Genomic DNA, 57,671 nt, shown 5'->3' with positions numbered 1-57,671 from the left:
AGCAGAGCCGTGCTCGCGACGCGTATGCGTTCGCATTCCTCGGGTGTGATCAGATCCGGTAAAACGACGTACCCGTCGCGGTCGAGGGCGCCCATATCGGCATCGACCACCGCGGGGTCGATCGTCGCTCCCGCACTGGCTGTGGCCCGGTGGCGTCCAGCCAGGTCGACGCGCAGGTCGTCGAGTTCGGTGATGACATCGTTCACGCGGGGCGTGGGTCCCGGGTTCATGCATGACTCCTCGCTGGGTAGAGGGCCGGTCACGCCTCGCGCGGCGGATCAGCCACCTTGCGAAGCGAGATTCGGTAGAGCACAAGGTGTTCCCGGTCGAACTGCCGGATGGACGCCTCCAGATAACGTTCGTATGCCTCGGTGATGCGGGCGCCGACGAGCCGTTCCGCGTCAGTACGGTGTGACCGGAGCCTGCGCAGCCACTCCGCACAGGTGGTCGAGTAGTCGTGACGATCGTTGACCACCGAACCGATTTCGAAAAGTTTCTCCGCGGCGTGGGCGAGTTCGGACAGTCGCGGTGGATCCGATTCCGGAAATATCTCGTTCGCCAGGAACTGCACATCGTTGAGCGCGTTGTGGTCGAGCGGCCGGTTGCCCTTGCCGATCGTCTGGATGACCAGCCCGCCGCCTGGGCGGAGCATGTGATAGCAGTGGGTGAAGAACTCTCGGTAGGCCGCGGTGCGGTCGCGGCGAGACAGTCCGAATCTCACGAAGTGTTCGAGTGCGCCGACGCAGAATATGACGTCATAAGCACGGTCCGGATGATGTGTGTTCCAGTGTTCGAGCTGGACATCGATCCGATCTGTGGAATGCGTTCGGACGTAGTCATATTGGTCTCGGCTGAGAGTAAGGCCGGTGATGCGGGCCTGCCGGTTCCGGTCGGCTACCCGCCGCATCAGACCGCCCCAGCCACACCCGATGTCGAGCACGCGCTGCGCGCCGGCGATGTCGGCCCGCTCGATCAGATAGTCGAGCTTGCGCTGCTGTGCACGGTCGAGATCGTCGCCCTCGGACCATGATGCGCACGAGTAGGTCAGGCTGCTATCGAGCCACAGCCGATAGAACTCGGTTCCGATGTCATAGTGATGGCGGACCGCATCAGGTGACGCGCCTTGGTATTCATTGATTTCCGATACCATCATCGAGGCCCTATCCTCGGTGAAGTCGAGTCGGATAGACCGCTCGGCCTCTGGTGTGGCCTGCAGGCCACGATGACGTCAGGAACCTCCCCGTGAGTGGCTGACCTGATTGCCAATGGTTTTCTCGGCGAACGTGTTCCACCGTAGCTAATTGATGGCAGTTCCGGCAAGGATCCGGAGTCGATTGACATGGCGTGTACCAGAGCGGATTTCACCATGGCGGCGAGGACCTGGGTGCGGCTGGGGTGCATGATCACCGCGAGGAGACGGCGGATGTCGGCGACTGTGATCCGGCCCTGCGCGTGTGGGCTTTTGGGTCGCTGACGGTGCGGAAGGCGTGGGCGAGCATGACCAGGATGATGTGGTGGTAGTAGGGCCTGTGTTGAAGCGGGTGAGGGCGGGTGTGTCGACCCGTTCTGACGCGGATCGGAGCCATTGGTTGATTGCAGCGATGTGGATGGTGGCGAGGTAGCGGACGGCGCATCTTCATGCGAGAGAACCGGGAGATCCAGCTGCTCGCCCGTCCGCTCGGTCAGCGGACGGGCCGCCCAGGGAACGCCGAGGCGGTAGGAGTGGGGCGATCGAGCTCGTGCTGAGCACACTTACCGAACTTAACCCAGGATGAATCTTGTTGTGCTACTGTACATTACGTACTCCAATTGGGTGAGCTCTCGGTGTCAGGCGTGAATAGGGGGCCGCATGCGTCAGTACGGTCACGCAGATGCAGTGCCGTAAGTCCCGGCAGCCGAGAAGGCTCCGGGCCGAGATATCAACGGCAGGGGAAAGGCACAACGTTTCCAAGGGGGCACCCGACTTCTCGGCTACCTCACGACCAAGAATTGCATACTCAGGAGACCACTGCGGAATCCATCGACAAGGACCCGAATGGACCTGACGCAGAAATATAGGTCATGGATGGCTCTGTGCGCCCCGACGTCAGCACCATGCACCTCGCGTCCAACTCCGGACCGGGAATTGCACGGTGATGCGATCTCATTGGCATCGACTCCGAAGCGTTCAGCCGAGCGCATCCACCTCCACCACACCGCCGCAGCGATCGGCCGGCGAAAACACCACTTCCGCAACAGCTTTCAGCGCACGCACCGCGATCCGTGTCGTTGCCGCCTTCTCGACCGCCAGGACGCCGACGGGAACTCACTCCTCCGGTCTTTTGATTTGTTTTTGGAAGCGCGTGACCCGACCGTCGGATTCGCAGGATTCCGATAATCGATACAGGGGTGAGGCGATGGAATATCGCATCTTTGTGGAGTACGCAGCCGCCACCGCATCCTACCCGACACTTCCGGACTTCCTGCGTGCGTGACGATGTAATAATCGCGGCGCAACCGAGTTGCAAATCTTCCGGAGACCGCATGGCTTTAGTTCGATGAAAGAGTACGGTCATGACACTGAGTGACGAGGACAAGGACGAACCGTGTCTTTGGGAGGCATCAACAGGCTCCAAACAGTACCGCAATATGATCGACTTCCTGCGGAAGCGTTACAAGGATTACAGTAAAAGTCAGGAGGCGGATGACAGATTCTTCCGGATAGAACTCGCTGCCGGCGAGCGGTACAGCAAGTCGGGCAGACGTCAACGGAAAGTCGGGTTGTACTTCCAGAAGAGTAACCTCTATCTTCGGGCATGGACTATCGACGGCGACGATCCCGACGGCGACGCCGATAGACCCGAAGTTTTTTTCATGGCGGGTTGGACTCGGGAGGAGTTCAACAAAGGGGGCCCGATGAGTCTGCTCCCGGCCAAGGGTAGGGGTTATTTGGGTAGCGCCCCAGGACGACGCGGAGGGCCCTACATCGATCTGTCATATGGTGGAACAATCGGAGACCAGCTTTCCAAAACTAGATTTTTCGACTGCGCGAGCGATCTCTATGAGTACTTGTACCCGCTGAAGGAGATCCAGACTACCCAACATCGTCAACCCACTGGCGATGAGATAAATAAAGGCATCAATAATGCCGAAAAGGCGCTGCACCTGCTGGCCAAGATGACATCGGAAATGGCACGGTTCGACCTATACAAGGAAAGACTCAGCGCGAAATGGGTCGCGGGAATGGGGCAAAACGAATTCCTCCGTTCGGGCTATGACTGGGACGAATCACGGCCTGAGAAAACGCCAGAATTTATCCATGCGATAACGAGCTGGCAGAACTTCAGCAAGAAGGCTGACAATGGCAAGGAAAAATGTGAATATCTCGGTCGGGAGGTCACTCCAGAAATGGCCGCAGAACTCCTGGGGAAGAACGGGGCCAGATGGAGGAAGTTGTAGTGAGGGACCTGCAGGGGAATCGGGGTTCGGTAGATCTGGATGAACTCGAGGCGCACCTGATCGGATTGGGTGACCGGCCGGTTCTTGACGGGGCGGATGCCGCGTTGCCTGATCGGTTGCGGGAGATGTTGACCACTTTCACGGGGCGGAAGGTGCAGGCTGCGGTGGGTTCGGGCAGGCCGGAGATCGACGCGAGTCATTCACAGCTCACGCTGTCTGTGACGTGCGCGGCGCAGGCGCGGCCCGTGGACGCGGCGACTATGGCCGTGGAAGCTCTGGGCGATTCAGGGGCGCGATGGAGGGGTCGGTCATGAATGATTTGCCGCAAAAACAGGGCGCGCCCGATCTGAACGCTTTGAGAGAGCATTTGATCGGGTTGGGCGGGAAGCCGGTTCTCGACTCGTCCGATAATCAGCTGCCCGATCAGCTGCGAGCCATGCTGGGCACGTTCGCTGGCAGCAAGATCCAAGTCGCCGGGGGGCCGCTGGCTCCGGAACTCACGGGGGGAAAGTCGCTGACGGTCTCAGTGTCATGGACCGAGCAGGCTTGGCCAGCGGCCGCAGCCCCCGCCACGACCGTGACCGGGATGACGGTCACGGTTTTGCAGGACGGCACGGTCACCTGCGCACTGAGTGGCAAATTCCTTGGGACGCAAGTGGTTTCCACACTCACCGGCAACGAATCCGGCGAGTTGCGCGCGGCCGTGCGGTCGGTGCAGGCCAAGGCGTTCACCTTGGCCACGCTCGTCGAGCTACTCGTCAAGGATCGGTTGGCGGATCTGCAGAAAGGGCTGCAAGATCTGAAGCTCACCCTGGGTGAGGTTCTGGGATTCGACTATCGCTTCGAGAAGAAGGCCGATGCGACGCCGATCACCTATGTGGTCGCATCGACAGGGGTCACCGCCGAGCTTCCGTTCCCCAGCGATGTCGACTTGGTCGTTGCGCTGTGGCTGGAGGACAAGTACATCACCGGTAGTTTGAAGCCGGGTGTATCGAAAGATGCGATCGATGTCTCGCGTCTCCTCGATGGATTCCGTCTGCTGACACCGCAGGTGCCGATCGGTCTCAAGATTCGGGAGTTGCGTTTCAGCGGCGGGTTCGGCGGTATCTACGAGCTGTCGATGGATTTCGACAGTACTTGGAAGATAGTCGATTTCGCGATCGAAGAGCTTTCGATGACGCTGGCCTACAGCCCGGATGAGGGGATCGTCGGCCGTTTTTCGGGAACGGTGAACATCGCCGGGTCGATCCCCATCGAGATCACTGCGGCACGCACACCCGGCGCGGACGGCGGCTGGATGTTCGAAGGTGGCATCCCGGCGGGCGAGGCCGTCACAATGGCGGCGTTGCTTCCGGCACTGAAGCTGAAACGCGCTGTACCCGAGCCGATTTCGAGCCTGAAACTGAACAGTTTGTGGCTTTCGCACAAGGCCGGTAGCAAGGATTTCCGGTTCACCTGTGTCGGCGACATCCGCATTACCGACACTCTCACCGCGTCGATCGGTGCCACCATCACGCGCACCGAGAGCGACGCCCAGTACGGCGGACGCCTGATCGTCGGCAGCTTCGAACTGGATCTGCTCTTCGACACCAAGGGCAATACCCAGACCGTGATCGGTGCCTACACCACCGTGGGTACCGGTGCGCAAGTGGATCTGCGGGAGTGGGTCGGGGAATTCTCTACGGATCTGGCGGTGGTGGTACCCGAGGGCCTGCGGGTCGGTCTGCGCGACGCGAAGGTCATCCGGGTGAAAACCGGGGCGGGACAACCGAGTTTGCTGGTCGGGTTCGATCTGGGTATGAGCCTGGATCTGGCGAATCTGCCGTTGGTGGGCGGGTTCCTGGCCTCGATCGGGACGCTGAGCATCGACGATCTCCAGGTGCTGTACAGCACCGGTGCCGTGGATTCCGCGACGGCCAACTCCGTCAACACGCTGCTCCGGATTGCCAAAGTGCAGTCGATACCGGCCGGGGGGCTGAAGGCCGGTCCAGCTGTTCAGGCGACGTTGATGCTTGGTGGCGAACCAGTCCCCGTGGCTCTGGGTTTGCCTGCGGCGGCCAGTGCGCCGCAATCGGTGGTGCTGGCCGCGGGTGCCGCGCCCCCGTCGAATTCGCCGAGTGTGTGGGTGCAGGTGCAAAAGCAGCTCGGTATCTTGCAGGTCGATCGGATCGGATTGATCTATCAGCACAATGCGCTGCTGTTCGCGCTCGATGCCGCAGTCAAGCTGGGGCCGTTGACTTTGAGCTTCGATGGTCTGGCGGTGGGGTCGCCGCTGGACAAGTTCGAGCCGACGTTCGCGCTGTCGGGTCTGGGGGTGGCGTTCACCAATCCGTCTCTGACGGTTTCCGGTGCGCTGCTGCATGTTCTGAATCCGCCGAAGGGTATTGATTTCCAATACGACGGTGCCGCTGTCGTCGAGACGCAAAAGTTTTCGCTGTCCGCGGTCGGGTCGTATGCGCAGCTATCCAACGGCAAGTCGTCTGCGTCCGACGGCAAGCCGTCTCTGTTCGTCTTCGCGCAGCTCGATGTGCCGATCGGTGAGCCGCCTCTGATCATTACCGCGCTGATGGCCGGTTTCGGCTTCAACCGGGACTTGAAGATCCCGTCTGCCGCGGAGGTTCCGAACTTCCCGTTGCTGGTGCTGGACAAGCCGGGCCAGAAGGCGATGGATGTCCTCGACGTCTTGGAGGGTCGTAAGCCGGCCGCACCGGGTGGCACATCCAAGGAGTGGATTGCGCCGAGGGAAGGCAACTATTGGCTGGGCGTGGGCGCGCAGCTGACGGTTTCCGAGGTGGTGACGGCGACCGTGGTCCTGGCCGCCGAGTTCGGCCACGACCTGATTTTCGCCATGTTGGGAACCGCGATTCTGCAACTTCCGTTGAAGGACGAGTCGGCGGAAATCTATGTCTATGCCGAGCTCGGTCTCGAAGCCACCCTGCGGCCGATCGACGGTATCGCGCAGGCGCAGGCTCAACTGTCGGCGGCATCCTACGTTCTGACCAAGGATTGCCATCTCACCGGCGGTTTCGCTGCTGGCCTGTGGTTCGGCTCGAATCCTCATGCGGGACAGTTCGTTTTCACCCTCGGTGGGTATCACCCGGCGTTCCAGGTGCCGTCTTATTTCCCGGCCGTCCCGCGCCTGGGTATCCGCTGGGCGGTCAGCAGCATGGTGTCGATCACCGCTGAGGCCTATCTGGCGGTGACCCCGTCGTGTGCGATGGCCGGCACGCACCTTCAGGTGCTGTATCAGTGGGGTCCGGTCCAAGCGTGGTTCACCGCGCAAGCCGATCTGCTGGTGTCGTGGCGGCCGTTCGCGTTCACCGCAGGTATCGGCATCGAGATCGGCGCATCGGTCACGATGTCCGTCCTGGGTGTCCAAAAGACGTTCTCGGTATCGGTCGGTGCCTCGCTGCGGTTGTGGGGGACACCGTTCGGCGGCACCGTCACGGTGAAGCTTCTCGTGTTCAAAGTGACCATCGCGTTCGGCGACAACGGTCGTGCACTGCCAGCCAAACCCCTGACGTGGCGAGAGGTTTCGGCCATGCTGCCCGCGCGGGACAAGGTGCTCGCGATCACTGTGGTGAGCGGCCTGGACAGCGCCGTCCCTGATGCCGGGAGTTCGGGTGGTAAACGCTGGCTGGTTCGCGCACGCGACTTGCGTTTCACCACCCAGTCGGCGATCCCTGCGAGTCATCTGCGGATCGGTACCGCACCGCTGACCCCGCAGCCGGGCGACGGTTCCGGCATCGACATCCGGCCGATGAACCGCACGGGTCTGGCCGGTGTGCATCGAATGACGTTGCAGCACAACGGAAGAGACATCAAGACCGACGGGTGGACCATCACCCCGGGCAAACACAATCTGCCCGCGTCGCTGTGGGGTTCACCGCCCTCACCGTTCGTCCACACGCCCGGCGGGCCCAGCGCCGATGTCGTCTCCGACCAGCAGGTCGGCTATCAGGTGCAGGCACCACGCCCGACGCTCGCACCGTCGCGCGGCGTATTCCCGCTCAGCACCTACGCATTCGAGGAGATCCAGCCCGGCCTGTCGCCGCTGCCGCAGCATTCCGCCGACAACGAGGACTATCTGTCCGCGCCCGACAAGAACGCGATGGCGGACCTTGCCAAGGCCGCGGCCGACCCAGCCAAGAAGAGCCGCGATCAGGTTTTCGCCGCGCTGTTGGCCGCCAACCTCTACACCGGCGGCAACGACAACCTGGCAACCCTGGCCGCGCAGGCCACTCACCTGTTCGCTCAGGCACCGATGGTCCAGAAAGCGGGGAACCCGTCATGAGCAGCCGCCCGCATCTCGCCCGTGACACGATTCCACCGGGCGATGTCGAACTGCACGACAACTATCTGCCGGGCCTGCAAGCCGGGAACTATTCGATCGAGGTCACCCATGATCTGTTGACGGGGACCGGCTCCGATGCTTCATCGATCATCGAGGACGGAAAGTTCCACGCCACACAGCAGTTCACGGTCCGCGGCCCGCAGATCTCGATCGATCCCGGCGCGGTGCTGGCCAAACAGCCGGCCGATTCCAGTAGCGGCCAGTTCGACAGGGTATTGCCGCACGTGGTCCTGGGTGATCCGATGCTGCCGTGGGAGCGCACCATGGCCGCCAAGGACGGCACACCGTGGTTGGCGTTGCTGGTTCTCACCGAGGACCAACTGGTCGGTGCGATCACCGATCGCACCCGCACCATCAATGCCACCGTGCAAGATTTCCTCGCCAAGGACTCCAGCGTCCTCAAGCCCGCGCTGTCCCGCGAACCCGATATCGCCACCGACTCACCCTGCTGCTACATCCAGGTCACCGCGGATGCCTTCCGCGCAGTGACACCGAGACTCACCGAGGCGCACTACCTTACGCACGCACGAGGCGCGAACACAGCCGACCGCCCGATCCTGGGCATCGCCGAAGACGGCCTGTTCTCGGTGGTTGTCGCGTCTCGATTCCCCACGGCGGGCGACGCCGCGACCGGAACCAAGAACATCGTGCACCTGGTCTCGCTCGAGGGTCACGAGAAGATGCTGGTGGACAACCCCAACTTCGGCGGGCACAGCTCGGTGGCGCTGCTGTCGCTGTGCAGCTGGTCGTTCTGGTGCTACTCCGACCCGAAGGGCGACTTCCGCGAACTGGCCGAGGCTCTGGCGTGTCTGCCGAATTCGGCCACCCGCGCTCCGGCCGAACAGATGTGGCTCAGACTGTCCTCGCCCTACCCGGACACCACGAATTCCACTGCGCCACAACGCCAAGTGGCCCGCCGGCTCAATGACGGTTTCGTGCCGTTGCCATATTCGACGCGCTCGGGGGAATCCACGTACGCCTGGTATCGGGGTCCGTTCACCCCGGTCGTTCCGGCCGCCACACCGCAGGCGGCCACCGCGACCTCGTCGGACGCGCTCATCGGCTACGACCCGGCATGGGGCAGTTTCGATGTCTCTCTCGCATCCGCATTCGAGATGGGAAGGGCTCTGGCCGTCGGTGATTCGGCGTTCGCGCAGGACCTCATGGTGCTGAAACGAGCCGCGCGCGGTGTGGTCGACAAGCTCTATCAGCAATACGTCAGCACGCATCTGCCTGCCGGTGCTGGCTCGTCGAGCGCGGTCGCGGCGTTCGGTGCCATGCTGAACGGCAATCTCATGAGCACGCTGGGCAAGGCACCCGCCAGGCCCAGTAGGGCGTGGACCCCACCCGCACCTGTCGCGCCACCGCCGGATCAGCATGCCGCGCTTGCCGGCTTCCTCGACTCGCCGCAAACCCGAGCGGCCCTGCAATCCGCCATCGGCCAGCCGCCGCTGTCGGAGCACCTCGCGCCGATCGCAGCCTGGCTCGGGCAGCGGATACTGCTCTACGGTGTGCCGTTCACCCAGCTCGTCCCGCAAGCGGCCATCCTGCCGGTCGAGTCGCTACGATTCTTCCACCTCGACTGGAACTGGTTGAACGCCTTGGTATCCGGTGCGCTGAGCATCGGATCACAGTCCAGCCGCGATGGCGTGCAGGATCGGATCGTCGGCGACTACGTTCGGGTGTCAGCGACGCAGAATGCCTTGGCGCATCGGGACGAGTCGTGTGGAGTGGCCGCACACCGTCCGCGTGGCTCAGCCGACGCCGAGGCGCCGCAGAGCATTTCTGGATTCCTACTGCGTTCGGCAATCGTCTCCGGCTGGCCGAACCTGGCGGTGCGCGGTTACGACCCTGCGGGAAAGCGCCTTCCGATACTGCGCATGGACCATCTCTCGCCGAACGTGCTGCTGTGCCTGTTCGAGGGCATCCCCTCCCTTGTCGAGCTGCGCGAGCCCCAGGAGGGGTTCCGCTTCGGTGTCGACGACGAGGGATACATCCCCTTGCGTAATCTGTTGCCGTCCAAGGATTCCAAGGGCTCGCACCTTGGCGATGCCTTCCCCGATGACCTGAAGTTCTCGGTCTTCGACAACGTGCGGTCCGGCCTCGGCTACCGGGTTCTCGATCTGAGTCGCCTCGTGCCGAATCTCGAATGCGCACTCGCCGACGCTCACAAACGATCCGTCGCGCCCGTCGGCCCCGCCGACCTCGCCCTGCAAATGGTCCGGGTGCCCGAGTCGATCGGCTTCGAAGGCCCCGACCGCAGCTAAGGAATCAGCATGCGCCCCACCCTCGTAGTGCCCGTTTCACTCGATGCGCTCGTAGTCACCCAAGCCGTCCTGGACGAGGACACCTTCCGTATCTGGCGCGAAAGCTACACCGCCCTCGACAATTTCAGCAGTCCAGACCCCGGCGAGGGCGAGAATCAGATCGGCGATCCGAAGCTCAACGGCAAAGGCGTCCACCTGCATTGGACGCTGCCGCGCGGTCTGCGCCACGGCATCCAGGATCAGATGACCGGTGAGCTCACCTTCCCCCTGGTTCCCAACCGCTGGCTGCTCACCCGTTTCAGCGGCACCAACCCGCGCAAGGCCAAAAGTTGGGTGATCGAAAGCGACTGCCCGCACAGCATTTGGTCCGAGGACGCGAAGAACGGCGGACATGATCTGGCGTACTCCACCGATCATGTGATCGGCGAGGCGACCAGAACCGCGTGGGCAGCCAGTCGCGACCCCTACCGCAACAATGCCAGTCCCACCACGGTGGCCCTCGGCACCTACCGGGTCCCGATCGGAATGGCGTTCGACGCACAGGCCGCCGGATCGTGGAAGGAACGTGCCGCCACCGACCCGCTGTTCCTGACCGCCATCGGCGCGGGCAACCCCTACTTTCCTTCCTACACACCGCACAACAGCAATATCTTCTCCTTCATCGACGACCTCGCCGACGTTCCCGCGGCGGACACGCTCGGCTATCACGTCGTCGGCTGGTATTCGAATCCGAGCGCCGACGTGCTGGCGACACTGCCGTCCGGGTTCACCTATCCGGAACTGCTGGAGCGGCTCGAATGGCTGGACCCGCGCCTGACCGGGAACCCCACCCAGGACGCCAAGGTCACACCGGCCACCCGCAGCCTGTACTCCGGAAATGCGCTCACCGTGAAATGGGACCCAAAATCTGCACCGCAAAGTCCGTTGCGGCAGGTCCGCAACGGCGGTGCTCTCGACGCCGCGATCGGCAATACCACCGAGGATGCCTTCGCTGCCCTCGCCGGCCGCGCCATGAACGGCGTCGCGCCCCTGGATCCCGCCGAAATGCAGCTGCTGCGCGCATTCCTGCACGGCGTCCTGCCGCTGGCCGACCAGAGCGGAGGAGACGCGCTGGTACAGCGCAGCATTCGCAGCTCGTGGTTCGACGCCTCTGGCGGGGGATACCACTGGACGCTCACCCCACCGCCCTCACCCGACGGCGCACCCCGCACCATCGTCGCCCCGAACTGGCTCGACAGACTCAACGACACCCAGCGTGCCCTGGACGAGAAGCTGGGCGAGTTGGCCTCGGCGCAGTGGCGGCTGAATGCGTTGTGGCTCAAGCGCGGTCAATACGACTGGGTGGATCCCGAAGAGGACGGCACGCCCGACCCCGACGAAATGGACGCCGAACTCGACCCCGAACAGCCCGGGCTGGCGCACACTGTGCGCCGCCTGACCATCGAGGCGCGCGATCTGGCAAACGCTGTGCCGCAACCGGATCCGAGCAGCACGCACGCGACAGCGCACGCGGCCATGCAAGCCGGCATCGGCTCCTTCGCGCAGGCCCGTAAGATACCGGAGGGCGCGAATCTGAAGGCGATCCCGAAAACACCATTCTGGCAACCCAACAACCCAGTGGTAGCACTGTCTGGGATACAACCATCGAGCGATGTCATCGGAGACGACGAGCCCTTGCCGGTACGGGCGGTGGACGACCACGGTTCCAGCCTGATTACCCGGGTCACGGTGTCGGGCAAGGCAATTACCGCCACACCTGGTCAAGGTGCCATGCCGGGATTCCCCAACAATGCGGCACTGCCGGACACCGTGCTGGCGCTGCTCGCGGAGTACTTCCTGCTCGATCCAGGTAACGCCGCCGCATTGGCGGCTGCTGCGAAGGTGTCCGCCGATGCCGTCACCGCCATCCTCACCGCGCACAAACCGTCCGACTACACCGGAACCCTGCCCGCCGTCGGCCTGCAAGCCTGGACGCAGCCGTGGGAACCGCTGTTCATGGAATGGAAGACCCGCTACCTGCCCATCCCGTATCTCGTCGACAAGCAACGGTGTTGGACATTCGACGGCACCGACTACCGCTTCACCCCCGGCAAAGCCGAGATCCCCGACCCCGACGAACCCGTTGTCATCAAGGGGATATCGGGTCTGAGCCCGCATCCGCGCAGCATGTTCGCCGCCCGCCTGGAGAAGTTCGTCACCGACCACGGCACCGCCGAGCAGCGCGAGCAATTGACCAAATGGATTGCCGCCGTGGGCGGTTGGGGCTTCCTCGCCCAGGAGATGACCGGCTTCAACGACCGCCTGGCAGCCCGTGACCCGCGCGCTTTCCGCCGCCCGGTCGCCGCAGACCCCGACGAACGTCACATCGCCGAACTGGCCGGCTACCCCGACGCCGCCACCTCCGACGGCCTGCCCCTGCGATACCGCGGTCGCATCTCCACCGTCCCCTACCTGCCCGGTGGCGACGACGCCCCCTTCCACGAAACCCGCCAGGGCCAAATCTATTTCGAGCAACTGTTCCTCTACGACAAGTTCGGTCGCGTCCTGGATGTCGTCAACTCCGACCCCAAATATGCCGGCCTGTTCGACTACAAGAACTTCCCGGTCGTCGTCGATGACGCCTTCGCCGCCGACACCAAACTCGACCCCGACATCGAGTCCATCGCGCAACTCCCGCCGCGTCTGCTGCAACCGGCCCGCCTCGACTTCGACCTCCTCGACGGCATGACCGGCACCCGCATAGTCGGCACCGACGCCGAAGCCAACCCCATCGGCGGCTGGCTGCTGCCCAACCACCTCGACCACAGCCTGTTGCTCTACGACCCCGCCGGCGGCTTGCTCGGCACCTACCGGCTGCTCACCACCGGCGGCTATTGGGAACCACCCCCGGACGCAACCCTCACTACCCTCGAGCAATTGGCTGTCCGCGCCCCGGTCGTCGCCGGCCTCATCGGTTCCCCGCAACTCGCCAACGCCGACAATTTCACCGAGTTCCTCGACGTCATCGACCAAACCCTCTGGAGCATCGACCCCCTCGGTGCCCGCCCCGATCACAACCTCTCGGTCCTCATCGGCAGACCCTTGGCCCTCGTCCAAGCACAACTCCGCCTCCGCCTCGACGGCGTCCCGATCTTCCCCACAGGGTGGGGCGCAACCCTGAAACTCCCGGAGCCGGAATTCACCAAGCACGATTTCGCCGTCCGTCTGGGTGACCAGTGGGCCCGCGACGACGGCCTCGTCGGCTACTTCACCACCGACACCCACGGCGCGTACCGCTTCGACCACTTCAACAGCGTCGCCGTCCCCGACGGAAAACAACACTACGCCAACCAAATAGGCCCTCTCGGCCCCAGCACCAGCCCCTCGGCAACGAACTACCTCCAACTCACCTTCGCCGCCACCACCCCCACCAAACTCCTGCTCCTGATGGATCCACACGCAAAAGTCCACGCCGTCACCGGCATAACCCCCACCGCCGAAATCTCGATACCCCCCGGCCATATCCAAGCCCCCCTCGACCACATAGAGGCCCTCTTCCACATAGGTCCCCTCGTCACTGTCCCCGGCACAGACAAATCCATCGCTTTCCCCCAACCCAGCGAAAAACACGGCACCTGGACCTGGCTGCAACCTGCTCCGAAAAACACCTGGATTCCTCATTCCCTTGCCCCGGTGGTACCCGATGCCCAATTCCCCAACGCCCCGACCACAGTCATGGACGGCCTGCTCCGCTTCACCACCAACCTCGACGACCCGAAACAGGACCACTGATGCCAACCAACCCGACACCCCCGCTGCTCACCTACCGATTCGCCACCAACCCGACGCCCCTGCAAGCAGACGGCACGAGCCGCATCACGATCTCGGTCCTGAAACCCAAGACACCTGCGGTGTACTGCAAGTCGATCCAGATCAGCGTGCCCAAGAACGACGTCGATGGAAATGCGTATTTCGCAGAGGAACCCGAATGGTCGTACAGCAGCGCGAATTGGGAACCCAGCAGCAATGTCGATCCCGGAGATGACGGCGAAGAGTCCGGAGCTCTGTACTGGCGGAAAAAATTCACGTCGCTACAAGACGGAAAGTCCTTCGATTCGCAATTCGATATCGGTTTGAAAGGTACGGTGAGCAATACGGGACCGCTCGCCTGCGAGGTGCTAGAAATGTCGGCGACCAGCGGCACCGCGAAATCCGTGCTCAGAAAGCGCACATTCACTCTCGGTGTCGAGCCGCAAACCCTCTTCATCAACAATTTCCTGGCGTTCGGATATGGCGGCCCAACCGTTCCGAAGACCAAGTTCCAACTCGACGAACCCATCGGACTCGCATGGGAAAGCAACGGCACCCACTTCGTCATCTACGACGGGTCCGGGAAAGTTGTCTTCGACGACTCCGCAACCGAATGCATCCTACAGAAAAACCCCCCGCCAAAGCATCCCGCGCAAAAACCCCCTACCAACGACACCACCTACACTCTGCGCGCCACCCTCACCCCCGGATCGAATTTCCCGAACAATTTCGAACCCATCTACCAATACGCCACTGTCGCCGTCACCATCACCAACCCCATCCTCACCGGCCTTACCGTCACTGGCGACACCGAACTCCAGCAAAAACTCACCGTCACCGGCGACACCGAACTCCACCAGAAACTCACCGTCAGCGGCAACACCGAAGTTCAGAGCGGCCTGACAGCTGATTACGGCCTGACGGTCAAAGGAACGCTTACTGTTTCAGGCTACGCTTGGGTGCAAAATGGCCTCGACGTCGACAAATCCCTCAGGCTGGACACTACCGATGTTATGTGTTATGGCAAATATCAACTGTCCAACGATCGTTACGGTGATTACGGCGAAACACTCTATTTATTTCGCGATTATTCCGGGAATGTATCCTTGCAAACTTATGACGATTCCGAAAACAGAAAGAATGGATTCAATTGGTATCTCCGGAATAGCGACAATCAGTAGCCAAAAATTACGGCATCCGACTGGTTGTGATTCCCGCGTCGGCAGCAACCCACCGACACGCCACCATTAGCTCGGATCTTTCGTGGGGCTGGCGCGTTGGCCTGATGGCAGGTCGAACCTCGTCAGCGCCGGCTGCTCGGACAGTCGCAGTCCCGTGCGCGCGATCAGATCGCAGAACGTCGCGTTGCGCGCCGCCCACCGTCCGCGAAAAGTAGTGTCCGGCAAGCCGTCCGGCGTATAGCCACGCATCCTCACATCGCCCCATGTCCGGTAGGACCTGGGCGGCAGCCACTCGATCTTGTTGCGGCCTCGGCCGTGGCTGTAGGTGGCCGGGGTTTCGCCGCTCGACCGGGACGAAGCCCGCCGCCCGGACATCGCGGGCGGCGTCCTGCCCTCCCTCGACACTGCGGACCACCGAACTCACCACTTGCCCAGCGGGGCCCACCACTGCGGTATGTTCGTGGCCGGGCGCCTACGATTTCACGGCTTCGCCGTCATCGGCAGAGTGGTCATTGACCGCTTCCATACAAGCGAATCCCCTATCGCTGGCCCCTCTCCCAAGCACGGAATAGCTAGGTTGGCTAACGGATATTGCTCGGCCGCCGATAAAGCTGTCGACAACCTGACGACAGATCGCGGCATCACCGAAGTTCGTGTTCGACTACGACCTGCTCAGGAGTTCCATTGGCACGGCAATTTCGCACCCACAGACCCGTCGGAGCGCACGCGCGGGCGGCATTGACATCGACCACCGCCGCGCTGGCCTTGGCGCTGAGCGTCGGTCTCGGCACCGCGACCGCGCGGCCCGTCGGCCCGTTCGACGTCGGCGGCGCCATCGAGGTCGAATACGACCAGGTGGGCGGTCCGGGAGCGCTCGGCGATCCGACCACCCCGGAGCTCGATGCCGCCAATGGCGGTCGATATCAGGCGTTCGAGCGCAATGCCTCGATCTACTGGCATCCCGATACCGGCGCCAATGAGGTCGGTGGCGCGATCCGCGATAAGTGGCGCGACCTCGGCTGGGAGACCGGAGTGCTGCGCTACCCGGTCACCCGGCAACAAGCTACGCCCACGGGATCCGGTAACTACAACGTTTTCCAGGGTGGATCCATCTATTGGTCCGTCGGCACCGCCGCGCACCAGATCGGCGGCGCGATCCGCGATAAGTGGGGGGCCTACGGCTGGGAGAGCGGCGCGCTCGGATTCCCGCTCACCGATGAGGCAGCCACCCAGAAGGACAATGGGCGCTACAACCTGTTCCCCGGTGGCGCGATCTACTGGTCCGCGCGGACCGGAGCGCATGTCGTCTGGGGCGCCATCCGCGACCTGTGGGTCTCCAATGGCGGAGAAGCCGGGCGCTACGGGCTCCCGACAGGCGAGGAATACGACTACGAGGGCGGCAAGGCGCAGGATTTCCAGGGTGGTCGGATCACCTGGGAACCATAGGGATTTGGACAATGCGGGGTGGCGCTCACATTGCGCCACACCACATTTCATCGACTCGGGCGGATCTGGTCAGATTTCCCTCCTAGCACAGGCTCGCGGAGCGCGTCGACGGTCCCGGACGTGGTGAACCGGGATCGAAGGTCCAGTCCCAAATCGGACCGGCGGCCTTCCAACAGAGGGCGCGGTTGTCGTCGATGACTCGCGCACCGTCGAGTTCGCCACCATCGTCAGCACGTCTTCGCTCGAGCGCGGCATACCGTCCAGCCATCGCCGTCGGCGCGCGGTACCCGGGTCCACGTCGTAGCGCCCGCGGGTCGGTTCCCGGTGGCTTCCGGCTCAGCAGCGTTCTGGCTGCGGTATTCACGCAGATTGTTCTGATGTTCGTTGCGCCGCAAGGAATTCTGCGGCGTGTGGTGGTAGCCGAACGGATCGATGTGATGCCAGCCGGTGGTGTCACGACCGTTCGAACCGCTGCGACTGTTCGAATGGTCCGACCGCGCGCCCGGATCCGCGAACGCCTCCCCCATCCCGATCACGGTGCCGACGGTGACCGCGCCGACGAACAGCACAAGCGTTTTCGTTCTCGACCCACATCTGCTGCTGCTTGCGGATGAACGACTCGCGGTCGTCGATCTCGCCGGAAGTACACGTCGCATCATGGCCCCTTTGCCTCTCTGCTCGAACTACTGACATAGATAGTAGATAAATAACCTGAGAACTTTCGACATCACTTCTAGCTGGAGATTTAGCGCACTCCGCGACAAGTAACACGCATTAAAGCAGTAGGTCTGATGATTGACCGGGGAGCGCGCTTCCGCGAGCAAACGGCGCCGGCTCCGACCACCGGGCACCCGGCTACGAGGCGATCGCCGGTGGCGCACTACCGCGCCAGCCGGTGTCCGCGAACATCGAACCGGATGGAGTGTGCTGCGTCGAAGGCTCGTTCCGGCGGGCAGATGCGACCATGCGTCCCGATTCGGCAGTGCCCTGAACCATTTCGCCCGCACCCCGCGGTGGCATCACCACGAACAGCCACTATGACAGCCCTGGATTCGCCGCGCCCGCGCGACCACCCGGCCGAGCGCAGCCGAAAATATTTCCGTGCGGGAATAGCTGTGCCCGGGATATGTTGCTTCGAGGTGGTTAGTGAAGCGAACGAGAGGGGTGCGCCGGTGGCGACCGAGGCAGTGGAATCGGCTATCGGTTTGCGATCGGATCGGGGCGCCATCCTTGGTTCGCTGATGCTCGCGACGGGACTGGTCGCGCTGGATTCCACGATCATCGCCACGGCGGTGCTGACCATCACCGACAATCTCGGCGGTTTCTCGCAATTCCCGTGGCTGTTCTCGATCTACCTACTGACACAGGCGGTTACGGTCCCGGTGTACGGCAAGGTTGCCGATACCGTCGGGCGTAAGCCGGTGATCCTGTTCGGGATCGCGGTCTTCGCGCTCGGTTCACTGCTGTGCGGTGTGGCGACGAGCATGTTGGGGCTCATCATCTTCCGCGCCGTACAGGGTATCGGCGCGGGCGCCATCACGCCGATGACGATGACCATCGCGGCCGATCTGTACACGCTGACCGAGCGCGCCAAGGTGCAGGGCTATCTGGCCAGCGTATGGGCGATTTCGGCGGTGGTCGGGCCACTGCTCGGCGGGGTGTTCGCCGAATACGTCAGCTGGCGGTGGATCTTCTTGATCAATATTCCGCTGGCCGCGCTGGCCGGTTGGATGCTGGTGCGCAGCTTCCACGAAACCACGTCGCGGCGCGAACAGCGCATCGACTATCTTGGCGCGGCGCTGCTGACCGTCGGCGCGGGAGCACTGATACTCGGCTTGCTCGAGGGCGGGCAGGCGTGGGCTTGGTCGTCGCCGACCAGTTTCGCCGTCTTCGGCGGCGGCGCGCTGGTGCTGATGCTGTTCGCGCTGGTAGAGCGGCGTGCCGCGAATCCGATTCTGCCGCTGTGGGTCTTCACGCGGCGGGTCATTATCGCCAGCAGTCTGGTCTCGGTGCTCGTCGGTGCGATTCTGCTCGGATTGACCTCGTATATCCCGACTTTCGCCCAGGGCGTGCTCGGCACCGGGGCACTGATCGCGGGTCTGACCGTCGGCGCGCTCACCCTCGGGTGGCCGCTGGCCGCCTCGCAGGCCGGAAAAGTGTACTTGCGCGTCGGATTTCGCGCGACCGCGCTGATCGGCAGCACGCTCGCCACCTTCGGCGCCGCGACCACGCTGCTCATCGATGAGAACTCCACACTGATCCAGATCGCCGCATCCTGTTTCGTAATCGGCAGCGGCATGGGTCTGGTCTCCACACCCACGCTGATCGCGGCGCAGACCACCGCGGAGTGGTCCGAGCGCGGTGTGGTCACCTCGGCGAATATGTTCGCCCGGTCCTTGGGCAGTGCGGTCGGTGTCGCGGTATTCGGCGCGATCGTGAATTCGCGCGTCGGCGACACCGACCATCCGGCTCCGGCACTGCTGTCCTCGGCGGTGCATCTGGTTCTTTTCGCGGTCGCCGCGATGACGTTGGTCATGGTGATCGCGTCCGCGATGATGCCGCGACGAGGCGCGAATCCCGCTTGATCTGCCGCCAGGAACTCGATCCCCTTCTGTCGACGCGCCTGACATCCGGTGCGTACGTGGTGCCACTACGAAGCGGAATGGCGATCAGCGATTTCGGCCAGTGCCTGCTCTCGCTGTTCGGCAGGGAGTTCTTCGGCGGCGGCGCGGATGGCCTCGACCGCGCTATCGGAGAGAACCCGCAGCGTGCTGCGGAATTCCGACCACAGGTCATGGTCGGCTGCCGCCCGTAGCATTTCGGTCAGTTTGTCCCGGGAAGTCAGGTTGACGACGCGTTCGAGCTGCGCGACGTCATCGACGAGAAAGGCCGCGTGGACCAGTGCGTCGCCGTCGATGGCCGCCCCGGTGGCCCGGACCGCCGTATCCGAGATCGAGGCCATGAGCTCACCGAGGGTGATCCAATCCTGGCGGGCGGCAAGCTCTTTACCGACCGCGACAGTAGTCTTCTCGGGTAGGCCACCGATAATGGCCGCAGCATGGCGTGGATCGAGCTGTGCGGCGACATCGGCGAGGAAGTCGACCGGCAGCCGCTTGGCGACATCGACCGCGTGCGCGGGATCGAGCACAGCCGACGTCCGGGCTGCGAGCAGCGCACCGCGGCTGCGGGCCACCATCTTCGCGGCGATCGGGGTCGGAATCACCTTGGACGCCTGAGCAACCCGATGCAATCCGGGCTCCTGGTCCTCGACGAACAGATCGGTGACCTGGCGACGGAATTCCCGCAGGTCCTGATCGGGCACCTCGGCGAGATCGGCAAGTTGTTCGACCGGAACACCCAGTGTCCGTGCGAGTTTCAGCAATTGGGCGGAACGCGTCGGATCCGTCACAGTCCGGCCGCCTTCTTCACCACGCCGCGCAGCAGGCGCGGCAGCACGTCCAGCATTCCGCGGGCCGCGTCCCTGAGTTCACCGGCTTGGCGCCAGCGCGCGTCCTCGATCACCTGGGCGAGTTCGGCTTGGACCTGCGGGTCAAGGGCAGCGATACCCGGGGGTAGGTCACCGGGTATCAATTCCGCAAGCGTCTGCTCTGTCATCGTTACCTCCGTAGGGGTATCGCATTCGCGGTCATGATCACAGTGGGACGATTCGCGCCGCAATGCAAGAAACAGGTCATCAGGGCGTGGCGTCCGGGGCCATTGACGGCGTGGTGCGCCGGTCATAACGTCGGATCACACGACCGAGTCCTCGGTCACGGGTGGATCGGGTGGTCGCCATGGGTCTCGAACGCACGGTCGATGTCGCGGTGATCGGCGCTGGCCTGGCCGGATTGGCGGCGGCCAGGAAGTTGCATCGAGATCGCCTCGAGGTGGTGGTCGTCGAGGCGCGTGACCGGGTCGGTGGCCGCACGCTGAACCATCCGCTCGGCGATGGCAAGATCGTCGAGGTCGGTGGGCAGTGGGTCGGTCCCGGACAGCATCGGGTGCTCGCGCTGATCGACGAATTGGGGCTGCAGACCTTTCCCACCTATACCGACGGTCGGCACTTGTTCGAGCATCGCGGCAAGCTGCGGCGCTACCGCGGTCGGATACCGCTGATCGCCTCTCCGGCGCTGCTCGAGGCGTTCATCGGACTGCGGCGGTTGGATCGGATGTCACGTGCGGTGCCCGCCGACGCACCGTGGTCGGCGGCGCGGGCCGGGCGGTGGGATGCCGAGACCGTCGAATCGTGGATGCGCCACAACCTGCGTTCCGATGTCGCGCGGCGGGCCATCACGATGGTCTGCAAGGCGGTATGGGCGGCCGATCCGGCCGATGTGTCGCTGCTGCATCTGCTGGCCTACCTCCATGCCGGTGGCGGTGTGGATCCGATGATCGAAACCGACGGTGGCGCACAGCAGACCCGGATCGTCGGCGGCTCGCAGCGGATCGCGCTGGCACTGGCCGAGCAGCTGGATGAGCGGGTGCTGCTGAATACGCCGGTCCGCACGATCGAGCAGACCAATGGCTCGGTCATCGTGCACGGCGATGACACTCGGATCCTGGCCCGCCGGGTCATTGTGGCGATGAGTCCGGCATTGGCAGGTCGGCTCGTCTACTCCCCCGCACTGCCTGCCGACCGCGACCAACTCACCCAGCGCATGCCGAACGGTTCGGTCATCAAGACCATGGCCGTCTACGACACCCCCTTCTGGCGAGCGAATGGCTTGTCCGGTCAGGTCACCGCCGCCACCGGGCCGGTGAAGGTCACCTTCGACAATTCACCGCCGGACGGGCATCCCGGTGTACTGCTCGCCTTCTTGGAAGGTAGCGATGCCCGACGGCTCGGCCGCTACCCGCTGGCCGAGCGGCGCGATATCGTGATCTCCAGCCTGACAAGATTTTTCGGCCGGGATGCGGCCACACCCATCGACTACATCGAGAAGGACTGGTCCGCCGACGAGTGGACCCGCGGCTGTTACGGGGCCTTCGCACCGCCCAACACCTGGACCGAATACGGTCCCGCCCTGCGTACGCCGGTCGGCCGAATCCATTGGGCCGGAGCCGAAACCGCGACGATCTGGATGGGCTATATGGACGGGGCCATTCGTTCGGGCGAACGCGCCGCGGCCGAGATCACCGCTCTGTTCGGCGAAACTCGGCCTGCCACCGCTGTGTCTGCGGATCGAGCTCGATAGCCGCCGCCCGAAGTCCATCGGCGCCAAAGGAATCGATCTCCGACGGCGTGAGCGGCCACGGCGGCCCGCTCACTTCCGCGCCCTCCGGCCGGAATCCGGAGATCACGATCAGCTGTCCACCCGGTGCCACGGCCCGCCGGATATTGGCAATCGCGATGTCGCGCACCGACACCGGCATCGACTGCACCGTTATCGCCTCGACCACCAGATCGAACGCACCCTGCCAGACCGGAGGCGGATCCAGCAGATCGGCGACCACATACGTCACCAGCGACTCCGGAAACCTTTGGCGCACTTCGCCGATCGCGGTCGGCGAGATATCGAAGGCGGTGGTCGCATATCCGAGCCTCGCGACGAACTCCGCATCCTGGCCGTACCCGCAGCCGATCACCAATGCCCGTCCGACACCGTTCAATTCGCGCCGCGCGGCCCACTCGACCAATATCGGATTCGGCTGATCCCGATCCCATGGCACGATGGCATCCCCGCTGGCCGCTTCCGCGTAGAGCCGCTCGAACCAGCCGGTCGGGTCATCCTCGGCGAGTGATTCCGCGGCCAGCCTGCTGGCATCCGCATCTCGATTCAAGGCCATCGGGCAAGTGTCGCACGGACTCTCGACCCGACTGGACAGAGCTTCCGCCCAATCGGCATGGTGTTGTCTGCCCAGTCGCTTCGGTTGATGTCACTACATGGGCATGTGCGGGAACAACATGTTCCACATGGTCCGCACCATATCCACGATTTGCATCAGCATCGGTGACATCATCACTTTCATCACCTCCTGACCAAATGCTGGTCATTGCCCGCCCTCGCCGGGCGCGGGGCGCGCCCGGTTCGGTGGTGCTCGTGGCCGCGAGGTGAGGTTTGGCATCAGCGTTGTACGGGCTAGCTCCCGCCGACGCCGAGCGCGGTCAGGAATACCAGCACGACAGTGGTCACGGCGAACACACCGTGCCCGCCGACGACCGCGACGGGAAAGTGCCGTTCGGCCGGCGGATCCGGCGCCGCCTGGGTGCGGTCGCGGTAGACCGGAAGCCATCGTGCCAGCATGGTGAATCCGAGCAGGGCGACTGGCACCAGCAGCGCGAACGCGATCCAGGCCAGCGCGTCGGAGTCGACGACCAGAAACACGATCCAGACGACGAGCCCGGCGACGGCGAGCAGGAAATGACCGAACACCACCGGCGGTGGCAAGTGGGTGGAACTCGGTTGCCGGGCTCCGCCCTTGGCGATCCACGTGCCGAGCAGGACGAACCCGCCGACGGCGGTCAGCAACCAGGTGATCAGTGCCGCGATACCCATCATGCGCTCCTCAGAAGTACAGATCGTTCAGTGCCGGAATCCGGCGGCCTGGGTGGTTTCGTCGGCCACGCGGACGCCGTAGCGGTAGGCCAGTTTTCCGCCGAGATAGCCGGAGACCGCCAGCACGGCCACGCTCACCACCGACAGCGCCAATGGCCCGGCCGACACCGGGCCGTGGCGGTCGTCGCTGGATCGCCGCCACAGGAAATCGGCGGCGAAGGCAGCGGTCACGGCCAAATTCAGGCTCATGTGGACCAGACCGGTGCGGAATGCGGGGGTTCCGGTCGGGATCCCCAGCAGATCCAGGAAGCCGACCGACGCCGCAGCCAACGCGCCCAGTACTCCGATCGCGATCAGCCACCGCGCGCCCTCGGCCAGAAATGCCGGGTCCTCGACCACATGGGAGGCGAGGTCGAACACCAGGCTCGCGATCCACGCGCCGATCGGGACCGTCACCAGGATGGGATGGAACGGATGCCCGTACGGCCCGGCCAGCACCGCGCTCACCGGCTGCTTGGCCTGTTGTCGCTCGCTGCTCATCACACTCTCCACACTGGTCGAGTAATGCCAAAAATTATTGGCGTAATTATCACGAAGGTCAACCCATCGCAGTTCAGCGACAGTTATATGTATTTGCACCTGATCTGATAGACGTTATTGTGGTCGAGTGACCAACGAAGCGGCGATCGGTGCCGTCGCGGTTCTCGATGACGAGCTGCGGCGCGGGATGTACTGGTTCATCCGACGAGCGCGTCAGCCCGTCACCCGTGACGAGGCCGCCGCCGAGGTGGGGATCTCCCGGAAGCTGGCCGCGTTCCATCTGGACAAGCTGGTCGACGCCGGACTGCTGCGCGCTCGGTACGAGGCGCCCGACGGCATTCGCCGGGTCGGTCGCACCCCTAAGGTGTACGAGCCCGCCGACGCCGATATCCGGGTGAGCATTCCCGAACGCCGGTACGAGGTGCTTGCCGAGATCCTGATGGGCGCGGTGCTGGGCGAGCGCGAGGACGAAACCGCGCGCGAGGCGGCGATGCGAGTCGCACGGCAACGCGGCGCGGAACTCGGTGGCGCCGAGCGGGAACGGGTCAGGCCAGGTCGGCTGGGAGCCGAGCGCGCTGTGACCCTGGTGCAGGACATGCTCGCCGGGCACGGCTTCGAACCCAGCCGCGAAGCGCCGACCTGTGTGCGATTGCGCAACTGCCCTTTCCACCCGCTGGCGACCGCGGCGCCCGATCTGGTGTGCGGTCTCAACCATGCCTTCTGCTCCGGCATACTCACCGGTCTCGGCACCGACAGCGTGCAGGCGGTGCTCGCACCACAGGTCGGGGAATGCTGCGTCGAGGTGCGTGCGACAACCTGAACCACACCGGCGATCCGCAGTCGCGCCATGCACGACCAGCCGTCGCGCATGCTGCTGACCGTACCGACGCGCAGATGCCGGTATCCCCGCCGGAGCGGAGCAGGAGGTGATGCCGTCGGACCAATCCCTGGACTACCGAAAATCAGCCCTGAACTGCGAAGACAGCGGTGCTAAGTCGCAAACATGCGACTTGGCACGCGTATTCAGAAACGTCCCCGCCGGAAGGCTTCGGCTACTTCCGCTCGTTCGGCGAGAATGTCACGGCGGCGGGTGGTCATGACCTCGGCTACCGAGGTGCCCGCGACTAGTGCCCGATAGAGGGCGGCGGCGTCCTCAATGGCATCGCGGGCGCCGACACCCGCGGCGGGTGTGATCGCGTGATCGGCGTCGCCACACAGGACTACATCGTCGCGAGGCGGGCGGGGATGGGTGAGCGGCACATTGCGCGCGTTCGTGACGTGCACGGTGTCGGTGACCGCGAGCAGCGCATCGATCAGACCTGGAATGGCCGGGAGCGTGGCGTGGATCTGGTCGGCCCATCCCTCGACCGGGTGAAAGCCGGTGTCCGCCAGGGGGATCGGCGGACGTCGAATCCGGGCAAACCATACCGCCATCTCATCGCTCCACTGATGGCCGAACGCATCGGCGGGCCGCGCGTTGCCGTTGCGATGGAAGTGCAATACCGACTGTTCGGTGGGCAGGGTGATAGCGGCTGTGGTGACGCCGTAGATGACCACCTGACTCGCATAGACCGCGGGCCGATCGGGTTCGAGGCGGGCACGAACGAGTGAATCGATACCGTCCGCCGCGATCACCGCCCCGTCCGGTATCACCGATTCGCCTGCGACCCATAGCGTTCCACTTTCGCTATCCAGGTCGGTCAATGGCCGGTCGTAATGGAACCGCGCCGTCGTACCGTCGGCGAAGTCGGTGAGCACGCGCATCAGATCCGGGCGGAAGTAGAGCCGCCGACCGTCGCCGGGTAGCGCGCGATACCCGCCGACATCATGCACACCGAGCGCGCGCACCTCCTGCGAGGCGGCCGACAGCTCCCCGAGATCCACACCGAGCTCGCCCAACGCCTCGTGCGCCCGCCGGTCGAGAGTGAGAAACGCACCGGCACCGACCGCGGATCGTCTCTCGTACACGGTGACCGGAAGTCCCTCGCGCGCAAGGGCTCCGGCCAGTGCCGTACCCGCGATACCGCCGCCGATGATGGTAACCATGCGCCTCCTCCAGCACTATGCGCCGGGTGCTAGGCCACAGGTGCGGTGATATCCCGTCCTTTGCCCAGTTTGGTCATCACCACGTAGCCGCCGCAGACCAGCACACCCCAGACCGCACCGACAATAATCGCGGTGCGCCCACTCTCGGTCTAGAACAGCAGTACCACAACCAATCCCAGGAAGGCCAGCGCGAGCCACGTGGTGATCGGCGCGCCGGGCAGGCGATAGTCGCTGGCAGGCAGTTCACCGCGGCCGACCTTGGCGCGATAGATCAAGTGGCACACCAGGATCACGCCCCAGACGAAGATAATGCCGATGGTGGAGACCGAGGTGATGTAGTTGAACGCCTTGTCCGGCGAGATCACATTGACGATCACGCCGATGACCATCGCGGCCGCCGAGGCGGTAATGCCGACATACGGCACGGCACGCGAACTGAGCTTGTTGAGCCGCGCGGGCGCCTCCCCATGCAGTGACAGGGTGCGCAGCATCCGTCCGGTGGAGTAGATACCCGAATTGCACGACGAAAGCGCGGCAGTGAGCAGCACGAAGTTGATGATGCCCGCGGCGCCCGGAATGCCGATCTGCTGGAACACCTCCACGAACGGGCTCTTGCCCGCGTGGAAGTTGCGCCAGCTGGCGACCGACATGATCACCACGAGCGCGCCGACGTAGAACAGGCCGATGCGGAACGGCAGCGTGTTGATCGCCTTGCGCAGGGTCTTGCGCGGCTCCCGCGCCTCCCCCGCCGTCACACCGACCAATTCGACACCGACATACGCGAACAGCACGATCTGCAGCACCAGCAGCGATTGTCCGAACCCGTTCGGGAATACGCCGCCGTCGGCCCACAGATTGGTGACCGTCGGGTTGGCGGCATGGCCGAAGCCGATCGTCAGCACCCCGATGCCGATCAGGATCATGGCGACGATCGCGGTGACCTTGATGGTGGAAAACCAGAACTCGCCCTCACCGAACAGTCGCACCGAGATCAGATTGGCGCCGAACATCACCGCCAGCACCACCAGCGCGGTGATCCACGGTTCGATATCGAACCAGTACTGCACATACTTCCCGGCCACGGTGATCTCGGCCATGCAGGTGGCCACCCACACCGCCCAGTAGGACCAGCCGGTGACGAACCCCGCGAAACGCCCAAGGAATTCGTGCGCGTACTCGGCGAAACTGCCCGAGATCGGCCGGTAGCTCAGCAACTCTCCCAGCGCACGCATGATCACGAAAATGGCCAGGCCGGCCACCAGGTAGGCCAGGATCAGCGCGGGCCCGGCCTGTTCGATCGCACCGCCCGCACCGTAGAACAGGCCGGTGCCGATCGCACCGCCGATCGCGATCATCTGGATGGTCCGTGGGCTCAGCCCGCGGGAGTAACCCTCCTCGCCGGATCCGGCCGAGTCGGTGGGCGCCGCATCAGCTCGTAGCTGACGGTCCGAGGCTGTCATCGATGGTGCAGTCCTTCCGGTGGTGCTCGAGATCGATCAACCGGCCACGGTACCGGCCGCCGCATCGGCCCAGCGCGCACCCCGAAATCCGCTGCGCACGGCGTTCGCATCCATGGCGATACCGTGCCTATCGAATCGAGCTTCAGTGCAGGTGGAAGCCGTGATTCGCCGGAGATTCCCGCAGGCGGTGGCGGCCGTTGAGGCTGGCGGCGCAGGCCAGTCGGGCCAGGACGCTTGCGGTCCAGAGTACGGTTGGTAAGGCAAGCCTAATTCGCAATTAGTGGAGGTTACCTTGGCACGACCCCGCACCACCCTGACGGTGCAGCGCACAGAGCGACTGACGCCGCATCTGATCCGGGTGTATTTCGGCGGACCGGGATTCGCGGCGTTCCGGCCGAGCGAATTCACCGATTCATATGTGAAGTTCATATTCCCGCGCGACGGGATCGACGTGCTGCGCACCTATACCGTGCGCTCGGTCGATGCGGACGCTGGCGAACTGACCGTGGACTTCGTCTACCACGGCGATGAGGGCATTGCCGGACCATGGGCCGCTTCGGTGCAACCGGGTGCGACCATCGACTGCTTCGGACCCGGCGGGGCCTATGCGCCGCGCGCCGATGCGGACTGGCATCTGCTGGCGGGCGACGAGGCGGCCCTGCCCGCCATCGCGGCTGCATTGGAGGGTATGCACGCGGATGCGGTCGGTCAGGCGTTCGTCGAGGTGGCCGGGCCCGAGGACGAACTGAAGCTGGATAAGCCGACCGGCGTCGAGCTGACCTGGCTGCATCGCGGCGAGCGGGAGCCCGGCGCGGTGCTGGCCGAGGCCGTGCAGGCTGCACCGTGGCGCGACGGACAGGTGCAGGTGTTCATCCACGGCGAGGCCAGTGCCGTCATGCGGAATCTGCGCCGCTATATCCGGCGCGATCGCGGCGTATCGGCGGAGTGGGCGGCCTCGATCTCCGGCTACTGGCGGCGCGGCCGGACCGAGGAGGGCTTCCGCGAATGGAAGGCCGAATTCAAGGCTCGTGAAACCGCGGATACCCCATAACGACCGAAATCCCATGGCCGACCGGATGTTCGCCGGCCGCCATGGGATTCCGTGGTGTCGCTACTGCTGATTCGCGCGTAGCGCCTCCTCCACGAACTTCGTCGTGTAGGTCTTCGACAGATCGATGCGGTCCTTGACCGGCCGCACATTCTTCGAGTACTCGCCGAGTACGTTCAGCACATTCTGGGCGCCTTCGGGTTTCATCAAACCGGTGCCGTTGAACATGCCGATCGAATCGCGGATGGACTGGACATAGAGATCCTTGCCCCCGCTCGCGTACTGCGGCGGCATCTTGTCGGCGATCTCCTGCGGCGAGTGCGTCTTGATCCACCGCATCGTCTGCACGAACGCGGTCGCGATCTTCTGCACGATATCCGGATGCGCGTCGACGGTGTCGCACCGCATGTACAGCGATGACGCCGGGTACAGCCCGCCCAGTGCGGCGCGCGTGCCCTCCTCGGTGCGCATATCCACCAGGATCTTCGCCTCCCCGGAGTTCACCATGGTGGCGACCGTCGGGTCGGTGGTCATCCCGGCATCGATGCCATTGTGGTTCATGCCGGCAATAAAGGTCTGGCCCGCACCGACTTTCACGCGCGTGTAGTCGGCGGTGGACATCCCCTCCTGCCCGGTGAGCGCCTGGGTGAGGAAGTCGGTCGAGGAACCCAGTGACGTCACGCCCAAGTTCTTCCCGCGCAGATCCGCCACCGACTTGATGCTGTCGGAGTCCGCCTTGGAGACCAACTCGACCTCGCCGGGCACATCGGCGAACTGGACCACCGAGGTCAGGCACTGCTCCTTGGCCTGCAGGTCGATGGTGTGGTCGTAGAACCCGACCACAGCCTGCACGTCGCCGGTCAGCAGCGCGGTTTCGGCGCTCGCGCCGGACTGCTCGCCGAGCAGTTTGACGTCGATATCGTTCTGCTCGAAGAAGCCGAGGCGCTGGGTGAGCATGGCGGGCAGGTAGATCACCTTCTCCAGACCACCGACCATAATGGTGATCTGGGGCCGCCCGTTCGCCATCGGAATGGTCCGCGAATCCCGGCAGCCGGTCGCCAGCAGCAGTGCCGCGACGACCCCGACAATGACCACCAGATGTTTGACGTAGCGCATGATCAGATCCCGTGGTTCGAGGTCGCCTGCGACGGACGCCATTTCAGCAATCGGCCCTCCGCAACACCGATCGCCCATTCGGCGAGCAGTGCGATGACGGTGATGATGATCATGCCTGCGTAGATGCCCGCCGAATCGAAGGTGCCCTGGGCATTGCTGATGAGCAGACCCAAACCCTTACTGGCACCGGCATATTCACCGACCACCGCACCGATCAGCGCGAAGCCGAAGGCGGTGTGCAGGCTGGACAGGATCCAGGTGGTCGCACTGGGCAGCACGATCGAGCTCAGCACCTGACGCTTGCTCGCACCGAGAATTCGGGCGTTATTGATGACATTCCCGTCGACCTCGCGCGCGCCGGTGAAGGCGTTGAAGAATACGGCGAAGAACACCAGCACGACGACCGTCGCGACCTTCGAGCTGAGCCCGAGACCGAACCAGATGATGAACAGCGACGCCAGCACGATGCGCGGAACGGCATTGAGCGCCTTGATGAACGGGGCGAGCACCTCGGCCCAGTACCTGCTGCGGCCGAGCAGCGTGCCGAGCACGACACCGGCCACCGCGCCGATGACGAAGCCGAGCACCGCTTCCTGCACGGTGGTGTACATCTGCAGCCAGATCGAGCCGAATTGTGTTCCCTCGGTGAACCATTCGACCAGCCGGTCCCAGATCAGCGAGGGCTTGGAGTAGAAGAACGGGTCGATCCACACCGTGGCGGTCAGCTCCCAGGCACCCAGCCACAGCGCGACCAGCGCGGCCCGCAGGCCCCAGGTGCGCAGCCGGTTGCGCCGGGCCTTGGTCCGCACGCGCGCGAGAATCTGCTCCTCGGATTCGATTTCGACCTCGGGCGCGGACTCGGCCACACCGTTGAGCACATCATGCGACACGGGAGGCTCCCTTGCCTCGGGCTGCCTCGACCTGATCGCGCAGCGTTTCCCAGATTTCCTTGTAGATGTCCCGGAATTCGTTGGTGAGCCGGACCTCCTCGACATTGCGCGGACGTTCCAGCGAGACCGGGAAGTTGCCGCAGACCGTGGCCGGACTCGCGGTCATGACGATGACCCGGTCGGCGAGCACGATGGCCTCCTCCAGATCGTGGGTCACGAAGATGACGGCCGCGCCGGTACCCGCCCAGACGCGCAGCAGTTCGTCCTGCATCAGCTGTCTGGTCTGTACGTCCAGCGCGCTGAAGGGCTCATCCATGAGCAGGATCTCGGGATCATTGACCAGCGTCTGTGCCAGCGCGACACGCTTGCGCATGCCGCCGGAGAGCTGATGCGGGTAGTAGCTCTCGAAACCGGCGAGACCGACCTTGCGCACCCAACCGCGGGCCTGCTCCCGCGATTCGGCCTTGGACTTGCCGCGCAGGCGCGGGCCGAGGGCGACGTTATCGATCACGCTCTTCCACGGCAGCACCGCGTCCTGCTGGAACATGTAGCCGATGCCGTCCGGGATGCCGTGGACATCCTTGCCGCGCACCAGCGTCCGCCCGGCCGAGGCCGGTTCCAGCCCGGAGACCAGCGACAGCGTCGTCGACTTTCCGCAGCCGGTCGGGCCGACCACGGCGACGAATTCGCCCGGCTGGACCGCGAGGTCGAGGTTGCGCACGGCGGTGTGAATGCCGCCGCCCGTGCCGGGGAAGCGCTTCGTCGCGCTCCGCAGCTCGATGAGTGGTTCGGTCATTTTTCTTGCTCCTAGCGGATCAGGTAGAGCGAACCTACGTGGGCCGGGTCACAGTCCGAGGGTTGTGCGCACAAGATGGGCAAAGCGCCGATTCGAAGGTTGTGCGCATTCTGCTCACCGATATCCGAGTGGTTTATGCTGCGGAAATGGCCAGAGCAGGCACCGGGCGGCCGGAGCGAACGCAGCGCGCGAATCAGCGCCGCGCGGGTGCCGGGGCCGCGCGCGAGCGACGCACGGGCAGGCCCTTCCGGTTGCGCACCCAGGTGCTGTTGCTCCAGATCGTGATCGTCACGCTGACCCTCGGCGTCGCGTTCGCGGTCTTCGGCTATGTCAGCGATCGGCGGCTCAATGACCAGTACGGGCAGCGTGCGCTGGCCGTCGCGCGGACCATCGCGGCCGATCCGGTGGTGCGCGGGGAGGTCGCCCGTTACGCACCCGGCACGGTGACGCCCGAGCAGCACGATCAGCTCGCCGCCGGGCCGTTGGAGCGGATCGCGATCGATACGACGGAGCGAACCGGCGCGCTGTTCGTGGTGATCACCGACGATGCCGGAATCCGGCTCGCGCATCCGGACCAGGCGCGGCTGACCGAGCATGTGAGCACCGATCCGTCCGAGGCGCTCGCGGGCCGGGAGGTGATCAGCGAGGAGCGCGGCACCCTCGGACCCTCCGTGCGTGCGAAAGTTCCTGTCGTGCAGCTCGATTCGAATCATATTGTCGGCGCGGTGAGTGTCGGCATCTCCACGACCGCGATTCGCGGGCAGTTGCTCTCGGATCTGCGCACCGCCGCGTTCCTGATCGCCGCGGCGCTGCTGGTCGGCATCGCCGGGTCGGCGCTGCTGGCGCGACGCTGGGGCGGGTTGACGCTCGGGCTCGAACCCGCCGAACTGGCCGGTCTGGTCCAAGGTCAGGCGGCGGTGTTGCACGGCATCGGCCGTGGCGTGCTCGCCGTCGATTCCGCATGGCGCACAACGTTTGTCAATGACGAGGCGCGGCGGCTGCTCGGGATCGGTGCCGATATCGGCCGGCCGGTCGACGAGATCGGTTTGACGCCACGGGTGCTGGAGGTTTTCCGTGCGCTCGACGAACAACCGACACCGGCCACCATCGGCTCGCATATCGTGGTGGTCGCGGCCCGCCCGGTCACCCGCGAAGGCCGCGATCTCGGCGCGGTGCTCACCGTGCGCGATCGCACCGATGTCGAGGCGCTGACCCGCCAACTCGATGCGGTGCAGTCGATGAGTACCGTGCTGCGCGCCCAGCGCCACGAATTCTCCAATAAGATGCATCTGCTCAGCGGGCTGCTGCACAGCGGACGCACGGAGGAAGCGTCACACGTCATCGATGAGCTGATCGGCGCCGGACCGCTCGGCGCTGCGACGCCCGGTATCGATGCGATCCACGATGCGTATCTACAGGCATTCCTCGCCGCGAAGGCGGCGCATTCACGCGAGAGCGGCGTCGAACTCGTACTCGGCCCCAATACCTGGGTGGACGGCAATCTCGCCGAACCCGTCGATGTCACCACGGTGCTCGGCAATCTGCTCGACAATGCCATCGAGGCCGCGCGGGTCGCCGAAAACCCCACTAGGCAGGTGGAAGTCGAACTGGTGCAGGAGGATTCGACGCTGCACATCGCGGTCGCGGACAGCGGTGACGGTGTCGCGCCGGAGATGATCGACACACTGTTCACCGAGGGCACCTCGACCCGCGAGGACCACGGCGTGCCGGGCGGACGCGGTGTCGGCCTCGCGCTGATCCGCCAGATCGCTCGCGCGCACGGCGGCGATGTGCGCCTCGCCAGCGCACGGAGCGGATCACCGCCGCTGACCGGCGCCGAATTCATCGCCCGAGTCCCCGGAGTACTGGTAGACAGCGAGATGCCATGGCCGCAACAGATCTGACCGTGCTGGTCGTCGATGACGATTTCCGCGTGGCCAACCTGCATGCCGGAATCGTCGAATCCATCGCAGGGTTCACGGTCGGGGGCACCGCGAATACGCTCGCCGCCGCGCGGGAAATCAACGCCACCACCGCAATCGACTTGGCGCTTGTCGATGTCTACCTGCCCGACGGTTCCGGCGTCGACTTCGTGCGCGAACTGCACTGCGATGCGATGGTGCTGTCCGCGGCCACCGAAAGCGCTACGGTCCGCGCGGCACTCGCCGCTGGCGCGCTCGCCTACCTCGTCAAACCCTTCCCGCACACGATGCTCGCCGCCCGCCTGGCCGGATATGCCCGCTACCGCCGCACGCTGGCCGCACCGCAGATCGATAACGCGGGCGTCGAAGCCGCCCTTCAGGCACTGCGCCCGACCTCGGCGCCCGTCCCCCCCGCTACTGCTATCGCGTCGCCGACCAAAGACCTTGTCCTGCATACCATTCTCGAAGCGACCGCACCCCTCTCGGCCGCGGAGGTGGCCACCGCCATCGGCATTTCGCGCGCCACCGCCCAACGCTACCTGGCCACCCTCGTCGCCACGGGCAGCGTTCAGATGGGCCTGCGCTACGGCACCACCGGGCGTCCGGAACAGGAGTACACCGCCGCGCCGCGCCGATAGCCTGTCGATCTCGGCCGAAATCGGACCCAGTATCATTAGGTCTGCCTAACCTTAATCTGGTAGGCGACGTGTGTGAGTGAGGGATCGACAAATGCGGGGCCGTGATTTCAGGCAGCGCCGATGACGGCTGTGGCAGGTGTAGGCGGGCAGACCCGGCACGGTTCGGCGGTCCGGACATTGGCGACCTGCGTCGCGCTCGGCACGGCGATCTGGTTGTCGACCCGATTGCATTGCGCGCCAGCACTGCATCACGCGGCTTTGCTCATCCATCTCGCGTCGCTGGTCCTCGGTTTCGGCGCGGTGCTCGCCGTGGACTACTTCGCGCTCGCGTGGGTGCTGCGGCGCACGCCCCTGCGGGAAATGCTGACCGTCGCCGATCGCCTGCAGCTGCCGATCTGGCTCGGCGTCATCGGCCTGGTCGCCAGTGGTGTGCTGTTGGAACCGAATATCGCCAACCACACCACGCAAACCAAAATGGCCCTGGTCGTTGTCCTGACCCTGAACGGCCTCCAGGCATCCGCCTTCACCGACCGCATCGCCGCCCGAGGCGGCGTCCTCGACCGCACCCTCATCACCCGAGGCACACTCACCCTCTTGATCTCCCAGGCCTGCTGGTGGGGCGCACTCTGGATCGGCTTCTGGAACACCACCAACCGCGCATAGTTACCCCTGCCAACTCCGGGCTGTGATGGGCGACCGCACACCCCTTTCGCGACAATCGCGCAACCGAGGCGGTTGCCGAATCGGCGCGGGTTCGGGTTCGTGGTGCCGACCAATTCAATTGGTGCCGCTCAGTGCTACGCTCGCGCCGACACCGATGATCATCAAACCGCCTGTTGTGCCGATAGATTCGAGACGGCGAGGTGAGCGCACGAACCAGGCTCGCGCGGTGCCTGCGATCATGGCCCAGGTTCCGTCGGAGAGGATTTGGATGCCGAGGGCTATCGCGCCGAGGGCCAGTAGCTGCAATGGCAGTGGGCCCGCTGACGGTTCGGCGAACTGGGGCAGTACGGCGGCGAAGAAGATGATCGTCTTCGGATTCGTCGCGCCCACGACAACGCCTTGGCGGAACATGCGGCGTGTATCGGTGTCCGGGGTCTCCGAATGCAGCGCCGCGCGCAGACTCTTCCGTTCGCGAATCGCCATGACGCCCAGGTAGATCAGATAGCCCGCGCCGATAATCTTGACGATCGTCAGCAGAACCGCCGATGCCGCGAGCACCACACCCAGGCCCATCGCCACCCCGACCAATGGCACCGCCGCCCCCACCGTGACCCCCAGCACCGACAACAATGCGGTGCGGCGGCCGTGCGCCAAGGCCCGCCCGATCGCGAAAAGCACATTCGGACCGGGAATCACGATAATGATCAGCGCCGCGAGGACGAAGGCGGCCAGGTGAGAAGTGGGCACCATTCATCTGAGCCTACCTCTACCCGCGCGCACATATCGTCAATTGTGGATCGGAAGGTCCATCAGGACAGCGAAAACCGCTTTGTCCCAATCGGTTCCCTCCGCACCGGTCAGGATCACGTCCAGCAGTGGGGCTTTGGCGAGCATTCCGGCACCGTAGTGGCCGGTTTGGCGGGCAGGAAGGAAGTACACCTTCCTCACCTCCCCTAGTCGTGGACTTTCGTGCCACCAGTAGACATCTGAAACGTTCAGCTGGACGGTCCATTTCGGCGTGATGGCCGAGCAGTTACAGCACCTTGTCGAAGTCGGGAGCTTGCCGAATGTGTCCATCCGGGTGATCCCGTTCGGTGTCGGAGGACACCCGGGGCTGGTGGTCCAGTCGTTCACGCTGTTCGAGTTCCCGCCGCTGAGCGCCAGCCGCATGACAGAACCACCGGTGGTGTTCGTGGAGGGGTTCACGGGATCGTTGTTCCTGGAAGACGACGATGTGATCGATCGCCATCGAGCAGTAATCGCCGATCTCCGCCAGGTAGCGTTGAGTGAAGCCGACACCAGGAGACTGGTGCGGGAGATTGCACAGGAGTATGCCGCGTGACCAGCGATTTGTCGGGCGCGAAGTGGTTCAAGAGCACCGCGAGCCAACCCAGCGGAGATTGTGTGGAGGCGGCGCACCTCGACGGGGGCATGGTCGGCATACGGGTCTCCAAGAACACGAGTGGACCAGCACTGGTGTTCACCCCTACTGCATGGGACGCCTTCACGGACGGCATCCGAGCCGGAGAGTTCGACTGACCCGCATCAACCGATGCCCCCAGGCTCCAGTGTTGCAGGGTCTCAGAACTCGTGACGGAATCTCAGAATGAGTAGCGATGATGTGGCGGATCCGCCATGGTTCTGAGATTCCGTACTCGTCGCTGCGGCCACTGAACGATCACCTGTACGCGACGGGTCCGACGAGCATCGCACGATCGAGGACTTCCGGGATGAACCGCACTTGGGTGAGCTTCGCGGCCAAGGCGAAAGCTCTCGGCATGGCAGCAGAGTAGTCGGTGTCCCAATCACTCTCGTCCCAGTCGTACTCGTCGTCGCGATCATGCTCGTCGTCCCGCATGTCCAGCGTCATGCCGAGTTCCCGCATGAACCCGTTGAGCCGGTCGGGCTCGGAGCCGTGTCGAAGGTGGGGGCAATCCAAGGGTGTGTAGCCCGTGACAATCGTGCCGTCGATCGCGTACGCGAGGCTGTCCTCGGCGTAGTCGTGCCGAGTGATGGCCAGTACCTCACAATCACGCGACAATTCGGCCAGGACATCGTGGAGCGTGGCCATCCACCCGATCGGCTCGATGGCCACGCTCCACTCACCGACCTGCAAGACACCCACGGTGCCTCCCCCGGATCCTCCGCGGTTTTTGATGGAGAACTCGGTGGCCTGCTCCATGAGCTCGTCGAAGCCCGATTCCTGGCCGTGGTCCTCGCCGCGGCTGAAGCGGCGCACCACCTCCGACGGGTCGAGCCCGCGGAAGAAGGCTACGGTGAAGATCTCGCCCAGCAGGCAGTCACCGCCGTGGAGCCACTGGAATGGGGCCAACGGGTCGGAAGTCGTCATAGCGTGCATGATGACAGGTGTTACCGACAATCGGCGGCCTCGTTTCTTCCTTCGCCAGAGGACAATTCGAGACCCCGCGCTCTGACCAACTCACACCAACCCGAGGAAATGCCGTCGAACTGAGACAAACCCTCACCGCGACGACCTGAGACAAACCGGAAACACCGAGGTTAGCCAACCGGCGCATGCCACGAATTCTGAGGTCTACATCCAGAACTCATGGCTGAATCTCAGAATGATCGGCGGTGACGTGGCGGATCCGCCATCATTCTGAGATTCCGCTCTCTGCTGGCCACTGGGCATTCGGCTCGTGCGGTGACCGCAGTAACCGCCGCGGGCTGTGTCTGGCCGCCCCCGGCATTCCTCCTGGCGATCAGCCGGGGCGCTTTGTGCCCCGAGGGGAGTTATGCCGACGGTGCCGTTCGAGAGCGCGGCCTGCACACTTTCCTGGACAGCCCGAACCGCCGGGCTTGGGAGAACCTACCTAGGGGCAGGAGGGGAGTGCCCTGTCGATACCTAGCGTGGCAATCAGATCTTCGTGCAGTTCGAACCAAACTCGGTGGGCGGAATCGTGTTTGGTGCCGGTAACCATCTCGGGATTGTCGGCGGCCAGTGAGAGTGCCGCGGCGAACCGAGTGTTGTAACCGGAGAACCGGGCAAGTCGTTCGGTGAGCTGAATCGTCAGCGGAACCAATTCCTCTGCGAGGCTTTCCAGTTCGGCCAGGATCGGCCGGTCCCGCTGCGCGTCCCCGTGGTCGTTGTCCTGCATGCTGCCGTCGGGAAGGATGGTCAATTGCCAGGCGGTGCAAGCCTGCACCAACCGTGCATTGAGCGGGAGAAACATGCGATAGGCGTCTTCCACGAACGCTTTTGCCGCACACTCGGAAAGCTCGTCGGCGAGTAGCCGCTCGTTCTCCGCACGCCCACTCTCGGTGAGCGACCACCCTGCGTCCGCGCCGAAACGGAAGCGGCTGATCCAACCACACTCTCGGAAGTTGCGCACGTGCGACTCGGCGAGGCCGACAGGCATTGCGTATCTGTCGGCCACCGCCTGCGTATCAACGAACCCGCCGAGGCGGATTGCGTGCAATGCGAGCAACGAACTGCGTGAAACGTGCGTCATCCCGCACCTCCCTTTCGTGTCGAGCAGCTATGCCTGGTGAAGCGACATCAACGTTGGGTTGAGCGAACGGCATGAACGTGTCCATTGGTCCCATCGACGGAGACAATCCGATGATTCGCCAGGGCCTCCATCGCCCCCTTGGCCGCCACCACGGCTGGAATCCCGTACTCGCGGGCAACGATTGCCGCATGGGACAGAATTCCCCCGGTTTCGGTCACCACCGCGGCGGCAACGCCGAAAAGCACTGTCCACGACGGATCGGTCGTGCGACAGACGATGACATCGCCCGGCCGAACCGCGTCGAAGTCGTCAACACTGTGCACCAGCCGGACCGGACCGGCTACAACACCACGGCTGGCCGGGGCGCCGGTGGCAATCGGTGCTTGTGGCAATTTGGTTCCTCCTGTCCGCCGCGCCACGACGATTCGTCTCGTCACAGCCGCTTGGTAGCCGCATGGCGCTCTGCGACGCGGGTCGCGAATCGTTTCTGCGCGGCCTGCCTGGAGACACCGAGGTGGGCGCCGATTTCCGCCCAGGGCGTGCCTGCGTGCCGGGCTTGGTCCACGAAATAGTCGAGCAGCTGATCGGCCAGCCGCAACCAATTCGCAGCGTGAATCACTGCTGCTGCCAACTGATCCAGGCTGCTATCGGGGTGGACCCGCTCGATCGCGACGATCACGTCGCGCAGTGGCACCCGTCGATCCATGCGTCAACCATAGGTTGACGCTCCCCTCCCCGTCAACTATTAGTTGACGGCATGGCGATAGCTCGTGGATGGCTTTCGCCGACAACCCGCTGCTTCCTCTTCGAAAGACTCAGCGGCCTGCCCGCCGACTCCCACCCGGAGGCGATCGACCACTACCACTTCCGTTCCAGGACAGCTGATTTCGTTCGGCACCTCACCCCGGAACTGGCGAACGCCCTGGACAACTATGCCTACGAGTTCCTTGCCGCGCACAACATCCACATCAAGAAGCTCTTCCTATTCGAGCTCCTCTCTGCGTTCGTGGCACACGTAGAGGCTCAAATAATGGCCAATTCTCAGAATGTCTGGCCGTGAGATGGCCAGTTGGCCATGATTCTGAGATTCTGGCCCCTGCCCCAGGTGATTTGGTGGACGACCTTCGCCAGTTGTGGTCCGGGGCAGGAGGGTTCGGGTGGCGAGCGGAGCGACTGCCTCCACACCATTGGTGTGGAGGATCCGGTCGATTCTGGTCTCCAGCGGTTCAGTCCGCTCGGTCGAGGTCCGTGCGACGCCTGACTCGTTGCGTGCCTGCGCAGGTGCACGCTCGTTCCATCGATAGGTGCGGATCGCTGGCTTACGATGGACGTTGGGCAGCAATGGAATAAGGCCGTGAGGCCAGCTTGCAGAGGATGGGGTATGGAGCCGGTTTCCCTGGGGTTGGCTGCGGCGGCGCTGCTGGCATCGAAGTTCGGCGAGGACATGGCCAAGAACGCCGGCGACAGCGCATGGGCCGCCGTGACGAAACTGGCTGAGATGGTCACCGCCAAATTCCGGCACGATCCCCAAACCCGTTCGGCTATAACCGCTTTGGTTGACGACTCGGCATCGGACAGCCGTGCGGTGGTGGCCGACCGGATCGAGTCGGCGGCGCGACTCGATCCCGAATTCGCTCGTGCGATAGGCGAGTTGGTGACCACAGCGCGGCGAGATCCAGGCTTGGACCTGTTCGTCGCGCATGCGTATGACGACGCCAAGCAGGTGAACATCCGCGGCGACAACACCGGCACGATCAACATCGGTTAGGGCCCTGAGATTGTCCGACTACCATGCCGGTGATCAAGCCCAGCAACTGAACATCGGCCGGGACAATACCGGCACGATCAATGTGTCGACGGTGCACGTTCACGAAGCGGGCCCGGAGCCGCGCTCGATCGTGACCACCACGCTGCGCCGGGACTTGGCAGCCTTCGTCGGCCGAGACACATCATTGCGGCGGATTCTGCAGGCCGCGGGACCGGCGCGGGCGTCGTCGATCTTTACCGTCGACGGCATGGCCGGGGTCGGCAAGACCGCTCTGGTAACCCGTGTGGCGCACATGCTGGCCGAATATTTCCCCGATGGCCAGTATTTCGTCGAACTGCACGCCCACACCCCGGGGCAGTTGCCGGCCGAGCCTGCCGACGTGCTGGCCGGGCTGCTGATCGATCGAGGTATCGATCCGCGCAATATCCCCGACCACCTCGCCGGACGACGCGACCTGTGGCGCGACCTGATACACGGGAAACGGATACTCCTGGTTCTCGATGACGCCCGCGATCAGGAGCAGATCGAACCGCTACTCCCCACCGGCCGCGAAACCTTGACGTTGGTGACCAGTCGCCGGCGTTTGATCGGTCTCGACGACGCGATGCCGGTGGAGTTGGACGTCCTGGCCCCAGCCGAAGCTGCGGAGCTGTTCACCGTCTTGTCCCTGCGGACCCCTGCGGGCTCGGATGAGGCCGCCATTTCCGAGATTGTCCGGCTGTGTGGATACCTGCCGCTGGCGATAGCACTGCTGGCCGGCCGGTTGGCGCACCACCCCGCTTGGACCATCACCGATTCGGCCGCGGAGTTCGCGGACGCAGCGGATCGCCTGGCCGAACTCGACACCGGACACCGAGCGGTGCGCGCCGCATTCACCATGTCCTACGACGACCTGCCCTCTGCACGGCAGCAACTGTTCCGGCGGCTCGCTCTGCACCCCGGACTCGATATCGACTCCCACGCGGCGGCCGCGCTTGCCGACCTGGACATCACGCGGGTACGCCGGGAACTGAACGCGCTGTACGCCGATCATCTCGTCGAAGAGCCAGTACGCGGCCGGTTCCGATTGCACGACCTGCTACGCGAGTACGCACGCACGCTCGCCGCCACGGACCCGGCCGAGGACAACCACCAGGCCCTGGCACGACTCTTCATTTACTACCGGAACGCTGCCACTGCTGCGGATCTCCTGCTGTCCCGAGTGCCCCGCGCGGCTCCGGACCCGGAAGACGCGAACCCGAACATCCCGATGCGCGAATTTCGTGACGAACAGACCGCCTTGGCGTGGATGCGTATCGAGCGATCGAACCTGCTCGCCTGCCTCGACCACGCAACCGTACACGCCCCGATGCGGATGGTGGGGTTGACCGAGGCGCTGGCCGGGCTGCTCGAGCGAGACGGGCCGTTGCCGCTTGCTCGAAAGCTGCACGAACGCGCCGTCCGCACCGCGCGCGACCTCGGTAACCGAAATTCGGAGGCCACCGCGCTGGTCCACCTCGGCCGGATCAGGTGGCTGACCGGGGAGTACGCCGGCCGTGAGGAGTCGCACCAACAAGCGCTCACCTGCTACCGCGAGCTCGGCAACCGTCTCGGGGAGGCGAACGCCCTCAACGATCTCGCCGTGTTGCGGCAACTCACCGGCGACTTCGCTGCCGCCGCAGAGTTTCATCGGCAAGCTCTCGCCCTTTATCGCGAGGTCGGCAGTCTTCGCGGCGAGGCGATCGCACTCGACAACCTCGGCCTCGTGAGTCGGCTCAACGGGGATCGCAACCAAGCAGCAGAACTGCGCAAACAAGCTCTCATCCGTTACCGTGAACTCGGCGACCGCATCGGTGAAGCCAACAGCCTGCTCGGCCTCGGCCTCATATGCGGCGACGCCGGTGACTATTCCGAAGCCGACGACCTCCACCGGCAGGCCTTGGTCATCTACCGTGCGCTCGGAGCACGTCGCGGCGAAGCCAATGCCCTCGTAAATCTCGGTGTCCTGTGCAGACACCGTGGCCGGTACGACGAGGCAGCGGAGTTCAACGAACACGCTCTAACGAGATTCGCCGCGATCGGCGATCCGTACGGCCAAGCCGAGGCGCTGAACGAGCGCGGGCAGTTAGGGATCGAGACCAATGAATTCGATCGAGCCCGAAAGAGTTTCGCCGATGCGCTCCAGCTGGCGATCCGAATCCACAGCGCGGTCGAACAGGCTCGTGCACTCGAAGGAACGGCACGATGCCTGGCCGAAAACGGAGAATTCGATACCGCAGCAACGCATCTCGAGGAAGCGATCGAGATCTACCAACGCCTCGAGATGCCTGAAGCAGAGACCAGCGCAGCCTATCTCACGACACTTCGACGTTGAAGAAATGCCACCAATTGAGTCAGCTGGTCGCGGGGCCACCACCGAACGCCGAGGAACTGCCACCGTTTTGAGACTGGAGACGATGGTGGCACTATGAGACTGGTTGCAAAGCCACAGGTCAGGGCGTCGTGGCGGAATCTCACAAAGTTTGGCGGTGACGTGGCGGATCCGCCACGATTTTGAGACTCCAGACCCTTTTCGGTATTTGGTCAGGCTCGAGATTCAGCCGGACTCACGCCAACAGCGGCAACTGCCCGAAAGTGCGGTTGAGCTTGTCTGCGGTCAGCACAAGGCGCTGGCCGCTTGCACTTCGGTGAGTGTTCGCCGCGCGAGTTCACCGAAGTTGTCGCCGTTGGTCGTATCGCTCCAGCGCTCGTAGGCGAGCTTCCAGGCGAGCGCGCCCAGTTCGGCTGCCACGCGCGCGGTCAGGCCGGGAACGCCGCGGCGCTCGAGCGCGTCGACCATCGCCGCGGTGAGACCGAGCCCCTTCAATGCCTCGCGTTCTCGCAGTTCAGGATTGGCGGCCAGCACTGCCCGCCGCCGAGCACTGAACTCGCGGCGATCGGGTGTGAAGGCTTCGCGCCCGATCACCTCCAGGGCGTGCGCCACCGCTTCGAGCGGTTCGACCCCGGCCGGCGCCGCGGCGATCCCGTCGACCAGTAGTCCGGTCATCGTGCCTCCGCCGAAGAGGACCTCCCGTTTGTCCGGGAAGTGCCGGAAGAAGGTGCTCTTCGTGAGCCCGGCGCGCTCCGCGATCTCGATCACCGTCGTGTTGTCGTAGCCCCGCTCCTCGAACAGCTCGAGGGCAGCGCCGACGAGCCGCTGTGATGCGTTGGGTTGCCAGCGGGCCATGGGGACATGGTACTGGAACTTGGTCCCGTCACTCGGGTACAGTGATGGGACTGAGTCCCGTTACTGTTTTTTGGAGGTCCCCCATGAGTCGAGCCGTCATCTACGAGACGTTCGGAGGTCCCGAGGTGCTGGAGCTGCGGGAGGTTCCCGAACCACATGCCGGACCGGGCGAGGTCCGCGTCCGCGTCACGGCCGCCGGTCTGAATCCCATGGACTGGGGTATCGCCGCACAGCCCGAGGCGGCGGCGCAGTTCGGCATTACCGTGCCGTCCGGCTTCGGTTTCGACTTCGCGGGCGTGGTGGACGAAGTCGGCAGCGAAGCAACAGGTTTCGCTGTGGGCGACCGTGTCTACGGCGGCGCGCTGGGTAGGGCCGTCGCTGATTTCGTAGTGGCCGATACGAACGCCGGGACAGCCGAGGCGCTGCTCTGGCATACGCCGGACGGCATCAGCGACGAGGTGGCGGCCACTATTCCGGTGGCCGGCATGACCGCGGCCGCCGCGTTGGCGGCGATCGACCTGCGATCCGGCGACACCGTGCTGATCGGCGGCGCCGCGGGAGGTGTGGGCGTTTTCGCCGTACAGCTCGCGAAGCTCGCCGGCGCCCGAGTGCTCGGGACGGCCTCGCAGGCCACCTTCGAGTTCCTGCATGGATTCGGCGCCGAGCCCGTGACCTACGGCCCTGGACTGGCGGATCGGGTACGCGCCCTGGCTCCCGACGGCGTGAGCGCAGCCACTGACCTGTTCGGCACCGAAACGGCCGAAACCGCTCTCGCACTGGGTGTTCCACCCGAGCGGATCTCCACGGTCGCCGCGGGTCCCAATCCTCCCGGCGGTGTGCGCGCGACCGGCGGTTTCGACGCGGAGCCGGACGCCATGGCGCGGATCACCGGCGCGATCCTCGCCGGCAAGATCACCGTGCCGATCGCCGCGACCTTCCCGATCGAGAAGATCCGCGACGCCGTGACGCAGCAAGCCGGACGCCACGTCCACGGCAAGATCGTGATCACGCTATGACCCCGCGTCCACCGTCCGGTCGGAGCCAGCCGCCGGGACGACGGCACTGTCCCTCGCCTTCGACGCCACCTACACCACCGGTGCCGAACTCGCCGTGGACGGCGGTGGCACTCAGCTCCGAGACTCAATCCCGGCGAAACCGCAATTGACGAACGAGACCGTCCCGGCACGACGATCTGGGGCTTTCACAGCAATTCCGAACCGGGCCAGCGGACCGCGATTGCCTGTGGCGGCGCCGAATTCGAGGACTACGGCCCGGAAGTCGGACAACTCTCGTCATCCCGATTCGCCCGCACCAGACTGCATTTGCTCCTAGATTGCTGATACTTCCCGCGCTGCATCGGACAGACCTAGATCTCGGCCGATGCGGTGACCGGATCACCGGTGCGCCGCTCAGCTTCCCGGTACATCCGCAGCAAGATGCCGCGAATGTCGCGGATTCCGGTCGCGACAAAAGGTGTCACCCGCCCGGCCGCCGACGTACTGCACAATATGCAGGTCGGGGCGATAAACGCTCGCGGTGAAAGAATTTGCCGGTCCGCATTAACAGAGCATCGGGTTGAGCCATAGATCCTGCCACCAATCTTCGGACGGTGTGCACGACTATCGGACTCCATCAAAACCCACCGGCGGCAAATCGCACAGCCGCCTCGCCGAAATCGCTTTGCTACCGAGTTGCTTGACCAAGATCGACTCTCGAGTTGTGATATCCGGGTGGCACAGCGATGGTGGCAGGAGCTACCGCCGGTGGCGGGCTCATTCGTCATGGCGACCGGAATCGTGTCGGTGGGGCTGCATCTCACCGGATTCGAGGCGGTCTCGTGGCTGGTGTTCGCGCTCGCGGCGGCGGTCTGGGTGCTGCTCGCGGTCGACTTCGGCATGCGGCTGCGGTGGCATCGGCAGCAATGGGAGGCCGAGGCCGATACGCCGCCCGCATTGACCGCCGTCGCGGCGACGACGGTGCTCGGCACCCGGTTATCGCTGGCGGGCTGGCAGCTTGCGGCGTGCGCGCTGTTGGCGGTGGCGGCGGTGCTGTGGCCCGGACTGCTGCTCGCGGTGGTGCGGCACTGGAATCGCCGGATGCCTGGCGTGGCATTCCTGGTCTGCGTTTCGACGCAGGGGCTCGCCGTACTGGCCGGAACGTTGGCGCAGGCCGAGGTCGGCGATTGGCTCGCTTGGGCTTGTCTGCTGCTCTTCGGGCTGGGTCTGCTGGTGTATGCCGCGGCGTTCGCCCACTTCGAGATTCAGCAGGTGCGGATCGGCGCGGGCGATCAATGGGTGGCCACCGGCGGGCTGGCGATCTCGGCGCTGGCCGCCGCCAGACTCGTTGCCGCGCACCAGTGGACCGGCCTCCCGCATCAGATGCTTCGAGTGGTGGCGCTGATCGTATTGGGCCTCAACCTGTTCGGCTGTGCGATCCTGATGGTCGCCGAGGTGATCCGCCCACGACCCGAATACGATATCCGGCGCTGGGCCACCGTCTTCCCGCTCGGCATGACCGCTGTCGCCGCACTGGCCGTCGGTACGGCAATCGATATGTCCGTGCTGGAGACGCTCGGCAAGCTGCTGATGGTGGTGGCGGTCGGGGCGTGGGTGCTCACGTTCACCGTATTGCTCGCGGACCGAAGGACATTCGAATTCGATCGGTCCGCGTAATCGGCCCCCGATCAGATTCGCTCGGCCTCCAGTACCCAGAACGGCAGCAACAGTGCGCCCGTCTCGTCGGTCTCGAGCTCAACTCCGCGCTCGGCCAACATATCTCGCACCGGTTCCGGTGGCATGATCGCCACCATCCGATCGGTGCGCAGCGTATTCAGCGACCAACCCGGTGGCGCGAAGCTGGTACGCAGTTCGGCCGCACCGATCTGGTGCGGTGCGTACGCCTCGCTGTGTCCCCGGTCCACGAAACAGAATTGGATGAGCCGAGCGCCGGGGCGCATGACGCGATGCAGCGCGGCGATATGATCTCGGCGCTGTTCGGGCGCGAGGCAATGGAACAGCGCACTGCTGACCACCGTGTCGAACCGAGCGTCATAGCCGTCGAGCCGGGTTGCATCGGCGACGGAGAAGATGACGGCCACATCGCGAGCCACGGCGCGGGCGCGGGCCTCGTCGATCGCGGTGGGCGAGGAATCCAGGCCGACCACCTGATAGCCCAGGCTCGCGAGATAGATGGCGTTATCCCCCGGCCCGCAGCCGATATCGAGGACCTGCCCCGCAATGCGGCCCGCATGCTCGAATTCGACGAGCAGCGGTTGCGGTCTGCCGATATCCCACGGCACCCGACCCATCGGCACGCCTTCGACGACCGTTTTAGCCCGATATGCCTGTTCGAAATCAATTTTTGTCGGATCGAACTGCGATAATGCATCACTTTCGGTCATGAACTCGCCCCTTGCTTCGATGAGAACTACAGGGAACTCGACACAGGTAATGCTAACCGAAAGCGGAGGTTTATTCTCCGTTTTCATGTCGCGTCATCTCCCGCCACGCCGGGCGGCAATCGATTTGAGCTGATCGCGTAGCGCGTCACTATCGGGCCCGAATACCTGTAGGTCGGCGTCGACGACGATCCGGATGGCTCGGCGGGCGAGATCATGCCCCTCGGCGGTGACCTCGATGCGCAGGATTCTTGCGTCATCGGGATCCGGGCGACGGACGAGCAGGGCGCGGTCTTCCAGGACGCGGATGACCCGAGACCCCATCATCCGGTCCGCGCCCGCCATATCCACAACTTGCTGCTGAGTCGGTAGCTCCGCACCCCGTCTGCCGAGCCAGCCCGCGGAGGCGAGCAAATTGAACTGCGTCAGCGTGAGGCCGAGCGGGCGGAGGTTGCGTTCCACGGTGGCGCGCCACTCCAGCGCGGCGTGGTGCAGCCAGAACCCCGGGCTCATCAGCGGTCCCCGCGGTTCAGCCACGTTCGGGCTCCTGCGCCGCACCCGCCAGTCGTCGCGCCTCGACCTCCAGCGCCGCGATGGTCAGATGCATATCGGCGCGGATGCCGCGCTCCCAGATCAATCGGAAGATCGGCCGGAACGGACCGTGCACCTCCATCCGCTTCCCGACCCGCACCGTTCCGTCGCCGAGCGGATCATAGGTGTAATGGCCACGAATCTTGCCGAACGGAATTCCGGCCTCACTGGTCCATGAACGTCCCGGCTCGACCGCGATGATGGTGAACGGACCGGCCGGCGCGCCTTTGGGTTTCACCCAGCCGGTCGTCCCCGGCGCGAACGACCCGTCGATCCGAGCCTTCTCCTCGTGCGGATCCCAGGACGGCCAGTTGGCGACATCGGTGGCCGCCTGCCAGATCTCCTCGATCCCTCCGGTGATTACGGCTTCTTCGTGAATCACATACATCGGAACACTCCCTGACTCCGCCAGCGGCAGATTGATTGTTGTTGCAACAACGGTATCTGTTGTCGCAACAACAAGTCAAGGGCTCGGCCAGGATTCCGCCCGCACTACATCCCACGGCGGGTTCGGCGGTAGCGTCGCAGCGATGAGCAGACTTCAGGTCGCCATCGTCGGATACGGTTTGGCCGGATCGGTCTTCCATGCGCCGCTGATCGCCGCGCAGCCGCGCATGCGGGTAGCGGCGGTGGTCACGGGATCGCCGGAACGGGCCGAGCAGGCGCGACGCGAACATCCCGGGGTGCGGGTGGTGCCGAGCGCGGAGGCGTTGTTCGCTGATATCGCCGATATCGATCTGGTGGTCATCGCGACGCCCAACCGGACGCATGCGCCACTGGCGCGGCAGGCGTTGGACACCGGGTTGCCGTTGGTCGTCGACAAACCGTTCGCGGTGAGCGTGGCCGAGGGCGAGGATCTGATCGCGCGGGCCGAGCGCGCCGGTGTCGCGTTGTCGGTATTCCAGAATCGGCGCTGGGATGGCGATTTCCTGACGGTGCGGCGGCTGATCGCGGACGGACGACTCGGCGATGTGCGCCGGTTCGAATCCCGGTTCGAGCGGTGGCGGCCGGTGCCGAAGGGCGGCTGGCGCGAGGTCGGTTCCGCCGACGAGGGCGCCGGTCTGCTGTTCGATCTCGGCAGCCATCTCATCGACCAGGCCGTGACGCTCTTCGGTCCGGTGCGCTCGGTATACGGCGAGTTGGATCGGCGACGGCCCGGTATCCAGACCGATGACGACGCCTTCGTCGCACTCACCCACACTTCGGGTGTGCGGTCACATTTATGGATGAGCGCGGTTACACCGCAGTTGGGGCCTCGTTTTCGGGTACTCGGTTCCGAATCCGGTTACGTCACTTATGGATTGGACCCCCAGGAAGAGGCGCTGCGTTCGGGCCGCCGACCCGATGACGGTGACCGACCTTGGGGCACCGTCGAACCCGAACGATGGGGCGTGCTCGGCGCCGAACCGGCCATCGAACCCGTCGCGACGCTCGCGGGCGACTACCCAGCGTTCTACTCCGGCATGGCCGCCGCGATCCTCGACGGCGCACCCGTTCCGGTCGACCCGCGCGATGCCGTCACCACCCTGCGACTGCTCGACGCCGCCCGACTATCGGCGAGCCGCGGCGAGGCCGTCACCGCCTGATCCGCTCACGACCAAGCAGCGAAGCTCACCGTCGCCGGATAAGGTGCGGCGGTGCAAACAGCGGAATTCGTCGAGCACGGCGCCTCCATCGCGGACCGGCTCACCACAACCCAGGCAGCACCACCGTGGTGGTTGGTTCTCGCGACAGCGGCGGCGGCGTTGATTCTCGTCGGATACAGCCCACTGTGGCGGGTCACCCGCAATGTGGTCACCATCGCGCACGAGGGTGGTCATGCGCTCACCGCGCTGCTGACCGGTCGTCGACTCAACAGCATCACCCTGCATTCCGACACCTCCGGCCTGACCGTATCGAGCGGAAAACCCTACGGCCTCGGCATGATTCTCACCGCGATGGCGGGCTACCCATCGCCACCGCTGCTCGGTCTCGGCTTCGCCGCGCTACTGGGCGCCAACCGCATCACGCTGATGCTGTGGACCGCGATCGCCCTGCTCGCCGCCGTGCTGATCAAGGTGCGCAACATCTACGGACTGCTGACGGTATTCGGTTTGGGCGCCATCGTCTTCGCCGTGTCCTGGTTCGGAACCGATACGGTGCAAGCGGGTTTCGCCTACCTCGGCGCGTGGTTCCTGCTGCTCGCGGGCACCCGACCGGTCATCGAACTGCAACGTGGCCGGGTTCGGCGCTGGAATATGCCGCAGGGCGCGGATTCCGATGCCGATCAGCTCGCCCGGCTCACTCATCTCCCCGGATTGCTCTGGGTGTTCGTCTTCGGCGCGGTCGCCGTCGCCGCGCTGGTCGGCGGCGCGCTGCTGCTGTCCGAGGCCGCAGGCGTGTGCATTCCCAATGTCTCCGACGCCACCTGCACGGCACCGGCCTTATCGGGCCGATAGATCCGGTATGCCGCAAGGCAGAGCGCGAGCCACAGCGCGCCCATACACCAACCGCCCAGAATATCGGTGGGCCAGTGCACGCCCAGATACCATCGGGAAAGGCCAACGGCCCCAACGAACACCGCCGCGACAGTGACCGTGATCCGGCGGGTGGCCGGGCGATGCGGTCGCGAAAGAACCACCGCGACAAGGACTCCGATCACCACGATCGAGCCGAGACTGTGTCCGGACGGAAAGGCCTGATTGGTCTCGGTGACGAGATGGTCGGCCGCGGGCGGGCGGCTGCGGCCGATCAGGTGCTTGCCGACCACGACGAGCACTCCGGCGCCCCCGGTGGCGACACCGACCAGCACCGCCTCCGCCCACCGCCGACGCCAGGCCAGCCCGAGACACAGCACCACCGCCAACGCCGTCATCGGCAGCGTGCCGCCCAGGTCGCTGATCCCGATCGCGACCGGCGTCACCACCGCGGCACGGTGCTCGACGATCCAATCGGTTCCCGGCCGGTCGATCACGGTGACACCGTCGTGGCCGAGGACGCTGACGGTGATGCCGACGACCACCGCGGCCAGCACTGCGATACCCCAGACCGGAACGGGGAGCGGCGGCGCGTGGCGATTCGTCATTCCAACACGATTGCAGATCGGCGCTGAGAAGTTGCTGAGTGTTCTCCTGCGGAAATGCTGGACACGCCGACCCGATGTCGTAGTGTGTTGGCCGTGAATCGATGGCCGGACCATGCCAGCACCGGGCCGGACGAGCACTCTCCAGTGGCGGAGTTGGCTCGTGCGCTGATCGACGCCATATGCGACTCCGTCGCAGGCTGGCTGCATCCGATCGCGGGTGCGGCGACGGTTCCGCTGCTGCTGATCATTCCGCTGATCATCATCGGCATCGCCTGGCTGGCCGCAACACGCCTCGGGCGCAGCCGCACGCACTCCGACCGAACCTGAGCTAGTTCGACTCCCATGCCGTGACCGCTTCGCGGACCAGTTCGGCGGGATCCTTCGTCGCATCGACAGTGACACCGAGCTCGTCGCAGGCCAATGGCTGCAATGCCGCGAGCTGCGAATCGAGCAGCGTCGATGACATGAAATGGCCGTGGCGCTCATCCATACGCCGGGCCAGTTCCGCCCGCGATGCGGCCAGATGGACGAAGAACGCCCCCGGCGCCGCCGCGCGTAGCCGATCGCGGTAGCCGCGTTTGAGCGCCGAGCAGCTGACCACGCCGCCGCGCTGCTGCCGCTCCCCCAGCCAGGCCGCGACGATATCGAGCCACGGCGCGCGATCGGAATCCGTCAGCGGCACCCCGGCCGCCATCTTCGCGATATTGGCGGCCGGATGGAAGTCGTCACCCTCGGCGTATTCGATGCGCAGCGTCTCGGCCAACAGCGCACCGACCGTGGACTTTCCGCATCCGGAGACACCCATCACGACGATGACCGGCGCTGCCGACCGTTCGGGCCCACCCGTCACCCGGCCACGACCCTCATCGAATCGCTGCACGATGCTGCCCTCATTGGACCTCCGCACTCATTCGGCCGGGCACGCGCCGACGACTCCTGGAGCTTTCGACCCTAGCGGTAGGGAGCAAACTCCCGGCTCACTAGGACGCCACCAGGACAAAGGTTTTCGCGGCCTTATCGTGCCAGCCCTGACGGGCGAGCTTGTCGAAGTAGGGCGACAACACACAGAGCACGCCCCAGACGCCGCAGACCACACTCGGCAGGACGAGGGCGGCCCAGCGGGTGCATGCGGCCACAGCGCCGATGCCCTCCCCCGGCGCGGCCGCGGTGTCGGCACGCACGACACGGATGCCGAGCACCTTCTTGCCGAAGGTCGCGCCCTGGGTCGCGGTCAGGCCGACCTCGTAGGCGATGCTGGCGACCAAGCCGAGCAGCACGACGAGTAATGCGGTGCCGACGCCGATTCCGGCTTCGGTTTCGGTTTCGGTGGCGAACTCCCTCGATGAGTCCGCGCTCACAATGACGACCGCGGCGACGATACCGATCGGAATGCCGACGATGACGGTGTCGATGAACCGCGCGCCCAGCCGGGATCCCATGCCCGCGAGCCGATATCGACCGGAGGGGATGGTGAGGTAAGCGGTGCCGGGCGTGCTCAAAGATTCCCCTTCGGTGTGATTGGTGGCGATCCGGGGCCTGCGGCGGGAACAGGAGTCTGCCCGCCGAACTCCCCTCCACATGGCCCGGCCGACATGATTCCCATTCCCGCACGCCATTCCGGACCTCGATTTCCGGATGGTTCGCCGGAGCAAGCCGACAACCGAACGCTATGCGGCGGGCCGGGCACTCAGCTAACGATCGGCCGGCCGTGTGCCGTATCCGCGCAGTTCACGGGCTCACACCGGAATTCCGGACCGGAATGCCGGAATGTCGGACCAGCCCGGTTGCGGTAACTTGATGCCTGGGAACAGGCCGGATGGCGCGGGAGGGGAATTCGGTGACGACTTCGATCAGGGCGCTGGTCGCCGCTGGGCTCATTGTTTTGGCAATGCCCGGCACCGCGCGCGCCGAGGAGCCGGTCGATATCTTGCAGGCGGGCGCCGACGCCGCCGTCGCGAGCAGCTTCCCGGGCGTCATCGGATTGGTCCGCAATGGTTCCGAAACGCGCTATGTGCACGCCGGCTACGGCGAGCTGTCCACCCGAACCGCCGCCGACCCGGCCGCGCAGTTCCGCATCGGCAGCTTCACGAAAGCATTTGTGGCAGTAGTGCTACTGCAATTGGAATCCGAACATCGGCTCTCCCTCGACGACCCCATCGACCGATGGATTCCCGGCGCGGTACCCGACAGTGCAGGTATCACCGTCCGCCAACTGCTCAACCACACCTCAGGGCTGCCGGAGTACGCCGACGATCCACGGATCTCGTTGCCCTACTTCGCCGGGTTCGACCCGGTACCGGCTCACTCGCCGCAGTCACTTGTCGATATTGCGATGCAGCGAGCCCGAACCGGGGCACCGGGCGAGCGGTTCGCTTACACCAACACCAACTACATCGTCGCCGGCATGGTGATCACCGCTGTCACCGGCCGGCACCCGGCCGATGAAGTGCGCGAACGCATTATCGAACCACTGCAGTTGCGCGACACCACCTTTCCCGTCACCGACCCCAATCTGCACGGCAACTGGCTGCACGGCTACACCTGGCACCGCGATATCCCGGTCACCGACCCACAGATCTACGGTGCGGCGGGCGCGATGGTCTCCACCCTCGACGATTTCGCCACCTTCGCCCGCGCCCTGTTCTCCGGCCGCCTGCTGCCACCCGAACAGCAGGCCGAACTCACCACGACCGTTCCGACAGAGCACAGCGGCAACGACTACGGACTCGGCATCATGCATACGCTGACACCCTGTGGTCCGGCCTGGGCCTACATCGGCCGGGTACTCGGCTACGACAGCCGGATCATCGCCAGCGAGGACGGCACCCGCATCGTGCTGCTCACCGTGAACGAATTCCACCTGCTCGCCGACGACACACGCGACGAAATGCTCAGCGGCGCCGCCGTGCGAACCTTCTGTGCACGCTGATCAGCAGGGCGGCCGGTAGGCCATCCGCGGCATATGCGCCTGCCACACCTCGCGGGTCAGCACCGCGCGGCCGACATCGCAGATGCGCGCGATCGCGTGCTGCGGATCCAGATCCCACATGCTCATCACCCCGTTGCCGGTGCCGACCAGATAGCGGCCCGCCGGATCGAAGGCCAACTGCCACGTCGTGGTGCTCGGCACGGTGATGGAGTGGCCGAGCGGTTTCGGATGTCCGCGGTCGGTGAAATCCCACAGGCGCACCGTGGAATCCGCACTCGAGGTCGCCATCGTCGCGCTGTCCGGGCTGAAGTCGACCGAGAGCACGTTCAAACCGTGTGTGGCGATGGGCTCACCGAGTTTGCGTACCCTGGCGGGCTCGGTGATATCCCAGACCTGCAGGGTGTCGGCGGCGAGACTGACCAGGGTCTTACCGTCGGGTGTCATGCCGATCCAGCCGAACGGTTTGGCCGATTCGCTCGGAAGCTCGCTGACCACGCGCGGTTCGGCCGGATTCGACAGATCCCAGAGCCGGATCACATACCCGATCTGTCCGGAAACCGTGCGATCCGACGCCATCGTCGCCATCAGCTCGTCCCGCGCACCGTACATGGCGAACGCACCCCACCCTCCGGTGGACAGCGGCATCCGGTTGCCGAGCGGGACCGGATGCGCGGGGTCGACCAGATCCCACACCTGGAACGAAAAGGCGGCATCGGCCGCGATGGTCCACAGATAGCGACCGCCCGGACTGAACATCGCGGCGAAGACGCCGGGCAGCTCCGCTATCGTCCGCGCGTGGCCAGCATCGCTGACATCGTGCAGCAGGACCCGAGGCGGCGTCCCGACAGTCGAGGCCACCGTGCGTCCGTCGCGGCTCAGCGAGGCGCCAGCCGCGTACAGCTCGGTGGGGCCGGGCCCGAGATCGGCCAGTTTGCGCAGGGTCGCGCGGTCACGCACATCCCACAGCTCGGTCTGGCCATTGATCGCGCCGGTCACCATGGTGCCCTCGGCGCTGAACGCGGGCGGCACCGGCAACCACCCGAACCGTCCACCGAGGACGGCGGGTGCCAGCGACCAGAGCCGGACCACGCCGAGCGCTCCGGCAGCCGCGACGGTATGCCCGTCCGTACCGAAGGCCAGCGAGTTCTGCGCGTCCTGACAGACCACCATGGTACTGACCTCGGGGCATGGCGACGACGATGCCAGCAGCGGTTCACCCAGCGGCGTCGCGGCGGCGCGGTCGGCGATATTCCAGACCGTCACGCCGGTGCGATTGCCGGTCGCCAGGGTGTCCCCGTCCGGACTGAATGCCAGCGATCGCACCGCCGATTTGGTCGCCGCGAGCAACGAAGTGCGCAGGACCGGCCGGAGCGGATCGGCGAGATCCCACAGTCCGACAGTCGCATCACCGCGGTTCTCCGACCACGCCGAGTCGCCACCGCTGCCGACCGCCAGGGTGACACCATCGGGGCCGACCGCCACCGCTCGCACCGGCCGCGCCGGTATCGAAATCGGCGGGCCGAGCGGTTTCGGGGCGCCGTCGACGGTCAGCAGTTGGATCGCGTCGTCGTAGGCGACGGCGAGCCAGGATCCCCCGGGGTGGAATGCCATCGATCGGATCTGCTGTGGAATCAGCAGTGGCGCACCGATTCTCGTCGGCGCTGCCGGATTCTGCAGATTCCACAGCGTGACGGCGCGATTGTTGTCGGCCGCCGCCAGGATCCGTCCGCTGGGGCCGAAGACCACCTGGGTCACCCCGCCGCCGGTCGGGCGCGCAACCAAGACCGGATGCCGCGGGTCTTCGACATTCCAGAGCTGCAATGCGTAGCCGCAGGCCGCTGCCAGGAGTTTTCCGTCCGGGCTGAATGTCACCGAGATCGCCGCGCCATCGCAGTTCACCGGCGTACCCATCGGCTGTGGATGCGCTCGATCGGCGAGATCCCAGAGCCGGACGGTGCCGTCCTCACCCGCGGAGGCCAGCAGTGCGCCGCCCGGCTGGTACGCGACTTGGTTGACCGCGCCCGCGTGGCCGGTCAGCGGCGTCGCCAGCGGCAGGTTCTGCGTGCTCAGCAGCCGCGAATTCACTTCCGGGTCATCGGGTTTGAGCCGATGGGCGACCAGGTCCAGTTGGGCCGACAAGGTCGGGTCGGTACCGCGCAGACTCTCCGATTCGGTGAGCAGCGCCGACAGCAGCGCATTATCCTGCTGTTCGTCCTTCAATCTGACTTGGCCGTACGCTGCGATGCCCAGCACGAGCACCCCGACGCCGAGCAGTGCGAGCACCATGCGGGTCGCGGCGGCCCAGCGTCGCGATGTGGTGCGGGAAATCTGTGCGGCGGTTAGGAATTCGGCTACGGTCTCGGTGGCCGGATGCCGGTCCGCGGCTTCCTGCGCCGTCGCCAGCCGGGTGCCGCGATACAGCAGCGCCGGATCGCTGCCCGAGGAGACCCAGTCCGCCGCATCGGCTTCCAGCCGTTGACGCACCAGATAGCCGACGCGGTCCTCCTCGATCCAGGCCCGCAGGCGGGGCCAGGCCCGCAGCACGATTTCGTGGGTGAAGTAGGCGCTGTCGGCATCGGAGGTGACCAGCCTGGCGCGGACCAGCGTCTCCAGGACCGCATCGGCCGCCTCGGAATCCACTGCCCGGGTCAGCAATTCGGCGCGGGCCGCGCGACGCCTGGTGTCGTGGCCATCGGGTCCGACGCTGACCAGGCTCAGCAGCAGCGACTTCGCCTCGATCTGCTGGGCGACGGTGAGTCCGGCCCAGGCCTGTTCGGCGGTCGCGGCGACCGAACCCGTGACGCCGCCCGCCTTGCGGTATCCGGCCACGGTCAGGCGAAGTCGTTCCCGATGTTCCCAGGTCGCCGCCATGACATGGGAGAGCAGCGGCAGCGCGCCGGGATCGTAGCTGCGCCGGTTCTGATGATCGCCGAGACCGCACAGCTCGGTGACCACCAACTCGACCGATCCGGGTTCGAGTTCGAGGCCCGCCGCGGCGGCCGGGCCGGTAATGGCCTCGGACAGTTCGCTCAGGCGCATCGGACCGAGTACGTAGCCGCGATTGTTCAGCACGTCCTCAAGGATCGGGTAGTCGAGGCATGGTGCGTAGAAATCGGCTCGGATAGCCAAAACTACTGTTGCCCACCGCTTTTCATGCGACCCGGCCAGTGCTGCCAGCTCGGTCAGGAAATCCTCGCGTTCCTGCTCGTCCTGGCAGGCGGTGAACAGCTCCTCGAACTGGTCCACGATCAGCACACCGTACTTGCCGATCGCCCAGGCATCCCCCACCGCTTCGGCCAACGCGGCCCCTGGTCGCGCACCGGGGGTGAGAGTCGTGATCTGCCAATCCTTTTCGATCTTGCGGACGGCCGGGATCAAGCCCGCGTGCAGCAACGAGGATTTGCCCGCGCCCGATGCGCCGACGAGGGCGACAATGCCGCCCCCGGTCGCCGCGTCGAGCGTGCTCAGCATCAACTCGATGAATTCGGTGGTGGCCCGGCCGCGGCCGAAAAACCATGCGGCGTCATCGGATTGATAGGCGGTCAGCCCCCGATAGGGGCAGACCGCACTGGCCGGATCGGTCTCCGGTTTCCAGGTGACGGCCGCATGCCACAGCCGCCGCCACTGCGGCAGATCTACCAGCACACGGTCCACCGGCGTGGCCGACGTCTTACTCAGATCGATGAGCGTCAGCAGAACCGGGAGCAGCGTCTCGAACTGCGCGGGCACATTGCGGCCCGAGCGCCAGTCACTGATCCGCTGCAGCGATGCCGCACTCCCCCTGACGGGTCCGCGGGTGGCCTTCATCCGCGCCTCGGCCGCGCTGGCCACCTGCCGCAGCTTCGGATTGCCCGCGGCCTCGAACAGGTTCATCAGGCGCTGTGCGAATACCGTCCTCGGCGATGCCTTCCGTAGCTCGGATTCCGATTCGACCGCGCCAACCACGGGCCAATGATAGGTGGCGCACGCACGGACCATCTACAAGATCAATTTCGGGCACCATGGTAGGCATGGAGCTACGCATCTTCACCGAACCACAGCAGGGTGCCAGTTATGACACGCTGCTCACCGTCGCCAAGGCCACCGAGGATCTGGGATTCGACGCGTTCTTCCGCTCCGACCACTATCTGGCCATGGGCGGCGCCGACGGCCTGCCCGGCCCGACCGACGCCTGGATCACACTGGCCGGACTGGCCAGGGAGACCAAGCGCATCCGGCTCGGCACCCTGGTCACCGCCGCCACCTTCCGGCTGCCCGGACCGCTGGCCATCCAGGTCGCCCAGGTCGATCAAATGTCCGGCGGCCGAGTCGAACTCGGCCTCGGCAGCGGCTGGTTCGCCGATGAACACACCGCCTATGGCATCCCGTTCCCGCCGGACAAATTCACCAGGTTCGAAGAACAGCTCGCGATCATCACCGGACTGTGGGCGAGCAAGGTCGGCGACAAATTCACCTTCGACGGACAGCACTACCAGCTCACCGACTCCCCCGCGCTGCCGAAACCGGTGCAGGATTCGGTGCCGATCCTGATCGGCGGACACGGCGCCACCCGAACCCCGCGCCTGGCGGCCACCTACGCAACCGAATTCAATATGCCCTTCGGCTCCATCGAGGACAGCGCCCGCCAATTCGACCGCGTCCGCGCCGCCGTCGCGGCCCGCGGCCGCCGCGCCGACGATCTGGTCTATTCCAATGCCCTGGTGGCCTGTGTCGGCGCCTCCGATGCCGAGGTGGCCCGCCGCGCCGACGCCATCGGCCGCGAGGTAGCTGAACTGAAGACCAATGGACTCGCGGGCTCCCCTGCCGAGGTGGTCGACAAGATCGCCCGCTTTGCCGAGATCGGCGCCTCCCGCATCTACCTCCAGATCCTCGACCTCGACGACCTGGCCCACCTCGAACTCATTGCGGCCGAGGTGATGTCACAGCTATAGATCGTCCACGGTGGCGGATTCGGTGCGGGACAGGTTGATGCCCAGGTTTGCGGCCGCCCGATCGATCTCATCGTCTTCGGCGTCGCGCATTTCGATCGCGGCGCCTTCGGCGGAGAGCACCTCGACATTGAGGCACAGTGACTGGAGTTCCTTGAGGAGCACCTTGAACGATTCCGGGATGCCCGGCTCCGGAATGTTCTCGCCCTTGACGATCGCCTCGTA

51 protein-coding genes and 2 pseudogenes (1 of these 53 running past the window's edge) are annotated in these 57,671 nt (G+C 65.0%); 25 read left to right on the top strand and 28 right to left on the bottom strand.

The window, feature by feature from the left end; all coding sequences use genetic code 11:
• A protein-coding gene (locus ABZ293_RS26115) for a phytanoyl-CoA dioxygenase family protein (protein ID WP_355184732.1) crosses the window boundary here: on the bottom strand, positions 1 to 230 show its beginning. Its footprint begins 667 nt before the window's first position; the window shows 230 of its 897 coding nt (coding positions 1–230); it begins with the start codon at positions 228 to 230; its stop codon lies off the left edge, out of view.
• Between the two features lie 29 nt (positions 231 to 259).
• Positions 260 to 1,153: a class I SAM-dependent methyltransferase gene (locus ABZ293_RS26110; RefSeq protein ID WP_355184730.1), complete on the bottom strand. Its 894-nt coding sequence runs from the start codon at positions 1,151 to 1,153 to the stop codon at positions 260 to 262.
• A gap of 1,400 nt (positions 1,154 to 2,553) precedes the next feature.
• Here ABZ293_RS26110 and ABZ293_RS26105 point away from each other — a divergent pair.
• The 6 genes from ABZ293_RS26105 to ABZ293_RS26080 all read left to right on the top strand — a co-directional run bounded on the left by ABZ293_RS26105 (position 2,554) and on the right by ABZ293_RS26080 (position 16,475).
• Entirely contained in the window at positions 2,554 to 3,438 is an 885-nt protein-coding gene (locus tag ABZ293_RS26105) for a hypothetical protein (protein WP_355184728.1), read from the top strand.
• A gap of 310 nt (positions 3,439 to 3,748) precedes the next feature.
• The gene (locus tag ABZ293_RS26100) at positions 3,749 to 7,732 is read left to right on the top strand and encodes a DUF6603 domain-containing protein (RefSeq protein WP_355184726.1); all 3,984 of its coding nucleotides are present in this window, start codon (positions 3,749 to 3,751) and stop codon (positions 7,730 to 7,732) included.
• Positions 7,729 to 10,059 carry a hypothetical protein gene (locus ABZ293_RS26095; protein ID WP_355184724.1) on the top strand — a complete coding sequence of 777 codons (2,331 nt, stop codon included), beginning with the start codon at positions 7,729 to 7,731 and terminating at the stop codon, positions 10,057 to 10,059. The genes ABZ293_RS26100 and ABZ293_RS26095 overlap by 4 nt, the downstream gene beginning before the upstream one ends.
• Positions 10,060 to 10,068: 9 nt before the next feature.
• The gene (locus ABZ293_RS26090) at positions 10,069 to 13,830 is read left to right on the top strand and encodes a hypothetical protein (RefSeq protein WP_355184722.1); all 3,762 of its coding nucleotides are present in this window, start codon (positions 10,069 to 10,071) and stop codon (positions 13,828 to 13,830) included.
• On the top strand, positions 13,830 to 15,029 hold the full coding sequence (locus ABZ293_RS26085) for a hypothetical protein (RefSeq protein ID WP_355184720.1): 1,200 nt from the start codon (positions 13,830 to 13,832) through the stop codon (positions 15,027 to 15,029). Before ABZ293_RS26090 ends, ABZ293_RS26085 begins: the two co-directional genes overlap by 1 nt.
• Positions 15,030 to 15,713: 684 nt before the next feature.
• A complete protein-coding gene (locus ABZ293_RS26080) occupies positions 15,714 to 16,475 on the top strand; it encodes a hypothetical protein (RefSeq protein ID WP_355184718.1) in 762 nt (253 codons plus the stop codon).
• Positions 16,476 to 16,702: 227 nt separating this feature from the next.
• Here the strand turns inward: ABZ293_RS26080 and ABZ293_RS26075 are convergent, their stop codons facing one another.
• The gene (locus tag ABZ293_RS26075; RefSeq protein ID WP_355184716.1) at positions 16,703 to 17,044 is read right to left on the bottom strand and encodes a hypothetical protein; all 342 of its coding nucleotides are present in this window, start codon (positions 17,042 to 17,044) and stop codon (positions 16,703 to 16,705) included.
• A 603-nt stretch (positions 17,045 to 17,647) separates the two neighbouring features.
• Here ABZ293_RS26075 and ABZ293_RS26070 point away from each other — a divergent pair.
• Positions 17,648 to 19,060: an MDR family MFS transporter gene (locus tag ABZ293_RS26070; protein WP_355184714.1), complete on the top strand. Its 1,413-nt coding sequence runs from the start codon at positions 17,648 to 17,650 to the stop codon at positions 19,058 to 19,060.
• Positions 19,061 to 19,125: 65 nt separating this feature from the next.
• On the opposite strand, the gene ABZ293_RS26065 is transcribed toward ABZ293_RS26070, so the two are convergent.
• Entirely contained in the window at positions 19,126 to 19,884 is a 759-nt protein-coding gene (locus tag ABZ293_RS26065) for a hypothetical protein (protein ID WP_355184712.1), read from the bottom strand.
• The gene (locus tag ABZ293_RS26060) at positions 19,881 to 20,090 is read right to left on the bottom strand and encodes a hypothetical protein (RefSeq protein ID WP_354958717.1); all 210 of its coding nucleotides are present in this window, start codon (positions 20,088 to 20,090) and stop codon (positions 19,881 to 19,883) included. The genes ABZ293_RS26065 and ABZ293_RS26060 overlap by 4 nt, the downstream gene beginning before the upstream one ends.
• Before the next feature lie 179 nt (positions 20,091 to 20,269).
• Here ABZ293_RS26060 and ABZ293_RS26055 point away from each other — a divergent pair, with 179 nt between their 5' ends.
• Entirely contained in the window at positions 20,270 to 21,670 is a 1,401-nt protein-coding gene (locus tag ABZ293_RS26055; RefSeq protein WP_355184710.1) for an FAD-dependent oxidoreductase, read from the top strand.
• Here the strand turns inward: ABZ293_RS26055 and ABZ293_RS26050 are convergent.
• The 3 genes from ABZ293_RS26050 to ABZ293_RS26040 form a co-directional block, all read right to left on the bottom strand.
• On the bottom strand, positions 21,609 to 22,262 hold the full coding sequence (locus tag ABZ293_RS26050) for a class I SAM-dependent methyltransferase (protein ID WP_355184708.1): 654 nt from the start codon (positions 22,260 to 22,262) through the stop codon (positions 21,609 to 21,611). The genes ABZ293_RS26055 and ABZ293_RS26050 overlap by 62 nt on opposite strands.
• A gap of 293 nt (positions 22,263 to 22,555) precedes the next feature.
• A complete protein-coding gene (locus ABZ293_RS26045; protein WP_355184706.1) occupies positions 22,556 to 22,972 on the bottom strand; it encodes a hypothetical protein in 417 nt (138 codons plus the stop codon).
• Positions 22,973 to 22,999: 27 nt separating this feature from the next.
• The gene (locus ABZ293_RS26040) at positions 23,000 to 23,512 is read right to left on the bottom strand and encodes a DUF2231 domain-containing protein (RefSeq protein WP_355184704.1); all 513 of its coding nucleotides are present in this window, start codon (positions 23,510 to 23,512) and stop codon (positions 23,000 to 23,002) included.
• A gap of 127 nt (positions 23,513 to 23,639) precedes the next feature.
• Between ABZ293_RS26040 and ABZ293_RS26035 the strand changes: the two genes are divergently transcribed.
• Entirely contained in the window at positions 23,640 to 24,332 is a 693-nt protein-coding gene (locus ABZ293_RS26035) for a helix-turn-helix domain-containing protein (RefSeq protein WP_355184702.1), read from the top strand.
• Positions 24,333 to 24,535: 203 nt separating this feature from the next.
• On the opposite strand, the gene ABZ293_RS26030 is transcribed toward ABZ293_RS26035, so the two are convergent.
• Complete coding sequence (locus ABZ293_RS26030) at positions 24,536 to 25,558, bottom strand: FAD-dependent monooxygenase (protein WP_355184700.1); 1,023 nt, start codon at positions 25,556 to 25,558, stop codon at positions 24,536 to 24,538.
• Between the two features lie 29 nt (positions 25,559 to 25,587).
• A pseudogene (locus ABZ293_RS26025) lies at positions 25,588 to 27,018 on the bottom strand (amino acid permease).
• Positions 27,019 to 27,310: 292 nt separating this feature from the next.
• Between ABZ293_RS26025 and ABZ293_RS26020 the strand changes: the two are divergent.
• The gene (locus ABZ293_RS26020) at positions 27,311 to 28,069 is read left to right on the top strand and encodes a siderophore-interacting protein (protein WP_355184698.1); all 759 of its coding nucleotides are present in this window, start codon (positions 27,311 to 27,313) and stop codon (positions 28,067 to 28,069) included.
• 60 nt (positions 28,070 to 28,129) lie between these two features.
• Here ABZ293_RS26020 and ABZ293_RS26015 read toward each other — a convergent pair whose 3' ends face one another.
• The 3 genes from ABZ293_RS26015 to ABZ293_RS26005 are packed head-to-tail and all read right to left on the bottom strand — an operon-like array spanning position 28,130 to position 30,868.
• Positions 28,130 to 29,224, bottom strand: a complete 1,095-nt coding sequence (locus tag ABZ293_RS26015; protein WP_355184696.1) for an ABC transporter substrate-binding protein — start codon at positions 29,222 to 29,224, stop codon at positions 28,130 to 28,132.
• Positions 29,185 to 30,072: an ABC transporter permease gene (locus ABZ293_RS26010; protein ID WP_354958708.1), complete on the bottom strand. Its 888-nt coding sequence runs from the start codon at positions 30,070 to 30,072 to the stop codon at positions 29,185 to 29,187. Before ABZ293_RS26010 ends, ABZ293_RS26015 begins: the two co-directional genes overlap by 40 nt.
• A complete protein-coding gene (locus ABZ293_RS26005; RefSeq protein WP_354958707.1) occupies positions 30,062 to 30,868 on the bottom strand; it encodes an ABC transporter ATP-binding protein in 807 nt (268 codons plus the stop codon). Before ABZ293_RS26005 ends, ABZ293_RS26010 begins: the two co-directional genes overlap by 11 nt.
• 146 nt (positions 30,869 to 31,014) lie before the next feature.
• Here ABZ293_RS26005 and ABZ293_RS26000 point away from each other — a divergent pair, with 146 nt between their 5' ends.
• The 3 genes from ABZ293_RS26000 (at position 31,015) to ABZ293_RS25990 (ending at position 34,091) form a co-directional block, all read left to right on the top strand.
• Positions 31,015 to 32,772, top strand: a complete 1,758-nt coding sequence (locus tag ABZ293_RS26000) for a sensor histidine kinase (RefSeq protein WP_355184694.1) — start codon at positions 31,015 to 31,017, stop codon at positions 32,770 to 32,772.
• Positions 32,754 to 33,428 carry a response regulator gene (locus ABZ293_RS25995; protein ID WP_355184693.1) on the top strand — a complete coding sequence of 225 codons (675 nt, stop codon included), beginning with the start codon at positions 32,754 to 32,756 and terminating at the stop codon, positions 33,426 to 33,428. The genes ABZ293_RS26000 and ABZ293_RS25995 overlap by 19 nt, the downstream gene beginning before the upstream one ends.
• A gap of 120 nt (positions 33,429 to 33,548) precedes the next feature.
• Entirely contained in the window at positions 33,549 to 34,091 is a 543-nt protein-coding gene (locus ABZ293_RS25990; protein ID WP_355184691.1) for a hypothetical protein, read from the top strand.
• A gap of 114 nt (positions 34,092 to 34,205) precedes the next feature.
• Here the strand turns inward: ABZ293_RS25990 and ABZ293_RS25985 are convergent, their stop codons facing one another.
• The gene (locus ABZ293_RS25985) at positions 34,206 to 34,841 is read right to left on the bottom strand and encodes a LysE family translocator (RefSeq protein WP_355184689.1); all 636 of its coding nucleotides are present in this window, start codon (positions 34,839 to 34,841) and stop codon (positions 34,206 to 34,208) included.
• 36 nt (positions 34,842 to 34,877) lie between these two features.
• Positions 34,878 to 35,030 (bottom strand): hypothetical protein, encoded by a 153-nt coding sequence (locus ABZ293_RS25980; RefSeq protein WP_355184687.1) that lies wholly within the window; start codon positions 35,028 to 35,030, stop codon positions 34,878 to 34,880.
• 82 nt (positions 35,031 to 35,112) lie between these two features.
• Between ABZ293_RS25980 and ABZ293_RS25975 the strand changes: the two genes are divergently transcribed.
• Positions 35,113 to 35,433, top strand: a complete 321-nt coding sequence (locus tag ABZ293_RS25975; RefSeq protein ID WP_355184903.1) for a DUF5753 domain-containing protein — start codon at positions 35,113 to 35,115, stop codon at positions 35,431 to 35,433.
• Entirely contained in the window at positions 35,430 to 35,630 is a 201-nt protein-coding gene (locus tag ABZ293_RS25970) for a DUF397 domain-containing protein (protein WP_355184684.1), read from the top strand. Before ABZ293_RS25975 ends, ABZ293_RS25970 begins: the two co-directional genes overlap by 4 nt.
• Positions 35,631 to 35,769: 139 nt before the next feature.
• On the opposite strand, the gene ABZ293_RS25965 is transcribed toward ABZ293_RS25970, so the two are convergent.
• The 4 genes from ABZ293_RS25965 to ABZ293_RS25950 form a co-directional block, all read right to left on the bottom strand.
• Positions 35,770 to 36,441 carry a DUF6461 domain-containing protein gene (locus ABZ293_RS25965; protein WP_355184682.1) on the bottom strand — a complete coding sequence of 224 codons (672 nt, stop codon included), beginning with the start codon at positions 36,439 to 36,441 and terminating at the stop codon, positions 35,770 to 35,772.
• 484 nt (positions 36,442 to 36,925) lie between these two features.
• Positions 36,926 to 37,564 (bottom strand): hypothetical protein, encoded by a 639-nt coding sequence (locus tag ABZ293_RS25960; RefSeq protein ID WP_355184680.1) that lies wholly within the window; start codon positions 37,562 to 37,564, stop codon positions 36,926 to 36,928.
• Positions 37,565 to 37,611: 47 nt separating this feature from the next.
• A complete protein-coding gene (locus ABZ293_RS25955) occupies positions 37,612 to 37,956 on the bottom strand; it encodes a PEP-utilizing enzyme (protein ID WP_355184678.1) in 345 nt (114 codons plus the stop codon).
• A 41-nt stretch (positions 37,957 to 37,997) separates the two neighbouring features.
• Positions 37,998 to 38,270 carry a hypothetical protein gene (locus ABZ293_RS25950; protein ID WP_355184676.1) on the bottom strand — a complete coding sequence of 91 codons (273 nt, stop codon included), beginning with the start codon at positions 38,268 to 38,270 and terminating at the stop codon, positions 37,998 to 38,000.
• Positions 38,271 to 38,321: 51 nt separating this feature from the next.
• On the opposite strand from ABZ293_RS25950, the gene ABZ293_RS25945 reads away from it, so the two are divergent.
• From ABZ293_RS25945 to ABZ293_RS25935, 3 genes are all read left to right on the top strand, one after another.
• A complete protein-coding gene (locus ABZ293_RS25945) occupies positions 38,322 to 38,624 on the top strand; it encodes a hypothetical protein (RefSeq protein ID WP_355184674.1) in 303 nt (100 codons plus the stop codon).
• A gap of 321 nt (positions 38,625 to 38,945) precedes the next feature.
• Complete coding sequence (locus ABZ293_RS25940) at positions 38,946 to 39,332, top strand: hypothetical protein (RefSeq protein WP_355184672.1); 387 nt, start codon at positions 38,946 to 38,948, stop codon at positions 39,330 to 39,332.
• A 10-nt stretch (positions 39,333 to 39,342) separates the two neighbouring features.
• Positions 39,343 to 41,685: a tetratricopeptide repeat protein gene (locus ABZ293_RS25935; protein WP_355184670.1), complete on the top strand. Its 2,343-nt coding sequence runs from the start codon at positions 39,343 to 39,345 to the stop codon at positions 41,683 to 41,685.
• Between the two features lie 282 nt (positions 41,686 to 41,967).
• On the opposite strand, the gene ABZ293_RS25930 is transcribed toward ABZ293_RS25935, so the two are convergent.
• The gene (locus ABZ293_RS25930; protein WP_355184668.1) at positions 41,968 to 42,537 is read right to left on the bottom strand and encodes a helix-turn-helix domain-containing protein; all 570 of its coding nucleotides are present in this window, start codon (positions 42,535 to 42,537) and stop codon (positions 41,968 to 41,970) included.
• Between the two features lie 83 nt (positions 42,538 to 42,620).
• Between ABZ293_RS25930 and ABZ293_RS25925 the strand changes: the two genes are divergently transcribed.
• Positions 42,621 to 43,553, top strand: a complete 933-nt coding sequence (locus ABZ293_RS25925) for an NADP-dependent oxidoreductase (protein WP_355184666.1) — start codon at positions 42,621 to 42,623, stop codon at positions 43,551 to 43,553.
• A 714-nt stretch (positions 43,554 to 44,267) separates the two neighbouring features.
• Entirely contained in the window at positions 44,268 to 45,209 is a 942-nt protein-coding gene (locus ABZ293_RS25920) for a tellurite resistance/C4-dicarboxylate transporter family protein (RefSeq protein ID WP_355184664.1), read from the top strand.
• A gap of 11 nt (positions 45,210 to 45,220) precedes the next feature.
• On the opposite strand, the gene ABZ293_RS25915 is transcribed toward ABZ293_RS25920, so the two are convergent.
• The 3 genes from ABZ293_RS25915 to ABZ293_RS25905 form a co-directional block, all read right to left on the bottom strand.
• A complete protein-coding gene (locus ABZ293_RS25915; protein WP_355184662.1) occupies positions 45,221 to 45,937 on the bottom strand; it encodes a methyltransferase domain-containing protein in 717 nt (238 codons plus the stop codon).
• Between the two features lie 93 nt (positions 45,938 to 46,030).
• The gene (locus ABZ293_RS25910; RefSeq protein WP_355184660.1) at positions 46,031 to 46,471 is read right to left on the bottom strand and encodes a MarR family transcriptional regulator; all 441 of its coding nucleotides are present in this window, start codon (positions 46,469 to 46,471) and stop codon (positions 46,031 to 46,033) included.
• Positions 46,464 to 46,913, bottom strand: a complete 450-nt coding sequence (locus ABZ293_RS25905) for an SRPBCC family protein (protein WP_355184658.1) — start codon at positions 46,911 to 46,913, stop codon at positions 46,464 to 46,466. The genes ABZ293_RS25910 and ABZ293_RS25905 overlap by 8 nt, the downstream gene beginning before the upstream one ends.
• Positions 46,914 to 47,055: 142 nt before the next feature.
• On the opposite strand from ABZ293_RS25905, the gene ABZ293_RS25900 reads away from it, so the two are divergent.
• Together ABZ293_RS25900 and ABZ293_RS25895 are read left to right on the top strand one after the other, a co-directional pair.
• Positions 47,056 to 48,111 (top strand): Gfo/Idh/MocA family oxidoreductase, encoded by a 1,056-nt coding sequence (locus tag ABZ293_RS25900; protein WP_355184656.1) that lies wholly within the window; start codon positions 47,056 to 47,058, stop codon positions 48,109 to 48,111.
• Between the two features lie 51 nt (positions 48,112 to 48,162).
• On the top strand, positions 48,163 to 48,963 hold the full coding sequence (locus tag ABZ293_RS25895) for a M50 family metallopeptidase (RefSeq protein WP_355184654.1): 801 nt from the start codon (positions 48,163 to 48,165) through the stop codon (positions 48,961 to 48,963).
• A 20-nt stretch (positions 48,964 to 48,983) separates the two neighbouring features.
• Here ABZ293_RS25895 and ABZ293_RS25890 read toward each other — a convergent pair.
• Positions 48,984 to 49,379, bottom strand: a pseudogene (locus ABZ293_RS25890) (phosphatase PAP2 family protein); the annotation flags it as partial.
• Positions 49,380 to 49,682: 303 nt separating this feature from the next.
• On the opposite strand from ABZ293_RS25890, the gene ABZ293_RS25885 reads away from it, so the two are divergent.
• Positions 49,683 to 49,916, top strand: a complete 234-nt coding sequence (locus tag ABZ293_RS25885) for a hypothetical protein (protein WP_355184652.1) — start codon at positions 49,683 to 49,685, stop codon at positions 49,914 to 49,916.
• 1 nt (position 49,917) lies between these two features.
• On the opposite strand, the gene ABZ293_RS25880 is transcribed toward ABZ293_RS25885, so the two are convergent.
• Positions 49,918 to 50,394: a gluconokinase gene (locus ABZ293_RS25880; RefSeq protein WP_355184901.1), complete on the bottom strand. Its 477-nt coding sequence runs from the start codon at positions 50,392 to 50,394 to the stop codon at positions 49,918 to 49,920.
• 175 nt (positions 50,395 to 50,569) lie between these two features.
• On the bottom strand, positions 50,570 to 51,088 hold the full coding sequence (locus ABZ293_RS25875; RefSeq protein ID WP_355184650.1) for an RDD family protein: 519 nt from the start codon (positions 51,086 to 51,088) through the stop codon (positions 50,570 to 50,572).
• 338 nt (positions 51,089 to 51,426) lie between these two features.
• Between ABZ293_RS25875 and ABZ293_RS25870 the strand changes: the two genes are divergently transcribed.
• Entirely contained in the window at positions 51,427 to 52,518 is a 1,092-nt protein-coding gene (locus tag ABZ293_RS25870) for a serine hydrolase domain-containing protein (RefSeq protein WP_355184648.1), read from the top strand.
• Here the strand turns inward: ABZ293_RS25870 and ABZ293_RS25865 are convergent, their stop codons facing one another.
• Positions 52,519 to 56,463 carry a hypothetical protein gene (locus tag ABZ293_RS25865; RefSeq protein ID WP_355184646.1) on the bottom strand — a complete coding sequence of 1,315 codons (3,945 nt, stop codon included), beginning with the start codon at positions 56,461 to 56,463 and terminating at the stop codon, positions 52,519 to 52,521.
• A gap of 65 nt (positions 56,464 to 56,528) precedes the next feature.
• Here ABZ293_RS25865 and ABZ293_RS25860 point away from each other — a divergent pair, with 65 nt between their 5' ends.
• Positions 56,529 to 57,449 carry an LLM class F420-dependent oxidoreductase gene (locus ABZ293_RS25860; protein WP_355184644.1) on the top strand — a complete coding sequence of 307 codons (921 nt, stop codon included), beginning with the start codon at positions 56,529 to 56,531 and terminating at the stop codon, positions 57,447 to 57,449.
• Here ABZ293_RS25860 and ABZ293_RS25855 read toward each other — a convergent pair.
• A partial coding sequence (locus ABZ293_RS25855; RefSeq protein WP_355184642.1) for a hypothetical protein occupies positions 57,444 to 57,671 on the bottom strand: 228 nt, incomplete at its 5' end. The two genes, ABZ293_RS25860 and ABZ293_RS25855, sit on opposite strands and share 6 nt — an antisense overlap.

The organism is Nocardia sp. NPDC005998 (assembly GCF_040614395.1).
Taxonomy (GTDB): Bacteria; Actinomycetota; Actinomycetes; order Mycobacteriales; family Mycobacteriaceae; genus Nocardia.
Note: the sequence above shows the minus strand (reverse complement) of the source record. Positions and strands in the feature narration are given on the sequence as shown.

Coding starts and splice junctions, on each gene's coding strand:
- ABZ293_RS25950 (WP_355184676.1), bottom strand. CDS start 38,270: ATGGATCGACGGGTGCCACTGCGCGACGTGATCGTCGCGATCGAGCGG.
- ABZ293_RS25990 (WP_355184691.1), top strand. CDS start 33,549: ATGACGGCTGTGGCAGGTGTAGGCGGGCAGACCCGGCACGGTTCGGCG.
- ABZ293_RS26015 (WP_355184696.1), bottom strand. CDS start 29,224: ATGGCGTCCGTCGCAGGCGACCTCGAACCACGGGATCTGATCATGCGC.
- ABZ293_RS26045 (WP_355184706.1), bottom strand. CDS start 22,972: ATGGGTATCGCGGCACTGATCACCTGGTTGCTGACCGCCGTCGGCGGG.
- ABZ293_RS25960 (WP_355184680.1), bottom strand. CDS start 37,564: ATGACGCACGTTTCACGCAGTTCGTTGCTCGCATTGCACGCAATCCGC.
- ABZ293_RS25945 (WP_355184674.1), top strand. CDS start 38,322: ATGGCGATAGCTCGTGGATGGCTTTCGCCGACAACCCGCTGCTTCCTC.
- ABZ293_RS26050 (WP_355184708.1), bottom strand. CDS start 22,262: ATGGCCTTGAATCGAGATGCGGATGCCAGCAGGCTGGCCGCGGAATCA.
- ABZ293_RS25915 (WP_355184662.1), bottom strand. CDS start 45,937: ATGACCGAAAGTGATGCATTATCGCAGTTCGATCCGACAAAAATTGAT.
- ABZ293_RS26090 (WP_355184722.1), top strand. CDS start 10,069: ATGCGCCCCACCCTCGTAGTGCCCGTTTCACTCGATGCGCTCGTAGTC.
- ABZ293_RS26030 (WP_355184700.1), bottom strand. CDS start 25,558: ATGGTTACCATCATCGGCGGCGGTATCGCGGGTACGGCACTGGCCGGA.
- ABZ293_RS25985 (WP_355184689.1), bottom strand. CDS start 34,841: ATGGTGCCCACTTCTCACCTGGCCGCCTTCGTCCTCGCGGCGCTGATC.
- ABZ293_RS26055 (WP_355184710.1), top strand. CDS start 20,270: ATGGGTCTCGAACGCACGGTCGATGTCGCGGTGATCGGCGCTGGCCTG.
- ABZ293_RS26005 (WP_354958707.1), bottom strand. CDS start 30,868: ATGACCGAACCACTCATCGAGCTGCGGAGCGCGACGAAGCGCTTCCCC.
- ABZ293_RS25925 (WP_355184666.1), top strand. CDS start 42,621: ATGAGTCGAGCCGTCATCTACGAGACGTTCGGAGGTCCCGAGGTGCTG.
- ABZ293_RS26060 (WP_354958717.1), bottom strand. CDS start 20,090: ATGACAGAGCAGACGCTTGCGGAATTGATACCCGGTGACCTACCCCCG.
- ABZ293_RS25930 (WP_355184668.1), bottom strand. CDS start 42,537: ATGGCCCGCTGGCAACCCAACGCATCACAGCGGCTCGTCGGCGCTGCC.
- ABZ293_RS25995 (WP_355184693.1), top strand. CDS start 32,754: ATGGCCGCAACAGATCTGACCGTGCTGGTCGTCGATGACGATTTCCGC.
- ABZ293_RS26085 (WP_355184720.1), top strand. CDS start 13,830: ATGCCAACCAACCCGACACCCCCGCTGCTCACCTACCGATTCGCCACC.
- ABZ293_RS25975 (WP_355184903.1), top strand. CDS start 35,113: ATGGCCGAGCAGTTACAGCACCTTGTCGAAGTCGGGAGCTTGCCGAAT.
- ABZ293_RS26100 (WP_355184726.1), top strand. CDS start 3,749: ATGAATGATTTGCCGCAAAAACAGGGCGCGCCCGATCTGAACGCTTTG.
- ABZ293_RS26095 (WP_355184724.1), top strand. CDS start 7,729: ATGAGCAGCCGCCCGCATCTCGCCCGTGACACGATTCCACCGGGCGAT.
- ABZ293_RS26105 (WP_355184728.1), top strand. CDS start 2,554: ATGACACTGAGTGACGAGGACAAGGACGAACCGTGTCTTTGGGAGGCA.
- ABZ293_RS26000 (WP_355184694.1), top strand. CDS start 31,015: ATGGCCAGAGCAGGCACCGGGCGGCCGGAGCGAACGCAGCGCGCGAAT.
- ABZ293_RS25940 (WP_355184672.1), top strand. CDS start 38,946: ATGGAGCCGGTTTCCCTGGGGTTGGCTGCGGCGGCGCTGCTGGCATCG.
- ABZ293_RS25965 (WP_355184682.1), bottom strand. CDS start 36,441: ATGACGACTTCCGACCCGTTGGCCCCATTCCAGTGGCTCCACGGCGGT.
- ABZ293_RS25880 (WP_355184901.1), bottom strand. CDS start 50,394: ATGGGTGTCTCCGGATGCGGAAAGTCCACGGTCGGTGCGCTGTTGGCC.
- ABZ293_RS26110 (WP_355184730.1), bottom strand. CDS start 1,153: ATGATGGTATCGGAAATCAATGAATACCAAGGCGCGTCACCTGATGCG.
- ABZ293_RS25905 (WP_355184658.1), bottom strand. CDS start 46,913: ATGTATGTGATTCACGAAGAAGCCGTAATCACCGGAGGGATCGAGGAG.
- ABZ293_RS25860 (WP_355184644.1), top strand. CDS start 56,529: ATGGAGCTACGCATCTTCACCGAACCACAGCAGGGTGCCAGTTATGAC.
- ABZ293_RS26040 (WP_355184704.1), bottom strand. CDS start 23,512: ATGAGCAGCGAGCGACAACAGGCCAAGCAGCCGGTGAGCGCGGTGCTG.
- ABZ293_RS25900 (WP_355184656.1), top strand. CDS start 47,056: ATGAGCAGACTTCAGGTCGCCATCGTCGGATACGGTTTGGCCGGATCG.